This is a genomic window from Rhodoferax ferrireducens (assembly GCF_031458075.1).
Taxonomy (GTDB): domain Bacteria; phylum Pseudomonadota; class Gammaproteobacteria; order Burkholderiales; family Burkholderiaceae_C; genus Rhodoferax_B; species Rhodoferax_B ferrireducens_A.
Map to the genome: position 1 here is coordinate 113,333 of NZ_JAVDXT010000007.1, position 56,749 is coordinate 170,081.

At 64.8% G+C, this 56,749-nt stretch carries 52 protein-coding genes (2 of these 52 cut by a window edge); 16 read left to right on the plus strand and 36 right to left on the minus strand.

The window, feature by feature from the left end; translation table 11 throughout:
- From J2X19_RS24795 to J2X19_RS24825, 7 genes are all read right to left on the minus strand, one after another.
- A protein-coding gene (locus J2X19_RS24795) for a glycerol-3-phosphate dehydrogenase/oxidase (protein ID WP_310377126.1) crosses the window boundary here: on the minus strand, positions 1-546 show its beginning. 1,059 nt of this gene lie to the left of the window's left edge; only the first 546 of its 1,605 coding nucleotides appear in the window; the start codon lies at positions 544-546; its stop codon lies beyond the left edge, outside the window.
- Positions 547-666: 120 nt separating this feature from the next.
- Positions 667-2,397: an ABC transporter substrate-binding protein gene (locus tag J2X19_RS24800; protein WP_092757609.1), complete on the minus strand. Its 1,731-nt coding sequence runs from the start codon at positions 2,395-2,397 to the stop codon at positions 667-669.
- Positions 2,398-2,489: 92 nt separating this feature from the next.
- Positions 2,490-2,798 (minus strand): DUF2160 domain-containing protein, encoded by a 309-nt coding sequence (locus J2X19_RS24805; RefSeq protein ID WP_116608255.1) that lies wholly within the window; start codon positions 2,796-2,798, stop codon positions 2,490-2,492.
- 21 nt (positions 2,799-2,819) lie between these two features.
- A complete protein-coding gene (locus tag J2X19_RS24810) occupies positions 2,820-3,632 on the minus strand; it encodes a carbohydrate ABC transporter permease (protein ID WP_116608254.1) in 813 nt (270 codons plus the stop codon).
- Positions 3,625-4,518, minus strand: coding sequence for a carbohydrate ABC transporter permease (locus J2X19_RS24815; protein ID WP_116608253.1), 894 nt, complete (start codon positions 4,516-4,518; stop codon positions 3,625-3,627). The genes J2X19_RS24810 and J2X19_RS24815 overlap by 8 nt, the downstream gene beginning before the upstream one ends.
- On the minus strand, positions 4,515-5,585 hold the full coding sequence (locus J2X19_RS24820) for an ABC transporter ATP-binding protein (RefSeq protein WP_310377127.1): 1,071 nt from the start codon (positions 5,583-5,585) through the stop codon (positions 4,515-4,517). The genes J2X19_RS24815 and J2X19_RS24820 overlap by 4 nt, the downstream gene beginning before the upstream one ends.
- Positions 5,585-6,673, minus strand: coding sequence for an ABC transporter ATP-binding protein (locus J2X19_RS24825; protein WP_116608251.1), 1,089 nt, complete (start codon positions 6,671-6,673; stop codon positions 5,585-5,587). The genes J2X19_RS24820 and J2X19_RS24825 overlap by 1 nt, the downstream gene beginning before the upstream one ends.
- Positions 6,674-6,820: 147 nt before the next feature.
- Between J2X19_RS24825 and J2X19_RS24830 the strand changes: the two genes are divergently transcribed.
- The 3 genes from J2X19_RS24830 to J2X19_RS24840 all read left to right on the plus strand — a co-directional run bounded on the left by J2X19_RS24830 (position 6,821) and on the right by J2X19_RS24840 (position 9,491).
- Complete coding sequence (locus J2X19_RS24830; protein ID WP_116608250.1) at positions 6,821-7,588, plus strand: DeoR/GlpR family DNA-binding transcription regulator; 768 nt, start codon at positions 6,821-6,823, stop codon at positions 7,586-7,588.
- Between the two features lie 20 nt (positions 7,589-7,608).
- On the plus strand, positions 7,609-9,102 hold the full coding sequence (gene glpK, locus J2X19_RS24835) for a glycerol kinase GlpK (protein WP_310377128.1): 1,494 nt from the start codon (positions 7,609-7,611) through the stop codon (positions 9,100-9,102).
- Positions 9,103-9,221: 119 nt separating this feature from the next.
- Positions 9,222-9,491 carry a hypothetical protein gene (locus J2X19_RS24840; protein WP_092757601.1) on the plus strand — a complete coding sequence of 90 codons (270 nt, stop codon included), beginning with the start codon at positions 9,222-9,224 and terminating at the stop codon, positions 9,489-9,491.
- Positions 9,492-9,718: 227 nt separating this feature from the next.
- On the opposite strand, the gene J2X19_RS24845 is transcribed toward J2X19_RS24840, so the two are convergent.
- The gene (locus J2X19_RS24845) at positions 9,719-10,855 is read right to left on the minus strand and encodes a M14 family metallopeptidase (protein WP_310377129.1); all 1,137 of its coding nucleotides are present in this window, start codon (positions 10,853-10,855) and stop codon (positions 9,719-9,721) included.
- A 64-nt stretch (positions 10,856-10,919) separates the two neighbouring features.
- Here J2X19_RS24845 and J2X19_RS24850 point away from each other — a divergent pair, with 64 nt between their 5' ends.
- Complete coding sequence (locus J2X19_RS24850; protein ID WP_116608248.1) at positions 10,920-11,414, plus strand: phosphatidylglycerophosphatase A family protein; 495 nt, start codon at positions 10,920-10,922, stop codon at positions 11,412-11,414.
- 23 nt (positions 11,415-11,437) lie between these two features.
- A complete protein-coding gene (locus J2X19_RS24855; protein WP_310377130.1) occupies positions 11,438-11,941 on the plus strand; it encodes a CinA family protein in 504 nt (167 codons plus the stop codon).
- On the opposite strand, the gene J2X19_RS24860 is transcribed toward J2X19_RS24855, so the two are convergent.
- From J2X19_RS24860 to J2X19_RS24875, 4 genes are read right to left on the minus strand one after another with little or no spacing between them, the layout of a single operon-like run.
- Positions 11,913-12,887 carry a response regulator gene (locus tag J2X19_RS24860; RefSeq protein ID WP_310377131.1) on the minus strand — a complete coding sequence of 325 codons (975 nt, stop codon included), beginning with the start codon at positions 12,885-12,887 and terminating at the stop codon, positions 11,913-11,915. The two genes, J2X19_RS24855 and J2X19_RS24860, sit on opposite strands and share 29 nt — an antisense overlap.
- Positions 12,888-12,923: 36 nt before the next feature.
- On the minus strand, positions 12,924-14,105 hold the full coding sequence (locus J2X19_RS24865) for a sensor histidine kinase (RefSeq protein WP_310377132.1): 1,182 nt from the start codon (positions 14,103-14,105) through the stop codon (positions 12,924-12,926).
- Positions 14,098-15,447: a sensor histidine kinase gene (locus tag J2X19_RS24870; protein WP_310377133.1), complete on the minus strand. Its 1,350-nt coding sequence runs from the start codon at positions 15,445-15,447 to the stop codon at positions 14,098-14,100. Before J2X19_RS24870 ends, J2X19_RS24865 begins: the two co-directional genes overlap by 8 nt.
- Entirely contained in the window at positions 15,441-16,853 is a 1,413-nt protein-coding gene (locus J2X19_RS24875) for a class I SAM-dependent methyltransferase (RefSeq protein WP_310377134.1), read from the minus strand. Before J2X19_RS24875 ends, J2X19_RS24870 begins: the two co-directional genes overlap by 7 nt.
- 326 nt (positions 16,854-17,179) lie before the next feature.
- Between J2X19_RS24875 and J2X19_RS24880 the strand changes: the two genes are divergently transcribed.
- Positions 17,180-17,665, plus strand: a complete 486-nt coding sequence (locus J2X19_RS24880; protein ID WP_310377135.1) for a nuclear transport factor 2 family protein — start codon at positions 17,180-17,182, stop codon at positions 17,663-17,665.
- A gap of 43 nt (positions 17,666-17,708) precedes the next feature.
- Here the strand turns inward: J2X19_RS24880 and J2X19_RS24885 are convergent, their stop codons facing one another.
- Entirely contained in the window at positions 17,709-18,524 is an 816-nt protein-coding gene (locus J2X19_RS24885; RefSeq protein WP_310377136.1) for a UPF0149 family protein, read from the minus strand.
- A gap of 62 nt (positions 18,525-18,586) precedes the next feature.
- Between J2X19_RS24885 and J2X19_RS24890 the strand changes: the two genes are divergently transcribed.
- Positions 18,587-20,245, plus strand: a complete 1,659-nt coding sequence (locus tag J2X19_RS24890) for an FMN-binding glutamate synthase family protein (RefSeq protein WP_310377137.1) — start codon at positions 18,587-18,589, stop codon at positions 20,243-20,245.
- Here the strand turns inward: J2X19_RS24890 and J2X19_RS24895 are convergent.
- From J2X19_RS24895 to argS, 8 genes are all read right to left on the minus strand, one after another.
- Positions 20,226-20,675, minus strand: coding sequence for a putative toxin-antitoxin system toxin component, PIN family (locus J2X19_RS24895; protein WP_310377138.1), 450 nt, complete (start codon positions 20,673-20,675; stop codon positions 20,226-20,228). The two genes, J2X19_RS24890 and J2X19_RS24895, sit on opposite strands and share 20 nt — an antisense overlap.
- Positions 20,665-21,867: a THUMP domain-containing class I SAM-dependent RNA methyltransferase gene (locus J2X19_RS24900; protein WP_310377139.1), complete on the minus strand. Its 1,203-nt coding sequence runs from the start codon at positions 21,865-21,867 to the stop codon at positions 20,665-20,667. The genes J2X19_RS24895 and J2X19_RS24900 overlap by 11 nt, the downstream gene beginning before the upstream one ends.
- Before the next feature lie 51 nt (positions 21,868-21,918).
- Complete coding sequence (locus J2X19_RS24905) at positions 21,919-23,496, minus strand: RNA polymerase factor sigma-54 (RefSeq protein WP_310377140.1); 1,578 nt, start codon at positions 23,494-23,496, stop codon at positions 21,919-21,921.
- Positions 23,497-23,503: 7 nt separating this feature from the next.
- Positions 23,504-24,268 (minus strand): LPS export ABC transporter ATP-binding protein, encoded by a 765-nt coding sequence (lptB, locus tag J2X19_RS24910; RefSeq protein WP_310377141.1) that lies wholly within the window; start codon positions 24,266-24,268, stop codon positions 23,504-23,506.
- The gene (lptA, locus tag J2X19_RS24915) at positions 24,265-24,891 is read right to left on the minus strand and encodes a lipopolysaccharide transport periplasmic protein LptA (protein WP_405048743.1); all 627 of its coding nucleotides are present in this window, start codon (positions 24,889-24,891) and stop codon (positions 24,265-24,267) included. Before lptA ends, lptB begins: the two co-directional genes overlap by 4 nt.
- Before the next feature lie 137 nt (positions 24,892-25,028).
- Positions 25,029-25,691 carry a thiol:disulfide interchange protein DsbA/DsbL gene (locus tag J2X19_RS24920; protein ID WP_310377142.1) on the minus strand — a complete coding sequence of 221 codons (663 nt, stop codon included), beginning with the start codon at positions 25,689-25,691 and terminating at the stop codon, positions 25,029-25,031.
- 78 nt (positions 25,692-25,769) lie between these two features.
- A complete protein-coding gene (locus J2X19_RS24925) occupies positions 25,770-26,489 on the minus strand; it encodes an SPOR domain-containing protein (RefSeq protein ID WP_310377143.1) in 720 nt (239 codons plus the stop codon).
- A gap of 12 nt (positions 26,490-26,501) precedes the next feature.
- Entirely contained in the window at positions 26,502-28,175 is a 1,674-nt protein-coding gene (gene argS / locus J2X19_RS24930; RefSeq protein ID WP_310377144.1) for an arginine--tRNA ligase, read from the minus strand.
- Between the two features lie 122 nt (positions 28,176-28,297).
- On the opposite strand from argS, the gene J2X19_RS24935 reads away from it, so the two are divergent.
- On the plus strand, positions 28,298-28,618 hold the full coding sequence (locus tag J2X19_RS24935) for a PsiF family protein (protein WP_310377145.1): 321 nt from the start codon (positions 28,298-28,300) through the stop codon (positions 28,616-28,618).
- A 29-nt stretch (positions 28,619-28,647) separates the two neighbouring features.
- On the opposite strand, the gene J2X19_RS24940 is transcribed toward J2X19_RS24935, so the two are convergent.
- The 5 genes from J2X19_RS24940 to J2X19_RS24960 form a co-directional block, all read right to left on the minus strand.
- The gene (locus J2X19_RS24940) at positions 28,648-29,598 is read right to left on the minus strand and encodes a LysR family transcriptional regulator (protein WP_310377146.1); all 951 of its coding nucleotides are present in this window, start codon (positions 29,596-29,598) and stop codon (positions 28,648-28,650) included.
- An 89-nt stretch (positions 29,599-29,687) separates the two neighbouring features.
- A complete protein-coding gene (locus J2X19_RS24945; protein WP_310377147.1) occupies positions 29,688-30,611 on the minus strand; it encodes an SMP-30/gluconolactonase/LRE family protein in 924 nt (307 codons plus the stop codon).
- Positions 30,612-30,617: 6 nt separating this feature from the next.
- Positions 30,618-31,577, minus strand: a complete 960-nt coding sequence (locus tag J2X19_RS24950; RefSeq protein WP_310377148.1) for a Bug family tripartite tricarboxylate transporter substrate binding protein — start codon at positions 31,575-31,577, stop codon at positions 30,618-30,620.
- Between the two features lie 38 nt (positions 31,578-31,615).
- A complete protein-coding gene (locus tag J2X19_RS24955; RefSeq protein WP_310377149.1) occupies positions 31,616-32,800 on the minus strand; it encodes a CaiB/BaiF CoA transferase family protein in 1,185 nt (394 codons plus the stop codon).
- A 10-nt stretch (positions 32,801-32,810) separates the two neighbouring features.
- Positions 32,811-33,731, minus strand: a complete 921-nt coding sequence (locus J2X19_RS24960; protein ID WP_310377150.1) for a hydroxymethylglutaryl-CoA lyase — start codon at positions 33,729-33,731, stop codon at positions 32,811-32,813.
- 70 nt (positions 33,732-33,801) lie between these two features.
- Here J2X19_RS24960 and J2X19_RS24965 point away from each other — a divergent pair, with 70 nt between their 5' ends.
- The gene (locus J2X19_RS24965; protein ID WP_116608225.1) at positions 33,802-34,524 is read left to right on the plus strand and encodes an IclR family transcriptional regulator; all 723 of its coding nucleotides are present in this window, start codon (positions 33,802-33,804) and stop codon (positions 34,522-34,524) included.
- A 122-nt stretch (positions 34,525-34,646) separates the two neighbouring features.
- On the plus strand, positions 34,647-36,824 hold the full coding sequence (locus tag J2X19_RS24970; protein ID WP_310377151.1) for a malate synthase G: 2,178 nt from the start codon (positions 34,647-34,649) through the stop codon (positions 36,822-36,824).
- A 421-nt stretch (positions 36,825-37,245) separates the two neighbouring features.
- Here J2X19_RS24970 and J2X19_RS24975 read toward each other — a convergent pair whose 3' ends face one another.
- The 4 genes from J2X19_RS24975 to J2X19_RS24990 form a co-directional block, all read right to left on the minus strand.
- Positions 37,246-38,325 (minus strand): ABC transporter ATP-binding protein, encoded by a 1,080-nt coding sequence (locus tag J2X19_RS24975; protein WP_310377152.1) that lies wholly within the window; start codon positions 38,323-38,325, stop codon positions 37,246-37,248.
- Positions 38,322-39,917: an ABC transporter permease gene (locus J2X19_RS24980; RefSeq protein WP_310377153.1), complete on the minus strand. Its 1,596-nt coding sequence runs from the start codon at positions 39,915-39,917 to the stop codon at positions 38,322-38,324. Before J2X19_RS24980 ends, J2X19_RS24975 begins: the two co-directional genes overlap by 4 nt.
- Before the next feature lie 7 nt (positions 39,918-39,924).
- Entirely contained in the window at positions 39,925-40,941 is a 1,017-nt protein-coding gene (locus J2X19_RS24985; RefSeq protein WP_310377154.1) for an iron ABC transporter substrate-binding protein, read from the minus strand.
- Between the two features lie 159 nt (positions 40,942-41,100).
- A complete protein-coding gene (locus tag J2X19_RS24990) occupies positions 41,101-41,814 on the minus strand; it encodes a hypothetical protein (protein WP_310377155.1) in 714 nt (237 codons plus the stop codon).
- Positions 41,815-42,088: 274 nt separating this feature from the next.
- Here J2X19_RS24990 and J2X19_RS24995 point away from each other — a divergent pair, with 274 nt between their 5' ends.
- From J2X19_RS24995 to J2X19_RS25005, 3 genes are read left to right on the plus strand one after another with little or no spacing between them, the layout of a single operon-like run.
- Positions 42,089-42,325, plus strand: a complete 237-nt coding sequence (locus tag J2X19_RS24995; RefSeq protein ID WP_310377156.1) for a cysteine-rich CWC family protein — start codon at positions 42,089-42,091, stop codon at positions 42,323-42,325.
- Positions 42,322-43,770: an MFS transporter gene (locus J2X19_RS25000; RefSeq protein WP_405048747.1), complete on the plus strand. Its 1,449-nt coding sequence runs from the start codon at positions 42,322-42,324 to the stop codon at positions 43,768-43,770. Before J2X19_RS24995 ends, J2X19_RS25000 begins: the two co-directional genes overlap by 4 nt.
- Positions 43,771-43,774: 4 nt before the next feature.
- Positions 43,775-44,539 carry a class II glutamine amidotransferase gene (locus J2X19_RS25005; RefSeq protein WP_310377157.1) on the plus strand — a complete coding sequence of 255 codons (765 nt, stop codon included), beginning with the start codon at positions 43,775-43,777 and terminating at the stop codon, positions 44,537-44,539.
- A gap of 65 nt (positions 44,540-44,604) precedes the next feature.
- On the opposite strand, the gene gshB is transcribed toward J2X19_RS25005, so the two are convergent.
- The 3 genes from gshB to J2X19_RS25020 all read right to left on the minus strand — a co-directional run bounded on the left by gshB (position 44,605) and on the right by J2X19_RS25020 (position 48,284).
- Entirely contained in the window at positions 44,605-45,564 is a 960-nt protein-coding gene (gshB, locus tag J2X19_RS25010; protein WP_310377158.1) for a glutathione synthase, read from the minus strand.
- Positions 45,565-45,584: 20 nt separating this feature from the next.
- Positions 45,585-46,763 carry a benzoate/H(+) symporter BenE family transporter gene (locus J2X19_RS25015; RefSeq protein WP_310377159.1) on the minus strand — a complete coding sequence of 393 codons (1,179 nt, stop codon included), beginning with the start codon at positions 46,761-46,763 and terminating at the stop codon, positions 45,585-45,587.
- Positions 46,764-46,856: 93 nt separating this feature from the next.
- Entirely contained in the window at positions 46,857-48,284 is a 1,428-nt protein-coding gene (locus tag J2X19_RS25020; protein ID WP_405048748.1) for a coniferyl aldehyde dehydrogenase, read from the minus strand.
- A gap of 104 nt (positions 48,285-48,388) precedes the next feature.
- On the opposite strand from J2X19_RS25020, the gene nadC reads away from it, so the two are divergent.
- Genes nadC through pabB form a run of 3 tightly spaced genes read left to right on the plus strand, consistent with a single transcriptional unit; the run spans position 48,389 to position 52,129 of the window.
- Positions 48,389-49,270, plus strand: coding sequence for a carboxylating nicotinate-nucleotide diphosphorylase (nadC, locus tag J2X19_RS25025; RefSeq protein WP_310377161.1), 882 nt, complete (start codon positions 48,389-48,391; stop codon positions 49,268-49,270).
- A 10-nt stretch (positions 49,271-49,280) separates the two neighbouring features.
- Positions 49,281-50,390, plus strand: coding sequence for a quinolinate synthase NadA (nadA, locus tag J2X19_RS25030; protein ID WP_310377162.1), 1,110 nt, complete (start codon positions 49,281-49,283; stop codon positions 50,388-50,390).
- A complete protein-coding gene (gene pabB, locus J2X19_RS25035; protein WP_310377163.1) occupies positions 50,390-52,129 on the plus strand; it encodes an aminodeoxychorismate synthase component I in 1,740 nt (579 codons plus the stop codon). The genes nadA and pabB overlap by 1 nt, the downstream gene beginning before the upstream one ends.
- Before the next feature lie 54 nt (positions 52,130-52,183).
- Here pabB and nadB read toward each other — a convergent pair whose 3' ends face one another.
- From nadB to gshA, 3 genes are all read right to left on the minus strand, one after another.
- Positions 52,184-53,779: an L-aspartate oxidase gene (gene nadB / locus J2X19_RS25040; RefSeq protein ID WP_310377164.1), complete on the minus strand. Its 1,596-nt coding sequence runs from the start codon at positions 53,777-53,779 to the stop codon at positions 52,184-52,186.
- A gap of 186 nt (positions 53,780-53,965) precedes the next feature.
- On the minus strand, positions 53,966-55,834 hold the full coding sequence (locus J2X19_RS25045; protein WP_116608209.1) for a potassium transporter Kup: 1,869 nt from the start codon (positions 55,832-55,834) through the stop codon (positions 53,966-53,968).
- Between the two features lie 154 nt (positions 55,835-55,988).
- A protein-coding gene (gene gshA, locus J2X19_RS25050) for a glutamate--cysteine ligase (protein WP_116608208.1) crosses the window boundary here: on the minus strand, positions 55,989-56,749 show its 3' portion. 523 nt of this gene lie beyond the right edge of the window; the window shows 761 of its 1,284 coding nt (coding positions 524-1,284); the start codon falls outside the window, past its right edge; it ends in the stop codon at positions 55,989-55,991.

Genomic DNA, 56,749 nt, shown 5'->3' on the forward strand with positions numbered 1-56,749 from the left:
ACGTGCCAGCACCAGTGCCAAACGTGCATCGTCAAACTGGCCATCCCAGTACTTCACACCGCCCTTCAAGCCTTGCGCCTGGACGGTGGGCAGGTACTGCAGGGTTTTGTCTCGCCCTAAAAACTCGGTAGGCCCAAGCCCGGCCTTGCCGGCCAGGGCGTCATAGATCTTCAGCCCGATGCCATAAAAAGGCGTGTCCAGCAGCTTGTACGAGGGCATCACAAAAGCCAGCGGCTGGGCCAGGTGCGGCGCGTTATGCAGCAGCGTGGTGCGCTCGTGCAGGGCCTCGCGGACCAGGGCGATATTGCCCTGGGCCAGGTAGCGCACGCCACCATGCACCAGTTTGGTAGCGCGCGACGAAGTGCCCTTGGCAAAGTCATGCGACTCCACCAAGGCCACGCTAAATCCACGGGACGCGGCATCCAGCGCCACACCCAAACCTGTCGCACCACCGCCGATCACCACCACGTCGTAGCGGACAGGTGCCGTCAGCTGCGCCACCAGGGCGGCACGCACAGTAGCTTGGGGGGGAGATGCGAGCGTCATAAACCTAAATTCCAACCATCAAATAAACCCGCCAAGCGCGAACCGTGCCGGGTGAGAAACGGCCGCGCGGAACCCAGTCCACGCGGCCAGTTCAGAGCCTATTGCATCTCTGTTACGAAGTTAGCGCACCTTGCCGTTCTTCCAGGCATTCAGCAGCGTCTCGTAGGCAATGGTTTCGCCCTTTGGCTTTTCGTTGGCCAGCTTCTTCCAGGGAGCACCCTTGTCGCTCAGGTACTTGTTGGGGTCACCCTTGGGATTGAGCTTGGGTGCGCAATGGGCCATGCCAGCGCGCTCCAGGCGAGACATCACCTGGTCCATCTCTTCCGCCAGATTGTCCATCGCGCCTTGCGGGGTCTTTTCACCCGTCACGGCCTGGGCCACGTTTTTCCACCACAGTTGGGCCAGCTTGGGGTAATCGGGCACATTGGTGCCGGTGGGCGACCAGGCAACACGGGCAGGGCTGCGGTAGAACTCGACCAAACCACCCAACTTGGGGGCCATATCGGTCATGGCCTTGCTCTGGATGTCGGACTCGCGGATCGGGGTCAGGCCCACCGTGGTCTTTTTCAGCGAGGTGGTCTTGGCGGTCACGAACTGCGCGTACAGCCAGGCAGCAGCGGTCTTGTCGGCGTCATGGTTGGCGAAGAAGGTCCAGGAACCCACGTCCTGGTAGCCGTTCTGCATGCCTTGCTTCCAGTACGGGCCATTCGGGCCGGGTGCCATGCGCCACTTGGGCGTGCCGTCGGCATTCACCACGGGCAGGCCGGGCTTGATCATGTCGGCGGTGAAGGCGGTGTACCAGAAGATTTGCTGGGCGATCTGGCCCTGGGCGGGCACGGGGCCGGCTTCGCCGAAGGTCATGCCGCTGGCCTCTTTGGGCGCGTACTTCTTCATCCAGTCCACGTACTTGGTCAAAGCGTACACCGCAGCAGGCGAATTGGTTGCACCGCCACGCGACACCGAGGCCCCCACCGGGGTGCACTTGTCGGCGCCTACGCGGATACCCCATTCGTCCACCGGCAAACCGTTGGGGTTGCCAATGTCGGCCGTACCAGCCATGGACAGCCAGGCATCGGTGAAGCGCCAACCCAGGGACGGGTCTTTTTTGCCGTAGTCCATGTGGCCATAGACGGGCTTGCCGTCGATAGTCTTCACGTCTTCGCTGAAGAATGCGGCAATATCTTCGTAGGCGCTCCAATTCTGTGGCACGCCGAGCTCATAGCCGTACTTGGCTTTGAACTTGTCTTTCAAGTCCTGGCGGGCAAACAGATCGGCACGGAACCAGTACAGGTTGGCGAACTGCTGGTCGGGCAGTTGGTAGAGCTTTTTGTCCGGGCCGGTGGTGAAGCTGGTGCCGATGAAGTCTTTCAGGTCCAAACCGGGGTTGGTCCACTCCTTGCCCTTGCCTTCCATGTAGTCGGTCAGATTCATGATCTTGCCGTAGCGGTAGTGGGTACCGATCAGGTCCGAGTCGGTGATCCAGCCGTCATAGATCGACTTGCCCGACTGCATCGAGGTTTGCAGCTTCTCGACCACGTCGCCTTCCTGGATCAGGTCGTGCTTGACCTTGATGCCGGTGATTTCTTCAAACGCCTTGGCCAGCGTCTTGCTCTCGTATTCGTGGGTGGTGATGGTTTCGGACACGACCGAAATTTCCTTCACGCCCTTGGCCTGCAGCTTCTTGGCCGCTTCGATGAACCACTTCAACTCGGCAGTCTGCTGGTCCTTGCTCAAGGTAGAAGGCTGGAACTCGCTATCGATCCACTTCTTGGCAGCCGCTTCGTCGGCGAATGCATGGCCGGTCAGCGCGCAAGCGGCTGCAACGGCCAGTAGGGAATAACGCATCTTCATGTCTCGTCTCCTCATTGGTGTACACCCCCATGGAACGAAAGGCTTGCTCGGCTCTGGGGGCAATGGAAGCCGAATCCTTGAAAAAACACTGCTCAGCCCTTGCGCATGACCAGCACCAGCAACACCATGGACAGCACGAAGCTGATCCAGATCGAGGGGTCGCCGTCCAGGCTGAACCACTCGGCAAACTTGCCGCTCAAACCCACAAACGCCAGGTTCACATAGGCCGCGCTCAACAGGCCGATGAACAAGCGGTCACCGCGGGTGGTTTCCATCGGCAGGAAACCACGCCGCACCGTGGTGGGCGACTTGATTTCCCACACCGTCATACCCACCAGCATCAGCGCGATGCAAACAAAGAACACTGCGACCGGCAAGGTCCACGCCATCCACTCAAACATACGAATCTCCTGTTAGACCGATCACACCCGCCCCATGGCGAAGCCCTTGGCGATGTAGTTGCGCACAAACCAGATCACGATGGCGCCTGGAACAATGGTCAGCACGCCGGCCGCTGCCAGCGTGGCCCAGTCCATGCCGGAGGCCGACACAGTGCGCGTCATGGTGGCCACGATGGGCTTGGCGTTCACGCTGGTCAGGGTGCGGGCCAGCAGCAGCTCGACCCAGCTGAACATGAAGCAGAAGAACGCCGCCACGCCTACACCGGCCTTGATCAGCGGCAGGAAGATGGTGATGAAGAAACGTGGGAAGGTATAGCCGTCGATATAGGCTGTCTCGTCAATCTCACGCGGAATGCCGCTCATGAAACCTTCCAGAATCCATACCGCCAGCGGCACGCTGAACAGCAGATGCGCGAGGGCCACCGCCAGGTGGGTGTCCATCAGGCCCACCGTGGTGTAGAGCTGGAAGAACGGCAGCAGGAACACAGCGGGTGGCGTCATGCGGTTGGTCAGCAACCAGAAGAACACATGCTTATCGCCCAGAAAGCTGTAGCGCGAGAAGGCATAGGCCGCTGGCAAGGCTACCGTGAGCGTGATCACCATGTTGATGCTGACGTAGATCAGGCTGTTGACATAGCCCGAATACCAGGATGGATCGGTCAGGATGGTGCGGTAGTTGTCCCAGGTAAAGTGCTGGGGGATCAGCGAAAAGCTGGCCACGATTTCGCCGTTCGTCTTGAACGACATATTCACCATCCAGTAGATTGGCAGCAGGGCGAAGACGATGTAGGCCAGCAGGAAGATCGTCCGCTTCTGGAACTTGGGCTTATTCATGGCCGCCTTCTTTCTCTTGGGTGCCGACGCGCTGCATCCAGTTGTACAAAATAAAACACAGCAGCAGGATGATCAGAAAGTAGATCAGCGAGAACGCGGCCGCCGGCCCCAGGTCGAACTGGCCCACGGCTTTTTGCGTCAGGAACTGCGACAGGAAGGTGGTCGCATTGCCAGGTCCGCCACCGGTCAACACAAACGGCTCGGTGTAGATCATGAAGCTGTCCATGAAGCGCAGCAGTACGCCAATCATCAGCACACCACGCATCTTGGGCAGCTGGATGTAGCGGAACACCGCGAACTTGCTGGCGCCGTCAATACGCGCCGCCTGGTAGTAGGCATCGGGAATCGAGCGCAGGCCCGCATAGCCGAGCAAGGCCACCAGCGGCGTCCAATGCCACACGTCCATGACCAGCACCGTCAGCCAGGCATGGGCCGCATTGCCGGTATAGCTGTACTCGATGCCCAGGCCTTGCAGCGCAGCCCCCAACAGACCGATATCGGAGCGACCGAATATCTGCCAAATGGTGCCCACCACGTTCCATGGAATCAGCAGCGACAGCGACACGATCACCAGCACCACCGAGGCCTTCCAGCCATCCGCCGGCATGGACAAGGCCAACAGAATGCCCAGCGGCAGCTCGACCGCCAGCACCGACAGCGAGAAAGTCAGCTGGCGCAGCAGCGCGGCGTGCAGCTCTTCGTCGCGCATCACCGCCACAAACCACTCGGTGCCCACGAACACCCGGCGCTCGGGCGAAATAATGTCCTGCACCGAATAGTTCACCACCGTCATCAGCGGAATGATGGCGGAGAACGCCACACAGAGCAGCACCGGCAGAATCAAGAACCAGGCCTTCTGGTTCACCGGTTTCGTCGTAGTGCTCATTGCACAATCTCCTCGTTCTTATAAAAGCAGGTGTGCTCTCCCAGCACCTGCAGCCAAACTTCCTCACCCTCGGCCGGCAGTTGCACCTCCGGACTCAGCCGGGCCTTCAGCGTCTGGCCGTCCACGCTGGCGGTCAGCATCACATGGGTGCCCACGTCCTGGATCTTGGAGACCGTGCAGCGCAAAGCCCCGGCACTGGCGGGCTGGGCCAGCGAAACGTACTCGGGTCGCACACCCAGCTTGAGCGCGCCCTCAGGCAATGCGCGCGGCAGAAACCACTGCGCACCCGCAACCTGCAGCACATCCGCGGTCGCGGTGGCGGGTAGGAAGTTCATGCCCGGCGAGCCGATGAAGTTACCCACAAAGGTATGGCTGGGCCGCTCGAACAAGGCATCGGCTGAGCCCACTTGCACGGCGCGGCCGCGCGTCATCACCACCACCTGTTCGGCAAAGGTCAGAGCCTCGACCTGGTCGTGGGTCACGTAGATCAGGGTCAGCTTGAGTTCGCGGTGGATCTGCTTGAGCTTGCGGCGCAACTGCCATTTCAGGTGCGGGTCGATCACGGTCAGCGGTTCGTCGAACAGTACAGCCGATACGTCGGGACGCACCAGGCCGCGGCCCAGCGAGATCTTTTGCTTGGCATCCGCCGCCAGATTGGCCGCCCGCTGGTTCAACTGACCACTCATCTCCAGCATCTCGGCGATCTCGCCGACGCGCTTGTCGATCTGCGCCTGCGGCACCTTGCGGTTGCGCAGCGGAAACGCCAGGTTCTCGGCCACGGTCATGGTGTCGTAGATCACCGGAAACTGGAACACCTGGGCGATGTTGCGCTCCTGCGGCGAGGCACGGGTCACGTCCTTGCCATCAAACAGTACCGTGCCCTGCGACGGCGCCAGCAAGCCCGACATGATATTCAGCATGGTGGTCTTGCCGCAGCCCGACGGGCCCAGCAAGGCATAGGCGCCGCCGTCATTAAATGTCATCTTCAGCGGCAGCAAGGCGTAGTCGCTGTCTTGCGTGGGGTTGGCGCGGTAGGCGTGCGCCAGATCGAGTTCGATGCGGGCCATTAGATCGCTCCCCCGGCGTTCGCCTTGCGTACTGGGGCCAGCAACAAGGCGCCCTGGGCATCAAACACATAGGCCTGGGTGGCATGGAAGTACAAGGTCAAAGCGGTGCCCAGTTCAAAGTAATGCACGCCGGTCAGCTGGGCGACCAGCTCACCGATAGGCGTAGACACGTGCACAAAGGTATCGGAACCCGAGATCTCGGCCAGCTCGACCTGCCCGTTCAAGGCCACGTCACCGGGACGTGCCTGCACCCGCAGCGCACTGGCACGCAGGCCTACAGTCAACAAGCCACCCGGGGTGGTCGGCGGCAACGCCAGTGCCAGCAGCGGGCCGGCCTGCAACTGCACGCCGCCGGCGGCGGTGTGTGCGGCGACCAGGTTCATCGGCGGGTCGCTGAAAGCCCGGGCCACCCTCAGCGATTTGGGCTGGTGGAACACCTCGGCCGTAGGGCCGTACTGCAGCAGCTCGCCCGCATCCATCACGGCGGTATAGCCGCCGAGCAGCAAGGCTTCGCCGGGCTCGGTCGTGGCGTAGACCACGGTGGATTCACCGGCCGCGAACAGGGAGCTCAGTTCATCCCGCAGCTCTTCGCGCAGCTTGTAGTCCAGGTTCACCAAGGGCTCGTCCAGCAGCATCAGCGGCGCAGCCTTGGCCAGCGCCCGTGCCAGCGCCACGCGCTGCTGCTGGCCGCCCGACAACTCGGCCGGATAGCGGTCCAAAAACATCTCGATGTGCAGCTTCTCGGCCAGCTCGCGCACCCGTTGTTCCAGGTTCTTTTCGCCACGCAGCTTGAGCGGCGAAGCGATGTTGTCGCGCACCTTGAGCGACGGGTAGTTGATGAACTGCTGGTAGACCATGGCCACGTTGCGCTCACGCACCGGCTGGCCGGTCACATCCACGCCGTCGACCCGCACACGGCCATGGCTGGGCACATCCAGCCCGGCCATGATGCGCATCAGGCTGGTCTTGCCCGCTTGGGTGGCACCCAGCAATACGGTGACCGCGCCGGGCTGGGGCGACAAGCCCATCTCATACAACCAGGTCTGCGCCCCCACCTTTTTGCTGATGCCTTCTAAGCTCAACTGCATCACATTCCTTTGTTGCTACTGGTACAAATCTTCGAATTTGATAATTATTGTTCGTTTGTGTTTCTTTTTTATCAGTAACAACCCTCGGTTCGTTCTTTGTCTTTCGTTTTAAAGTCTGCACACGTCTTTTATGCATAACGAAACACTGTGAATCCCAACCCCCGCCAACTCCTGCTGCTGCATGCCGTGCAGGCCCAAGGCTCTTTCACCGTCGACCAGTTGGCCGAGAAACTGGGTGTCACCCTGCAAACCGTGCGCCGCGACGTACAGCGCCTGGCCGACGATGGCCTATTGACCCGCTTCCACGGCGGCGTACGCGTGCCCAGCTCGACCATTGAAAACATCGCCCATCCGCAGCGCGAAAACCTGCATGCCGAAGGCAAGGCCCGCATCGCCCGCGCGGTGGCGGCCGAGGTGCCCAACGACTGCTCGCTGATCCTCAACATCGGCACCACCACCGAAGCCATCGCCAAGGCCTTGCTGCAACACAAGGGCTTGCGCGTGATCACCAACAACCTGAACGTGGCCACCATCCTGTGCGCCAATCCGCAGTGCGAAGTCATCATCGCGGGCGGCGTGGTGCGGGGACGCGACCGCGGCGTGGTCGGCGAGGCAGCTATCGATTTCATACGCCAGTTCAAGGTGGATATTGCGCTGATCGGCATTTCGGCGATTGAATCGGACGGCACTTTGCGCGACTTCGACTACCGCGAAGTCAAGGTTTCGCAGGCCATCATCAGCCACGCGCGCGAGGTCTGGATGGCGGCCGACAGCAGCAAGTTCAACCGCCCGGCGATGGTCGAAGTGGCCAGCCTGTCGCAGATCGACCGCCTGTTCACCGACGCCCCGGTACCCGAACCCTTCACCGCCCTATTGCGCGACGCCCAGGTGCGCTGCCATATTGCAACGCCATAACGCTTCCCTCCAGCTTCACCATGACCTATCTCCTCGCGCTCGACCAGGGCACCTCCAGCTCCCGCAGCATCGTGTTCCATGCCGACGGCCACATCGTCAGCCAGTCGCAGCTGGAATTGCCGCAAATCTTCCCGCAGCCCGGCTGGGTCGAGCACGATCCCGCGGAAATCTGGCGCACCCAGCTGGCCACGGCCCGCGCCGCCCTGGCCCAGGCCCAACTGCAGGCCAAGGACATCCGCGCCATCGGCATCACCAACCAGCGCGAAACCACGGTGGTCTGGAACCGCGCCACCGGCCAGCCCATCCACCACGCCATCGTCTGGCAGGACCGGCGCGCCGAACCCACCTGCGTGCAGCTGCGCGCCGACGGCCTGGCCGACACGATCCAGCGTAAGACCGGGTTGCTGGTCGACGCCTATTTTTCCGGCACCAAGCTCAAATGGCTGCTGGACAACGTGCCCAATGCCCGGGCCCAGGCCGAACGCGGTGAGTTGGCCTTCGGCACCATCGACAGCTGGCTGATGTGGCAGCTCACCGAAGGCCGGGTGCATGCCACCGACGTCAGCAATGCATCGCGCACCATGCTGTTCAATGTGCACAGCAACCAATGGGATGCCGAACTGCTGGCCATGCTGGACATACCGCCCAGCCTGATGCCGGCCGTGAAGCCCAGCAGCGCCATCTACGGTGAGATCAGCCCCGCGCTGCTAGGCCACGCCATCCCCATTGGCGGCGCGGCTGGCGACCAGCAGAGCGCGCTGTTCGGCCAGGCCTGCTTCAAGGCCGGCATGGCCAAGAACACCTATGGCACCGGCTGCTTCATGCTGATGCACACGGGTGGCACCTTCCAGACCTCCCACAACGGCCTGCTGACCACCAGCGCGGCCCAGCCCTCCGCGCAACCAGAGTTCGCCATCGAAGGCAGCGTCTTCGTCGGCGGCGCGGTAGTGCAGTGGCTGCGCGACGGCCTGCACGCGATTCCGAACAGCGGTGAGGTGCAAAACCTCGCGCAAAGCGTGCCCGATTCGGGCGGCGTGATGTTCGTGCCCGCCTTTACCGGCCTGGGCGCACCGTATTGGAAGCCCGAGGCCCGCGGCAGCATCACCGGCCTGAGCCGCGGCACCACCCTGGCGCACATCGCGCGCGCCGCGCTGGAAAGCATCGCCTACCAAAGCGCCGCCCTGCTGCTGGCCATGGGCCGCGACGCGGTGCAGGCCGGCGGCACGCCGGTGGCCGAGCTGCGGGTGGATGGCGGCGCCTGCGTCAACGACCTGCTGATGCAGTTCCAGGCCGACCTGCTGGGCATCCCGGTAATACGCCCCGCCGTCACCGAAACCACCGCCCTGGGTGCCGCCTACCTGGCCGGACTGGCGGTCGGCGTGTACCGCAACACCGAGGAGCTGTCGGCACTGTGGCGCGCCGAACGGCGGTTTTTACCAACACTTGGCACGCAACGTGCTGCGGAATTGATGGCGCGCTGGGAACATGCGGTGCGGCAAACCGTATTGGAATAAAACAACATGGTGGCGTAAAACATACGCTAGAGGGTTAACCCTAGGATGGTGCTAGCGCAAAACTAGGGTTAACCCTATAATTCACTCCAACGTCAACCCGATGTACAGGAGTAAACACCATGACCACCAATACTTTGCAACTGACCAGCACCGCTACAGCACCTGCGGTCAATTCTGCTCTGCGTGAACTGGCTACCGCCGCCGCCAACCTGGTCGCCGCCGTCTCCGCTTCGCTGTTCCAAAAATCCGCTCCCCGCGCCCTGACCGTCTTCGAAGAAGCCGAACAAGTGCGCCTGATGGCCGAGTCCTACGCCGACACCGACCCCGGCTTTGCCGCCGACCTGTTTGCAGCCGCCGACCGCCACGAAATCCAGCACGCCGCCAAGTAAGCCCGGCGCCATCCGCATCGGGAATGGGGCTCCGGCCCCATGGCATCGTGCCCCGCCGCTATTCTTTAGATAGCTGGCTCCGCACAATCCACCTGCGCTAGCAGGTGTTTTTTCTTGAAAATTCTCCCGGTCGCTTGCAGCGCTCCGGGATGCGGTCTATACGGCCTATGCAGCGCTATATTTTAGATAGCTGCTAGCGCAGGCACATACCGCGTCAGAGGCCGTTTTTATACAGAAACCGCCGCCCTCACCGCCGCCAGTACGCTGGCTCCCAGCTTCTTCGAGCGCTCGCCATTCCAGCCTGCATCGGCATCCGGCAGATTGGCGTTGTCCTTGAACGGCATTTCGATGGTGAACGCCAGGCAGTCGAAGTGCTGCCCGACCCAATTGGTCGCCAGGCTCAGGTTCGCCTGGCCGGGGGCGGCACGCGGGTAGCCGACTTCCGTCTGGAAGTCAGGGCTGGCGGCCAGCCAGGCGGCTTTGAAAATATTCTGCAAGCCCTCGATGCGCGGGCTGAAGCCGGGGTTGGCCTCGGTGCCGACAACAAAGTTGTAGGGCAGGTTCTCGTCCCCATGCGCGTCTAGGAACAAGTCCACGCCCACCGCCTGCATCTTGGCGCGCACATGGAACACCTCGGGCGATTTCTCCAGACTGGGCGCCAGCCATTCGCGGTTCAGGTTCGCGCCGCCGGCATTGGTGCGCAGATTGCCGCGCAGCGCGCCGTCGGGGTTCATGTTCGGCACCACGAAGAATTCGCACTGCTGTAGCAGCACCCGGCTCAGCGGATCGGCGCGGTCCAGCAGGCGCTGCACAAAACCTTCGGCGAACCACTCGGCCATGGTTTCGCCAGGGTGCTGGCGGGCGATCAGCCAGACCTTCTTCTTCGCCGTGCCTACCTGCGGGTCGGTGATGCGCAGCAGCGTCATGTCCCGGCCGTCCAGCGTGGCGCCCAGGTGTTCCACTGCCACCAAGTCCGAAGCCGTGGCTTCGGCCAGCAGATCCAGATGGCGCTCGTGCGAATAAGGCTCGAAATAGGCGAAGTACAGCCGGTTCGCCGTAGGCGTGGTGCGCACCGTCATCACCTGGCCGTCGTAGCTGGCGTCCAGTCGGAACCAGTGCTGGCGGTCCACGCTGGCGACGATGCGGTAGCCGTCCCAGCCCGGCGGGTAGGCGCTCTGGCCGGCGTTCAAAAACCGCAGCACCACCGGCACGCCGGCCGCGCCCTGCAGGCAGAAGTAGAACCACTGGGCAAAGGGGCTGGCGTTGTCGGGGCGGATCTGCAGCTGGATGTCTTGCGGGTCGGCCAGGCTGATCACATCGATGGCGCCGGCATCGAACTGGGAGGAGATATGCAGGGGGTTCATCCAGGGATTATGCGTGGCCTCCACCATAATCTGAGCTATGGATTTGCCTTCACCCCAGCCCCCTATGCGACGCCCCAGCGCCCGGTTTTTGCTCTCCCACCCGGCGCACTTCATCGCGCTGGGCTTTGGCTCGGGCCTGAGCCCGGTGGCGCCCGGTACGGCCGGCACCCTGTGGGCCTGGCTGGCGTTTCTGGTGCTGCAGCCGCAGCTGACGCAGGCCCAGATGGGCTGGCTGCTGCTGGGTGCGCTGCTGGTCGGCTGGTGGGCCTGCACGGTGTGCGCGCGGCATATGAACGTGGCCGACCCCGGCGCCATCGTCTGGGACGAAATCATCGCCTTCTGGCTGGTGCTGTGGCTGGTGATGCCGACCGGCTTTGTCGGCCAGCTGGTGGCGTTTGGGCTGTTCCGGTATTTCGATGCAGCCAAGCCCGGCCCAGTGGCCTGGGCCGACAAGGTGTTCAAGGGCTTGAACGCACGCGGCGGCTGGGGAATTATTTTTGACGACCTGGTGGCGGCGTTCTGCACCCTGCTGGTGATTGCGTTCTGGCGCTTCCTGTAACACTATATTTTTAATAGCTAGCCATGCAATCACTCCCTGCGCCAGTGGCCGATTTGATGCTGGAAAACCGCTGGTTTCTGGCGACCGCCGAAAGCTGCACCGGCGGCATGATCGCGGCTGCCTGCACCGAGCTGGCCGGCTCCAGCAACTGGTTCGAGCGCGGCTTTGTGACCTATTCCAACCATGCCAAAACCCAGATGCTGGGGGTGGACGCGGCCTTGATAGCGGCCCACGGCGCGGTCAGCGAGCCAGTGGTGCGCGCCATGGTGGCCGGGGCGCTCACGCACTCGCAAGCCCAGGTGGCGATCGCCGTCACCGGCGTGGCCGGCCCGGGCGGCGGCAGTGCCGAGAAACCGGTAGGCCTGGTGTGGCTGGGCTTTGCCGTACCCGGCACCCAGCAGACCGAAATCTACAGCGAATGCCGGCAGTTCGCCGGCGACCGGACGGCGGTGCGCGCCGCCACGGTGCAGTACGCACTGCAGCGGCTGGTCGAGCTGCTTAAGCCGCCTCGGACGCCGCCAGGCTGATCCGCTCGATGGCAGTCGCCATCCAGTCGGCCGGCGCCGCCGATGGCGTGTCGCCCAGGCGCACCACCAGGCCCTGCTCGCTGCTCTGCAGTTGGGCGCTGCCGCCCCACCACATCAACCAGGCCAGCCAGGCGACCAGCGCGGGCGACGGCGGCTCGTGCGAAGCCGCATCCAGCAGCCAGGTCAGCGGCTGGCGGTTGCTGATGGTGGCGCTGTCGCCCACTAGTTCCACCTGGCCAGGCAAGGCATCGGCCAGCGCCTGCAGGGCCGCGGCCGGGGTGGCCACGGCCGCAAACACATGCTGCCAGCCGGCCATGGCCTGGCCGATGGCGACGCTGCGCTGGGCTTCGTATTGCATCAGCTCGGCATGGTCCATGCTGCGCCAGTCGATAGGCGGCAACGCGCAGCCGCTGCGCTCGGCCGCCTGCAAGAACACCTGCAGGCCGCGCGCGTAGTCGGCGTGCATGAAGCCCGCGCAGACCACGGCCAGTTGCGAGATGCGGCTGGCCAGCAGCTGCTGGCGCTGCACGGCCATTTTTTCGCGCAGCAGGTTGTCGCGCTCGCAGCGGGTTTCGGACAGCTCCAGCGCATTGCGCATGTCGGCGCGCAGCAGCTCCAGGTCCCAGGGTTTGGTGACGTAGCGGTAGATTTCGCCGGTGTTGATGGCCTCGATGGCCTCGCCCAGCTCCGAGTAGGCGGTGGTCAGCATGCGCACCATGCTCGGGTGGTGGTCGCGCGCATAGCGCAGCAACTCGTTGCCCATGGCACCGGGCATGCGCTGGTCGGAGATCAGCACCGCGATCTCGCCGCCGCGGGCTTGCAGCACCGCCTTGCCCTCTTCCACCGACAGCGCGGTAAGCACTGGCGCCATCGGGCTGATCAAGCGTTCAAAGTACTTGAGCGCCATGGGTTCGTCGTCGACGTACAGAATTTTGTCAGGTCTCATAGGGTCATCTTGCCATGTTTGTGGAAGGAGAAGAACTTACGCAGCATCCGGATGCGGTGCAAGTCGCGCAGGAAAGAGTTTGAAATACAGGCTCACGCAGGTGCCCTGGCCCGGCGGCGAGGCCAGCACCATGCTGGCACCCAGCGATTGCAGCACGCGGCGGCACAGCACCAGGCCCATGCCGTGGCCGCCGCTGGCGGCCCGGGTGGTGGCCGGCTCCAGGCTCAACCGGGCCAGCAGCTCCGGGGCGATACCAGGGCCGTTGTCACTGATGCGGATGCAGTCGCGCTGGCTGGCCGGGTCGTGGCCCAGCCAGATCTGCAGCTGCGGATCGGGGCGGCCCTGCAGGGCTTGCAAGGCGTTCTTGGTCAATGTGCACAGCACCAGGTACAGCAGATCGCGCTTGCCGGGCAGCACAAAGTCGGCATCCAGGTGGGTGCGGACCCAGGCGCGCTGGTCACCAGCGAACGGATAGCCGTCGAGCAAAGACGTGAGCAGGCTGCTGGCCGCTACCTGGCTGGCGACGCCGCCCGGGTCGGCATCGCGCGCCGATTGCACGAAGCGCGACACCAGCGACTGGCAGTACGCGGCCTGGCGCTGGCTGGCAGCCAGCGCGGCCAGGACCTCGCCCGCGCTGCTTTCGGAAAACCGGGCCACGCCGGGCTCGGGGGCGGTATGCCGGGCCTGCAGCGCGTCCATATAGCCGCGCACCGTGCTCAGCGGGGTGGCCAACTCGTGCGCCAGAAAACCCAGCGTGTCGTGCATGGCGGTGACGCGGTTTTCATGCACCAGGCGCTGCAGCGCCTGCTGGCGGTGCAAGGCCAGCGCATCGCGCAAGGCCTGGCGGGTGGCCTCGGCGTCAAGCGGCTTCTCCAGAATGCGGAACACCTGGGCCACGTTCACTGCGGCGATGGCCACCGCTTTCTCGGCATAGCCGGTGGCCAGCAGGCGTACCAGATGGCGGTGCTCGCGCAGCGCCACGTCCAGCAGGTCCAGGCCGTTGCGCTCAGGCATGCGGTAGTCGGTGACCAGCACTGCCACCTCGGACGCATGGGCGCGCAGCAGCGCCAGCGCCGCATCCACGCTGGTGGCGGTGAGGATGGTGAACTCATCGGCCAGGCTGCGCGCAAACCATTTGCAGGACTGCGGCTCGTCGTCCACATACAGGATGGTGCAGGCCGTGGCGGCCAGCGGCGGGGGCAGCAGCAGTTCAGACATTTTGATTCGCCAGGCCCAGGTCAAAAGCAAACTCCGTCCAGGCACCGGGCTCGCTGTTCACCCGCAGCGCGCCCCCGTGGCGCTGCACGATGGCGTAGCTGACGCTCAGGCCCAGGCCCAGGCCTTTGCCGACATCGCGGGTGGTGAAAAAGGGCTCGAACACCCGCGCCAGGTGGTCGGGCTGGATGCCAGTGCCGTTGTCGCGCACCGTGACTTCCAGCCGCTCGCCGGTGCGCACCGCGCGCACATCGATGCGCGGACCGGTGCGTGCGGCTTTGTGCAAGGCCAGCGCTGCATTGCCCAGCAGATTGATCAGCACACCGATGAGCGCGGGTTCGTCGCCGCGCACATGGGTGTCCATCGGCAGTTCGACGGTGACAGCAATCCCTTTGAGCTCGAAGCCGGTCAGGCGCAGGGCCGACTGCAGGGCTTTCTCGAACAGGAAGATGCGGGTATTGGTTTCGTCGCCGGGCTTTTGGTAGGCAAAGGTCTTGAGGTCTGAGACGATGCTTTGCACGCGCTGCATGCCCTCCTTGGCGTCGCCCAGGCTTTCCTTGAGCTCGGGGCTGTTGGCCACCAAGGGGTCCATCATCGACATGTTCAAGGCCATCAGGCTGTAGTTCACCGGGTTGTTCACCTCGTGCAGCAAGCCCGCAGCCAAGGTGCCGAGGGCGGCCATTTTTTCCTGCTGCATCATATGGCCCTTGATTTCGGCCAGGGCTTTGTTGGTTTGCTGCAGGGCGTCGTTCTTCTCCTGGATCTCTTTCTTCAGTTGAAAGGACAGCCAGCGCCAGCGCTCGTTGTACACCGCCAGCGCCACCCCGATCAAGGCATAGAACAGCATGAACAAGGCGTTGCCCCACAGCGCGTGGAAGTCTTGTATGCCGCCGGCACGCAGACCACAGGCCGCGCCATAGGCAACCAGCGTGAGCACACCAAAGAAGACGGCCTCGAAAAACGAGATCGGCAGGAAGAACGCCATGCCACTCAGCACAAAGGTCAAGCCCACAAAATAGATCGAGCGTTCGCCGTCGGTGACGAAAATCATCCAGGCGACCATGGCCTGGGGGATGCAAATCCAGAAATAGGTCAACGCCTTGATGTGATCGCGTCCCCACTGGGCCCGGTAACTGAACAGCACCAGGCCGATGCAGACGCAGGCCAGCACCCGTAGGCTCAGAAAATAGGGGGCTTGGCCGGGGTAAAAATTATTGTCCAGACCGATCCCGGCCAAGATCAGCGCAATCGTCATCAGGCAGGCGGCGCGGCTATTGAAGATCAGATAGCCGTGCAGCTCTTGCCGGTAAGCGGCGTCCTTGCGGGTCGCTACAAAGCTCAGCATGCAGCGCCAGGGCCCACGGTGGACTCGACGAACACATTTACCCCGGTGATGTCGGTAAAGACTTCAATGTCCTGCAGACCCGACGGCAGGATATTCTGCACACCTTGCTCGTCGCGGTAGATCAGATGCCATTCCAGGAAGTGCTCCATCCAGCGCCGCTCCTGGTTGCTGGAATGCACATTGGTAATCAAGACCTTGCCGCCCGCCCGCGACTGGTTGACCATGTACTTGACCAAGCGGTTGCAGACCTTGTCGGTCAAATAATCGAACAGGCCGGCGCAGTAGACGTAGTCGAACTTCTGCTCCTCGGCCAGGGGCTGGGTCAGGATTGCGCGCTTGAGCAGCTGGTTGACCGATTCGTGCTGCAGGGTCAGCTGCAGGGTTTTGCCGCTGCCCTGCTGCAGAGCTTCGAGCTGCTGGCGGGTGTAGTCCAGGGTCTCTTCGCTAAAGTCCACCAGCACGAATTCCAGCCGGTCGAAATCCGGGCACTTCTGCAGCAGGCGCTGGATCTCCAACGCCGGCCCGCAGCCTATGTTCAGCACCCGCATGCTCCGCCCGGCCTGCACCGCGCTGGCCGCGAGTTTTTCCAGGCGGTCGTACAGGATGTCGATGCGGTTGCGGTGGGCCTGGGCCACGCCGGCCTGCAGGAACATGAAATTGACCAGTTGGAAGTAGCTGCTTGGCCCCTGCCGCGGGTCGCCGACGATCTGGTTCACCATCTCGTAGTCGCCGGCATAGCCCAACGGCTTGGAAAAGGTGCGGTGCACAAACGGGGCCCGCAGAATCAAGGGGTGGATCGCCGTTTGCGCAAAGCTGCGGTGCATGGGTACCAACTCGTCGGGCACCTGGGCGGCCTCCTGGTCGAACCACTGCAGGAATTCGCGGCCCTTGTGCAGCAAAGGCAGGCCCAGCTCCATGAACACATCCTGCTGGATACGCCCATCGGCCTCGCGCGGCAGGCTGGCCGCCACGTCCAGCTGGTCGACCCAGCGCGCCACATCCGAGAAATAGGCCCGCATCTCGCTGACCACCACCTGGTAATCGCGCCGCACGCTGAAGCGGGTGCTCCAGTCCTGCACAAAAAAAGCCGCCGCCTCGGCCACCGCAGCCGTGCCGGGCTGCATCAGCCCGACCTCGTTCCACTGGTCCATCAGGTTGACCGACACGACCGCCATCAGGCCGGTGTTGATCAGGCTGACCACCACGGCCTTGCCCTTGTAAATGCTCTTCTGGCCTGAACGCACGGTGAGCTCGTGCAGCACTTCACTGACCTGCACCAGGGAATGCGGGTTGTACACCTCCATCACCAAGGAACCACGCTGGTGGCTGATGAGGGTGCCGCGCATACCTTCGTCGTGGCTGTTGCGGAACGAAATCACCGGATGGATGGAGCTTAAAGACTGCACAGGAATGGGGCACTCACAAGAGGTGGGCCTGCAAGGTTCAACAGGCTGTCGGTTAAGGTGAAAAAACCTCCATGCTCCGGGGCATTCCGCGGCCCGCCTATCCCAGTCAAGGCGGGCATGGGATCTGTCGGACTGGCCCGCCGCACGCAGCGACGAAGGTTCACAACATTCAAGCCCGGCCATTCTGTCACCGTTGTGCGCCGCCAAAGACCAGCCAGGCCGTCAAAATGCATTCTTTGTGGTGGCTGCGCGACTCGATAAAGGAAGCGTCTGCAACCCACAAAATCACCGAATAATGCAACATTATGTAACATAAAAAGGTTTACATGCACCCCAACCAGGCCACGCTTGAACGCTTCTACACCGCCTTCGCCCGACTGGATGCCGACACCATGGCCGCCTGCTATGCCAGCGATGTGCAATTTGCAGACCCGGTGTTCACGCTGAGCGGCCAGCAACAGGTCGGCGGCATGTGGCGCATGCTGTGCACCGCCACCCAGGCCAAGGGCCGCGACGCCTGGAAGCTGGAGTTCAGCGGCCTGCAGGCCGACGCCAATACCGGCCAGGCCCACTGGGAAGCGCACTACCGCTTCAGCGCCACCGGGCGGCAGGTGCACAACCGGATCGACGCACGGTTCCGCTTCAATACCGCCGGCCTGATCGCCGAGCACCGCGATGCCTTCGATTTCTGGGCCTGGTCGCGCCAGGCGCTGGGCACACCCGGCCTGCTGCTGGGCTGGACGCCCTTGCTGCGCGCCAAGGTGCGCAAGCAGGCGGCCGCAAATCTGCAGAAGTTCCTGGCCAAACCGTGAGCCTGTGAACCCACTACAGGATCACGGTCTCACGCCACGAGGATCAGGTCATGCCGTGGCACTTCTTGTACTTTTTGCCGCTGCCGCAAGGGCAGGGATCGTTGCGGCCCGGGGTGGCTTCGACGCGCACCGTCTCGACGCGCGGGCCTAGCGAACGCCAGAGTTCGCGCAGGTCGTACACCGCCCACATGGCTTCGCCAAAAGCCTCCATGCGGGCGTTGGACATGCTGGGTGGCGGCTCTTCGCCGCCTTCTTCGTCGGGGCCAAAGGCGGAAATCTCGGCCGGGCCGGTGTCGTCTTCGGTCAGGGCCACGATGGCGCTGAGCGCGCCGTCCAGCCACTGCACGGCTTCCTTGTCCTTGGCCGGCGCTTCCCATTCTTCGGGCCAAGCTTCCACCGCAAACATGAAGCCCAGTGCCCAGACCTGGCCGAACGAGGGCAGCGGACCGTCCTCGTCGTCCACCATGGCTTCGGCACGCTCTTCGGGGGTCAGCGACAGCATCATGGCGCGCACATCCAGCACCTCGGGGGTATAGGCTTTTTCGTCGGACAGGTTCTTCACGTCCTTCTCGTCCAGCGCAGTGGCCACCTCGTTCCAGCGCCGTGTCCACAGCGCCATGAAGGCCTCTTTCTGGGCCTCGTCGGCAAAGCTGCCTTCGCCATCGCCAATGTCCAGCAGCACCGAGAAATACTCGCTGGGCGCAATCACCTTACGACCACAGACCAAGGCCGCCATGAAACCCTCGCAAAACTCCCACTGCGGAGTTTCGTCGTACCGGGTGCGCAGATCCTCCAGGATCAGGTCCAGCGCGTCAAAGTCTTCGGGCTGCAGAGGGGCGGAAATGGGGGTGGAAGTCATGGTGATCTCGGATAGCAAACCCCCAGTTTAGCCAGTAGCATCGCGGCCAGGAGAATCCCCTGATGCTGAACTATCTGAATTCGATCTACCCGGTGCGCTACACCGCCATGGGGCTGTGCGTGATGGGCTTGCTGCTGAGCCTGTTCAGCGTGGTCGCCTTCCATACCGGCGCCCTGGTCGGCCTGGTGTTTCTGTGCCTGGTCGGCCTGGGCATCTACGACCTGCAGCAAACCAAGAAATCGGTGCTGCGCAACTACCCTGTCATCGGCCATATGCGCTACATGCTGGAATATGTGCGCCCGGAGATCCGCCAGTATTTCATCGAGGCCGACAACGAAGCCAACCCTTTCTCGCGCGCCCAGCGGGCTCTGGTTTACCAGCGGGCCAAGGGCGATATCGACAAGCGGCCATTCGGCACCCAGCTGGATGTGCTGGCCGAGGGCTACGAGTGGATCAACCACTCGGTCGCACCCACCGAGGTCGCCAGCCACGACTTCCGCATCACCGTCGGCCTGGACAGTCAGACCGGGCTGCCGGCCAGCAGCTCCAGCTGTACCCAGCCCTACGACGCCAGCGTGTTCAGCATCTCGGCCATGAGCTTTGGCGCGCTGTCGGCGAATGCCATCCTGGCGCTCAACAAAGGCGCGCAGCGCGGCCACTTCGCACACGACACCGGCGAAGGCTCGATCTCGGTACACCACAAGGTGCACGGTGGCGACCTGGTGTGGGAGATAGGCTCGGGCTACTTCGGCTGCCGCAACGACGACGGCAGCTTCAACGCCGAACGCTTTGCCACCAACGCCCGCAACCCGCAGGTCAAGATGATCGAGCTCAAGCTCAGCCAAGGCGCCAAGCCCGGCCACGGCGGGGTGCTGCCCGGCCCCAAGGTCAGCGCCGAGATCGCCGAGGCGCGCGGCGTGCCGGAGGGCGTGGACTGCGTCTCGCCCTCGTCGCACAGCGCGTTCTCGACGCCGGTGGAGATGATGCAGTTCATCGCCCGGCTGCGCGAGCTGTCGGGCGGCAAGCCCACCGGCTTCAAGCTGTGCATAGGCCACCCCTGGGAGTGGTTCGCCATGGTCAAGGCCATGCAGACCACCGGCATCACACCGGACTTCATCGTGGTCGACGGCGCCGAGGGCGGCACCGGCGCCGCGCCGCTGGAGTTCACCGACCACGTGGGCGCGCCGCTGCAGGAAGGCCTGCAGCTGGTGCACAACACCTTGCGCGGTGTCGGCCTGCGCAGCCGCATCCGGCTGGGCTGCGCGGGCAAGGTGGTCAGCGCCTTCGATATCGCCCGCATGATGGCGCTGGGCGCCGACTGGTGCAATTCGGCGCGCGGCTTCATGTTTGCACTCGGCTGCCTGCAGGCCCAGGCCTGCCACACCGGCCACTGCCCGACCGGCGTGACGACCCAGGACCCGGTGCGCCAGCAGGCGCTGATCGTGCCCGACAAGGCCGAACGGGTGCTGCAGTTCCACCAGAACACACTGAAAGCACTGAAGGAAATGGTCCAGGCCGCCGGCCTGCGCCATCCGGGCGAAATCACCGCCCACCACATCGTGCGCCGGGTGAATGAAACCGGGGTCAAGCTGCTGGTCACCATCCTGCCGCCGCTGGCCATCGACGCACTGCTGGACCGCGACATCAGCAGCCTGCCGAATGTCTACAAGTTCTACTGGCCGCGGGCCAGCGCCGAAAGCTTTACGCTACAAATAGAATAGCTGCCTGCGCAGATACACCCTGCGCTAGCAGCCGTTTTTTCATGGAAAGCACGGCCTTGTCCTTGCTCAGCAACACGGCCTTGTGGGCGACCGCCAGGTCGATGAAGCACTGGTCGTCGGGGTCTTTGCAGATGGCGCTGATGCGTGGCGCCACTTCGACCAGGTTGGCAAAGCGGTCGAACTGGGCCAGCACGTCGGCCTTGCTAGTTTGGTAGAAAGCCATGCGCGGCACCAGGTGCGCGTAGTCCAGTACCCGCTCCAGCTCGTTGCGCATGTGCTGGGTGGCCAACCAGCGCAGCTGGCCGGTGGCCAGCGCCGGCTGCAGCGGTTTGGAGGCCTGGTCGTCGAAGATGAACATGTCCAGCACGATGTTGGTGTCGAGCACCACTGCGTGCGGGCCGGGGCCCAGCTCCAGCGGCTTATTTGCCATCGGCACCGCGTCGGGCCGAGCCCGCCACCATGTCGAAGCGGAACAAGCGGCATTCGATCGGGCCGTTCCACATCGGCACGCGGCGCGACTCCTTCAGACGCATCTTGCCGGGCAGCTTGAGGTCCGGCGTCAACATCCACGCGGTCCAGCCCGCGTAATTGCGCTTCCAGTGGGTGGCGAGCTGCGGGAAGAAATCGCCGCTGCCGTCCTCGGTCTGCGCAGCTTCGCGCCGACCGGCCACACCGGCCACCTCGATACGCTCGCCATAGGGCGGGTTCAGCAGCATCACGCCAGATTCGGCGGGCGGCATGCGCTGCAAGGCGTCGCCGCCGCGGAACTCGACCACGCCGGCCACGCCCGCGCGCTCGGCATTGCGGGTGGCGAAATCGACCATCCGGAACGCCACATCGCTGCCGAAGATCTGGGTCTGCGGCTCGTGCTCGGCGGCGTGGGCCTGGTCCTGGATGGCGGTCCATACATGGGGCTGGAACGGCAGCAACTTCTCGAAGCCAAAACGGCGCAGGCTGCCGGGCGCGATATTGCAGGCGATTTGCGCGGCCTCGATGGCGATGGTGCCGCTGCCGCAGCAGGGATCGTACAGCGGGGTCGTGCCGTCCCAGCCGCTGGCGGCGATCATCGCGGCGGCCAGGGTTTCCTTCAACGGCGCATCGCCCTTGTCTTCGCGCCAGCCGCGCTTGAACAGCGCGTCGCCCGAGGTGTCGATGTAGATGGTGGCGCGCTCGGTGGTCAGGTGCAGGTAGATGCGCACATCGGGCCACTGCACATTCACGTCGGGCCGCACACCGGTCTTGAAGCGGAAGCGGTCCGCCACCGCGTCTTTCACCTTCAGCGCGGCGAAGTTCAGCGAATTGAGCGGGCTGTGCTGCGCCGTGACCTCGATCTTGAAGCTTTGCTTGGGCGTGAACCAGATCTCCCAGGCGATATTGCTGGCCGCCTCGTACAAATCCTGCTCGTTCCGGTACTCGGTGTTAGAGAGCTCGATCAGCACCCGCTGTGCCAGACGGCTGTGCAGGTTGAGGCGCATCGCATCGCGCCACGACGAGCGCACCAAAGTGCCGCCGCGCAGGACACGCAGGTCTTCGCCCTGCAATCCGGTGATCTCGTGCACCTCTTCGGCCAGCAGCTCTTCCACGCCGGCGGCGCAGGGTAAAAATAATTGGAGTTGGTTCATATCAATCGTTTCCTAGTGTCACCGCGTCCCAGACAGGCCAGCGGCAGCCCCTTACAGAGCTTTGCGCAGGTTCGTCGGGGCGATGCGCAGGGCTTCGCGGTACTTGGCCACGGTGCGGCGCGCGCATTCAATGCCCTGCTCTTTCAGCATGTCGGACAGCTGGCTGTCGCTCAGCGGCTTCTTCGGGTCTTCGGAGGCGACAAACTGCTTGATCAGCGCACGTACTGCGGTGCTGGAAGCATTGCCGCCGGTCTCGGTACCCAGGGAGGAGCCGAAGAAATACTTCAGTTCGAAGGTGCCATAGGGCGTGGCCATGTACTTGGCGGTGGTGACGCGGCTGATGGTGGACTCATGCAGGCCCAGCTCGTCGGCAATCTCGCGCAACACCAGCGGGCGCATGGCCAGCGCGCCGTGGCTGAAGAAGTTCTTCTGCCGCTCGACGATGGCATTGCTGACCCGCAAAATCGTGTCAAAGCGCTGCTGGATGTTCTTGATGAACCAGCGCGCTTCCTGCAGCCGTTGCTGCAAGGCCGCGTTGTTGGAAGAGTCCTTGCCGCCACCCTTGTGCTGGCGCAGCGCGTTGGCGTAGATGTCGTGCACGCGCAGGCGCGGCATCACTTCGGGGTTCAGCAGCACGCGGAACTTGGCGTTGGCGCCGCGGCCGACCTTGGCCACGATGACGTCGGGCACCACGATGTTGCGCTCCACGTCGACGAAGCGGCGGCCCGGCTTGGGCTCGAGCCGGGCGATCAAGCCCATGGCCAGCTTGATGTCGGCCTCGGTCGCATGGCAGAGCTGCGACAAGCGCTTCACATCGCGGCGGGCCAGCAGGTCCATCGGCTGGCGGCAGATGCGCAGCGCAGTCTTGCGCACCGGGTCGTCGCCCATGCTGGATTGCAGTGCCTTGAGCTGCAGCACCAGGCATTCGCCCAGATGGGTGGCGCCGACGCCGGCCGGCTCCAGGCTTTGCAGCAGGCGCAGGGCCACGGTGAAACGGTGCACCAGCTCGTCCACCGCTTCCGGGTCGTCGCCGGCCAGGCCCTGGGCCAGGGTGGGCAGGTCGTCTTCCAGGTAGCCGTCGTCATTCAGCGACTCGATCAGGAAGCGTAGCGCTGCCTGGTCCACTTCGCCCAGACGCAGGGCCAAGGCCTGGCGGTGCAGAAAGCTGGTCAGCGACTCCTGGCTGCGCGCCAGCTCGGTGGCATCTACCTCGCCGTCTTCACCCAGGTTGTTCTGCCGCGCGGGAGCGTCGCCGCCCCATTCGCTATCGTCGGGCTTGATCTCGGAGGTGCCGTCGCCGTCCCAACTGGTGTCATCACCGCCGGTCAGCGGAGATTCGGCGTCATTTGAGGCTTCTGCGCTGCTCTCGCCTGCGTATTCAGCTACGGAATTAGTAGCAGATTCGGTTTCCCGGTCGCCAGCACTGACGGGTGTGTCCGACTGCGCCAGACCGAACTCTTCACGCGGTGCATCGTCCAGGTTGCGCTCGAGAAACGGGTTCTCGTCCAGCATCTGGTCGACTTCCTGGCTCAGCTCCAGCGTAGACAGTTGCAACAGACGGATCGACTGCTGCAGCTGGGGCGTCAGCGCCAGGTGCTGGGAAACGCGGAGGGAAAGGCCTTGCTTCATGGCGCCATCACATCTTGAAATGCTCGCCCAGATAGACGCGGCGCACATCGGCGTTGTCCACGATCTCGGCTGGCGTGCCCTGGGCCAGCACATGGCCGTCGCTGATGATGTAGGCGTGGTCGCAGATACCCAGGGTTTCGCGCACGTTGTGGTCGGTGATCAGCACGCCGATGCCGCGCGACTTGAGGAAGCTGATGATGCGCTGGATCTCGATCACCGCAATCGGGTCGATGCCGGCGAATGGCTCGTCGAGCAGGATGAAACGCGGCTGGGTCGCCAGCGCTCGGGCGATTTCGACCCGGCGGCGCTCGCCACCAGACAGCGCCATGGCGCTGGATTCGCGCAGATGCTCGACCCGCAGATCCTGCAGCAAGGCCGTCAAACGCTCTTCAATCGCGGCTTTGGACAGCGATTTACCCGCATCGTCCTGCTGCAGCTCGAGCACGGCGCGCACGTTTTCTGCCACCGTGAGCTTGCGGAAAATCGAGGCTTCCTGGGGCAGATAACTCAAGCCCAGGCGCGAACGGCGGTGGATGGGCATGTGCTCGACCGACTGGCCATCGATCGAAATATGCCCGCCATCGGCCCGCACCAGGCCCACGATCATGTAGAACGAGGTGGTCTTGCCGGCGCCGTTCGGGCCCAGCAGGCCGACGACCTCGCCTTTGCGCACGGCCAAGGTCACGTCTTTCACCACCTTGCGGCTGCCATAGGCCTTTTGCAGGTGGCGGGCTTCCAGGCGGCTGTCGGCGACTTCCACGGCCGCCGTCACTTCTGCGCTCCCTCCAGGGTGGTGCTGGGGCGCAAGACCGGTCCGGTACCGGAGCTAGCCGTACCTGCCGGGGCGGAGGCTGCGGCTTTGGGCGTCAGCATCGCGCGGACCCGGCCGTTCTGCGTATTCTGTCCGCCCAGGTTGTTGTCCACGGTAAACACGTCGGTGGTGTTGTCGTAGACGATCAGCCCACCGGTGATCTCGTCGTTAACCTTGCTCCCGACCAAACGGCGCATCACCGCGCGCTTGATGAAGCGCACGTTGTCCAGCTTGCTGCTGTATTCAATGGTTTCGCCTTCGCCCTCGATGTATTCGTCCAAGCCCTCGCGCTTTTGCTTGAAATAGGCCAGCTTGCCGGGCTCGGCCGTGACCACGCCGAACTGGTTGCCCTCGGCGTCCTGGCGTACGTCGACGCGGGCGCCGCGGATGATGATGGTGCCCTTGGTCATCACCACCCGGCCGGTGAACACATTGGTCTGCTTCAGGTCGTCGTAGCGCATGGCGTCGGATTCGACATTCATGGGCTTGAGACGGTCGGCTTTTTCAGCCGCGGCCCACCCACCCGTGAGGGCACATAGGGCCAGAAGGAGGTATTGGAGAGTGGAGAGGTAGGCTTTTTTCATAGAGGCACGAATCTTGCAATCCATTGTAACGGCCGATCCGGCCCCGCAAATCGAAAAAGCCCGCATTCGCGGGCTTTTGAAGATTCGGCACCAAACGGGTCTATGGGGCCTATGCGCCACAAGACGCTAGGGACGCTTCAGGACTTGATCTTGCGCTGCTGGGCGACCAGGTAGTCCACCACCGTCAGACCGCGCTCCATCGACTGGGCCTGGGTGCCGTCGGTATAGAACTGGCCGGCCACGCCCATGGCGGGCACGCCGGCCACCTGGTAAGCCTCTTGCAGCTGGGCCGCCTTGCGCACCTTAGTGGCTACGGAGAACGAGCCGTAGGTTTCGCTGAACTTGGCTTTGTCCAGGCCCTGCTTGGCCGCCCATTCGATCACCAGCGCGTCTTTGTCGAGCTTTTGGCGCTCTACGTGGATGGCATTGAACACCTTGGAGTGAATGGCCTCCAGCTGGCCCATGGCTTCCAGCGTGTAGTACAGCTTTTGCGGCGGCACGAAGCTGTCCTGGAACACCACCGGCACGCGCTTGAACGCCACATCCTTGGGTAATTGCTTGAGCCAGGCGGTCAAGGCCGGCTCGAACGCAAAGCAATGTGGGCAGGCGTACCAGAAGAATTCGATCACCTCGACCTTACCCGCAGGTGCCTCGACCGGTACTTTCTTCTCCAGCACCAGATAGTCTTTGCCGGCTTCGGGCGGCTTGCCCTGGGCCTGGGCCGTGCCCACGGGCGATAAGGCCACTACCGAGCCCGCCAGCACACCGGCTGAGGTCAGCGAAAACTCACGACGTTTCATATGCAATCACTCCTTGTGGGGGGTCGGACTGGGCGGCAGCCGAAAAGTTCAGCGCGCCCGGTGGGGGTTCTGAGGCGTTCAGCGCTGCACGCGCACCAGCGTGGTTTCGCCACCAGCGCTTTCCAGCTTGTCCTTGGCGCGCTCGGCGTCGTCGCGCTTGGCATACGGGCCCATGCGGACCCTGAACACCGTGCGGCCCGACTGCTCGCGTTCACTGACCTTGGCTTCCATGCCCATCATGGCCAGCTTGGCGCGCTGGGCTTCGGCGTCCTCCGGGGTGCGGAAGGCGCCGGCCTGCACAAAATACTCAAAGGGCTCGGCCGTCGGGCCCAGCGCCGGGGCTGCCGGAGCGGCTGCCGCGGTAGCGGTAGTAGCGGCCTTGGCTTCCTTGGCTTTGGCCTTGGCCAGATCGCCCAGCGGATCGGCACTGGCGGATGCGGCGGCCGTCGCCTTGGAATCGGCTTTGGCCGGCTTGGACGCCGCTACGACCGGAGCCGACGGCACCAGCACGGGCGTGGCCGCAGCCGGCGGCTCGGGCGCGACTTCAGGGGCGGCCACGACGGGCGCCACCGGGCGCACCGGGTTCTTGCCATGCAAGGGCGTGTTCGGGTCCCAGTCCTTGTTCTTCTGGTTTTCGGCCGCATCGTGGTCGGCGCTGCTGTTCTGGGTTTTGCCGTTCATGAACGGCACCGGCACCTTGGTGACGTAGACCGCCACCGCCAGTGCCGAACCCAGACCGACCACCACACCGACGATAAAGCCGATGATGGTGCCGCCGCTTTGCTTTTGTTTTTTCATGCTTGCTGTCAATTACATTTTTTCCGGAGCACCCACGCCCAGTACTGCCAAGCCATTGTGCAATACCTGCGCGCAGGCCGCGACCAGCGCCAGGCGGGCCAGCTTGAGGGTTTCGTCGTCCACCAGCACCCGCTCGGCGTCGTAGTAGCTGTGCAGATTAGCCGCCAGCTCGCGCAAATAAAAGGTCACGTCGTGCGGCGCAAAGCCTTCGGTGGCGCTGCTCAGCATCTCCGGGTACTTGGCCAGCTGCAGCATCAGGGTCTGGGCCTGCGGCACCAGCAGGCTGGACAGGTCTACGCTCTGCAGCGCCGCCACGTCGCCGCCCCAGTCGCGTAACATTTTGCAAATCCGCGCATGGGCGTATTGCACGTAGTACACCGGGTTGTCGTTGTTCTGCGAACGCGCCAGGTCGATGTCGAAGGTGTATTCGGTGTCCGGCTTGCGGCTCAGCAGGAAGAAGCGCACCGCGTCCTTGCTGGTCCAGTCGATCACGTCGCGCAGCGTCACATAGCTGCCGGCGCGCTTGGATATCTTCACCTCTTCGCCGCCGCGCACCACCCGCACCATGGTGTGCAGCACGTAGTCGGGGTAGCCCAGGGGAATGCCCACATTCGCCGCCTGCAGGCCGGCGCGCACGCGGGCGATGGTGCCGTGGTGGTCGGTGCCCTGGATGTTCACCACCTTGGTGAAGCCCCGCTCCCATTTGGCGATGTGGTAGGCCACATCCGGCACAAAGTAGGTGTAGCCGCCGTCGGTCTTGCGCATCACGCGGTTCTTGTCGTCGCCGTAGTCGGTGGACTGCAGCCACAGCGCGCCGTCCTGCTCGTAGGTCTTGCCGGCGTCCTGCAGCAGCTTGACCGTGGCATCGACCCGGCCGCTGGTGTACAGGCTGGATTCCAGGTAGAAATTGTCGAACTTCACCTGGAAGGCCTGCAAGTCCAGGTCCTGCTCGCGGCGCAGATAGGCCACGGCGAATTCGCGGATCGAATCCAGGTCGTCCACATTGCCAGAGGCGGTGACTTCGCGGTCGTCGGCCTTGACGGTCTTGCCGGCCAAAAAGTCTTGCGCGATGTCGCCGATGTAGTCGCCGTTGTAGGCGGCTTCGGGCCACTCGGCGTCGCCAGGCTTGAAGCCCTTGGCGCGCATCTGCGTGCTGTTCGCCAGAGTGGCGATCTGCACGCCGGCGTCGTTGTAATAGAACTCACGGTACACGTCCCAGCCCTGGGTCGCATACAGGTTGCAGATGGCATCGCCCAGCGCCGCCTGGCGGCCATGGCCTACATGCAGCGGGCCGGTGGGGTTGGCGGAGACAAACTCCACCAGGATGTGCTGGCCGTTGCTGGGCTGCACGCCAAAGCTGGCGCCAGCAGACAGCACTTCGCGCACGATTTCCTGCTTGGCCGCGGGTTTGAGCTTGATGTTGATGAAGCCGGGACCGGCGATGTCGATGGCCTCCACCCATTTCTCGAAGGCCGGCTGCTCCAGCAGTGCAGCGCGCAGATTTTCACCCAGCTGGCGCGGGTTCAGCTTGAGCGGCTTGGCCAGCTGCATGGCGGCGGTGCAGGCGAAATCGCCATGGGCCGCGACCTTGGGGGACTCGAACGCGGCTTTGGCGCCAGCGCCGGGGGCAATTTTTTCCAGCCCAACGGCCAGCGCCGCGAGCAATTCGTGTTTGACTGAGAGCATCGGGGGATTTTACGGGGCCGGTCATCCGACTTGCGGGATGCGCCGTTATAGGTTGCAATCCGGTGGCCTGACGGCGTTTTGCACCGGATTACTTCCACCCCCTCCTTTCTACTGGAGCACGCATGAAAAAACTATTCCCCCTCATCGCCGCCCTGGGCCTGGCTTTGTCTCTTGGCTCGGTCCACGCAGCCGACAAGGAAAAAACGCCCCAGCAAATGAAAATGACCACCTGCAATGCCGACGCCAAAACCAAGGCACTCAAGGGCGACGAGCGCAAGAAGTTCATGAGCGAATGCCTGAGCGCCAAGACCGAAGCCCCGGCTGCCGCCGACGGCAAGACCGCCCAGCAAACTAAGATGACCACTTGCAACGCCGACGCCAAGACCAAAGCACTCAAGGGTGACGAACGCAAGAAGTTCATGAGCGATTGCCTGAAGGGCTAAGCCCCCCTCCGCACTTCTAAAAAGCCCGGCTAGCCGGGCTTTTTCATGTCCGCGGCTGTCCAGAAGCCGGGCCGGCCGTAGTGCTGCTTCAGAAAGTCGATCCACAGCCGCACCCGCAGCGGCAAATGCTTGCGCTGGGCAAACACCGCGTAAATGCCGTTCGGCGGCGCGGCGAACGCATCCAGTACCGACACCAGCTGGCCACGGGCGATCTCGGCCTCGACCTCCCAGGTGCTGCGCCAGGCGATGCCGTAGCCAGCCAGGCACCAGTCGTGCAGCACCTGCCCGTCCGAGCAGTCCAGCGGGCCGCCGGGCTTGGTGTAGAAGGTTTCAAAGCCGTCTTTTTCACCCGACGCTGCCGGAACTCGGAACGCCCAGCCGCGGGTCTGCGACGACTCGCTGGACAAGGCCAGGCAGTCGAACTTGCCCAGCTCGCTGGGGTGCTGCGGCGTGCCGTGGCGCTTCAGGAACGCGGGCGTGGCCACACACAGGCGCCGGTTGTCGGCCAGGCGCACGCTGACCAGGCTGGAGTCCGGCAAGTCGCCGACCCGCACCGCGCAGTCAAAACCGTCGCGTCCCAGGTCTACGACCCGGTCACTGAGGTTCAGCGACACCGTCACCTCGGGATGCTGCTCGCGGAACCAGGGCACCAGCGGCGCCACGTGGCGGCGGCCAAAGCCGGCCGGCGCTGTAATGCGCAAATGACCGCTGGCCTGCACCCCGCCGGCCGAGACGCTGGCCTCGGCCTGGGCCAGATCGGCCAGCACGCGTTGGCAGTCCTCCAGAAACGCGCTGCCCTCGTGCGTCAGGCTGATACGCCGGGTGGTGCGCAGCAGCAGCTTGACGCCGAGTCGTTCCTCCAGCGCATCGAGCCGCCGGCCGATGATGGCCGGCGCCACGCCCTCGGCCTTGGCGGCCGCGGTCAGGCTGCCGCGGGTGACGACGGCGACAAAGGTTTCCAGCTGCTTGAATTGGGCCATGCCGGATTATCCGCACGCCGGGAACTTATAAGAAATAGGGCTCTGGCGCACAAAATACCGGCGCCAACAGCTATTAATTCAATAGCAAACTAGCGGCTGTGCGAGTACAGGGTCTGGCCGCTGCACGGCAGCGCCGCCTGCAGTACGCTGCCGCTGGAGGACTCGGTCATCACCAGCGTATGCGTGCCGGGCCGGAACGCCAGGTTGGTCAGCGTGCTGCCAGTTGGGCTGCGCACGAAATGCGTGACTTCGCCGCGCGGATTCAGCACAAAGGCGCCGCCCAAGCTCGCATGCGCGACCACCAGGCTGCCGTCCGCCGCCAGCGCCAGGCCGTCAGGCCCGCTGCTGCCAAAGAAAGTCTGGAAGGCGCCGACCTTGCTGAGCGCGCCGTCGGGCAACAGCGGCGCGCGCCAGACCTGGTTGCCGCGCGTCACCGCCAGGTACAGCAAATTGCCCTCGGCGTTCAGCACCAGGCCGTTCGGGCTCGGCGCATTCGCCAACAACAGGTCGAGCCGGCCGTCGGGGCTCCATCGGTAGACCCGGCCCGTGGGGTCGTGCAGGCCGGTCTGCCCCTGGTCGGTGAAGTACAGGCGGCCTTGCAGGTCAAACGTCAGGTCGTTCACGCCTTTGAAGGATTCGCTGTTGCGGTGGCCGAGCACGGTGCGCAGCTCGCCGCTGGCCAGGTCCAGGCGCAGGATGCCCCGACGGTAGTCGGCAATCCACAGGTTGCCATCGGCGTGCAGGGCCAGACCGTTCGGCCAGCCTTCGTACTGCAGCACCAGTTGCCATTCCAGTGCCGGCGTGATGCGGAAGATGCGGCCGTAGGGAATGTCGGTCACGTACAGATTGCCAGCGCGGTCGAACACCGGGCCTTCGAGAAAGCTGTCCAGCACATGGCCGGGCTTGTTGGCGTCGACCCAGTCGGTGCGGCGCGGCTGGCGCAAGGCGTCGGGCAGGCGCGTCAGCAGCTCGGCTTCAATGGTTTGCGGCGGAATGCCGGAAAGGTTCCACATGGCGGCTTACTCCGGCTTCACGCCAGCCGCCTTGGCAACGGCACCCCAGCTCTGGGTCTGCTGCTTGACGAACTGGCCGAAGTCGGCACTGGACATGCCGCCGGGCGCGGCGCCCTGCTGGGCCAGCCGCTCCTGGAAGCCGGGGTCGGCCAGGGCCTTTTTCACCTCGGCCTGCAGCTTGGCGACGATCTCGGGTGGCGTGCCCTTGGGTGCGGCCAGGCCAAACCAGTTGGTCACGGCGTAGCTGGGCAGGCCGGCTTCCTTGAAGGTCGGCACCTCGGCCAGTGAAGCCAGGCGCTTGTCTCCGGTCACCGCCAGGGCCCGCACCTTGCCGCCCTTGACCACCGGGATCGCCGTGGGGCTGGCGGTGATCAGGATGTCCACCTGCCCCGACATCACGCCCAGCATGGCCTCGCCCGCGCCCTTGTAGGGGATGTGGGTGATGAACAGCTTGCCCTCCTTCTTGAACAGCTCGGCCGCCAGATGGGTGGAGCTGCCGTTGCCGGCCGAGCCGAAGTTGAGCTTGCCAGGGTTCTTCTGCGCAAAGGCCAGCAGCTCGGGCAAGGTCTTGTACGGCGAGGCGGCGGGCACCACCAGCACCACCGGGGTCTGGGCGATGGTGGTCACCGGCACCAGGTCGTTCGCATGGTCCCAGGGCAGCTTGGCGAACAGGCTGGGCAGCATGGCGTAGGTGGTGTCGTTGGTCAGAAAGGTAGCGCCGTCGGGCGCGGCCTTGGCCACGGCATTCGTGCCGATGGTGCCGCTGGCGCCGGTCTTGTTTTCGACGAAAAAGGACTTACCGGTCTGCTCGGTCAGCTTCTGGGCGATCTGCCGGGCCGCGTAGTCGGTGGTACCGCCGGGCGCATACGGCACGACGATACGCACTGGCTTGTCGGGCCAGCCGGATGTTTGGGCCAATGCGGCGCTAGCGCATACAGAAGCTGCGCAGGCAGCTATCAATTTCATAGTTTTTAGGTACATTTTTCGGATCTCCGGGAGGGTCTTCAGGGGGCAGTCAGCGCGGCAATTTCGGCGTCGCCATAGCCCAGCTCGCGCAGCAGCTCGGCGCTGTGCTCGCCCAGGCGCGGCGGATTCAGGCGGATGCCGGGGCGCTGGCCGTCGAGCGTCAGCGGCAGCAACACCACCTTGGTGCTGCGGCCGTCGGGCAGGGTGATGGGCGCCAGGCCGCCGGTGGCGTTCAGGTGCGGGTCGTCCAGCAGGTCGTGCGGGCGGGTGATGGGGGCGAAGGGCAGCGCATGCTTTTCGAACACGGCCGAGATTTCGGCGGCGCTGAAAGCCGCCAGGCGCTCGCGCAGCAGCGGCAGCATCCAGTCTCGCGCATGGACCCGGTCGTTGTTGCTGGCCAGGCGGGTATCGGCCTGCAGGTCGGCAAAGCCGAAGGCGGTGCAAAAGGTGGCCCAGGCCGAGTCGCTGACCACGGCCAGGAAGATCTGCTCGCCGTCCTTCACCTGGAACACGTCGTAAATCGCCCAGGCCGAGATGCGCGCCGGCATGGGCGCGGCCGGCTTGCCGGTGACGGCGAACTGCATCATGTGCTGGGCCACGAGGAATACGTTGTTCTCGAACAAGGCGCTTTGCACCTCCTGGCCAAGGCCGGTCTTCTCGCGCTGGGCCAGCGCCGCCATGGCGCCGATCGCGCCGAACATGCCGCCCATGATGTCGTTGACGCTGGTGCCGGCGCGCAGCGGGTCGCCGGGCCGGCCCGTCATATAGGCCAGGCCGCCCATCATCTGCACCACCTCGTCCAGCGCGGTGCGGTGGTCGTAGGGGCCGGGCAAAAAGCCCTTGTGGCTGATGTAGATCAGGCGCGGGTTCAGCGTCTTCAGGCTCGCATAGTCCAGGCCCAGCTTGGCCATGGTGCCGGGTTTGAAGTTCTCGCTGACGATGTCGGCGGTGGCGATCAGCCGCAGCGCGGCCTCTTTGCCAGCCGGCGTTTGCAGATCGAGTGCCAGGCTTTTCTTGTTGCGGTTGAACATAGGGAAGAAGCCCGCCCCCGAGCCCATCAGCTTGCGCGTGGCATCGCCCTCGCGGCCATGGCCTATGGGCTCGACCTTGATCACCTCGGCGCCCAGGTCGGCCAGGAGCATGCCGCAGGACGGGCCCATCACCATGTGGGTGAATTCGACGACGCGGATGCCGGCATACGGGAGGGTGTTGGGTTCAGACATTCTGGAATCCTTAGACAAAATTTTTAGGTAAGCCGGCTTCGGGCGTCATGCCGTAGATAGGTTCGCCCGGCAAGCCGGCCTGCAGCGGTGCGCGGGCGGCCATGAGTTTTTCGATATCGATGCCGGTGTCTATGCCCATGGCTTCGAACATGAACACCAGGTCTTCGCTCACCACATTGCCCGAGGCGCCAGGCGCATACGGGCAGCCGCCGAGTCCGCCCAGCGAGGCATCAAAAGTACGCACGCCTACGTCATAAGCCGCCAGGCAGTTCGCCAGGCCCAGGCCGCGGGTGTTGTGCATATGGGCGGCGCCGGTCTTGTCGCCGATCTCGGCGCGCACCAAGTTAAACAGGCGCCGCACCTGGCCGGGATTGGCCATGCCGGTGGTGTCGGACAAACCCACCTCGTCCACCCCGGCGCGCACCAGCTCGGCGGCCAGCCAGACCACGTCCTCATCGGCGACCCGGCCCTGCAGGGTGCAGCCGAAGGCGGTGGACATGCCGACCTCAATCGGCACCTGCGGCGCGGTCGCATTGCGCAGGGCGACGATGCGCGCCACCTCGGCCAGCATCTCCTCGCGGGTCTTGCGCACATTGGCCAGCGAATGGGCGGCGCTGGCGGACACCGGAATCGTCAGCTTGTGCACGCCGGCCTGTAGCGCGGCCTCGGCGCCGCGTGCATTCGGCACCAGGGCCATCACGGTCCAGCCGGGCAAGGCCAGCGCATGGCGCACGACATCGGCCACATCGGCCATTTGCGGCAGCAGCTTGGGCGGCACGAAGGAGCCGACCTCGATCTCGCGCAGGCCGCTGGCATGCAAGGCGTCGATCCAGCGCAGCTTGTGGGCGGTGGACATGGTGGCTTTCACCGACTGCAGGCCGTCGCGCGGGCCGACTTCGCTGACCAGAACGGAGGGATTGGTATTTTTCATAATATTCTGTAAGATAGAACAATATTCTTTCTATTGAAATAATCACAGCTTCCCGCTGTGCTGTCAACCCATGCCACGCAAAGCCCAAACCGAATCCCTGGCCGATAGCCATGCCGCCCCCGGAGGCGCTGCCGCGGTAGACCGCGCGCTGACCCTGCTGTCGTCCTTCCGCAGCGGCGACCTGGCGCTGGGCCTGGCCGAGCTGGCCGAGCGCACGCGCTTGTACAAAAGCACGGTGCTGCGCCTGCTGGCCTCGCTGGAGCATGCGCACCTGGTGCAGCGCCTGGACGATGGCCGCTACGCGCTGGGCGCCGAGGTCGCACGCCTGCACAGCGTCTACCAGGCGGCGTTTTCGCTCGACCGTGTCGTGCTGCCGGTGCTGCGCCAACTGGTCGCCGCCACCGGCGAGAGCGCGGCCTACCATGTGCGCCAGGGCGATGTACGCTTGTGCCGCTACCGGGTCGATTCGCCGCACCCGATCCGCGACCACATCAAGGCCGGCGACGTGCTGCCGCTGGAGCACGGCACCGGCGGCCGGGTGCTGACCGCCTTCGGCAGCGACAGCAAGCAAGCCGCACAGGACCGGGCCTTGTACGCCCAGATCCGGGCCCAGGGCTACTACACCGCCGTGGGCGACCGGCTCGCCGAGGTGGCCGGCATCTCGGCGCCAGTGTTTGACAGCGCGGGCGCCATTGCCGCCGCCGTCACCCTGACCATGCCCGCGCACCGCTACGACGAGCGCTATGTGGTCCATGTGCTGGAGGCTGCACGCAGCCTGGGCGGCCAAGTCTGATTCCATCCATTTAAGTCACATATAAATACAATTTAATCCAGTTAATGCGCCTTAAAGGTTCGAATACAGTAGGCCTATCGTTTGCTTTAATTACCCCCATCTCCATCGCAAAGGCGCACACCATGACCGCACGCACGACACGCCACCAGCTCCAGGTAGCCACCGTTCTGGAACGCTTCATCGAAGAAAAAGTGCTGCCCGGCACGGGCGTGGACAGCGCCAAGTTCTGGGCCGGTTTCGATGCCATCGTGGCCGACCTGGCGCCGAAGAACATCGCCCTGCTAGCCGAGCGCGATCGCCTGCAAATTGAGCTGGATACCTGGCACAAAGCCCACCCCGGCCCGATCACCGATATGCCGGCCTACCGGGCTTTCCTGGAATCCATCGGCTACCTGGTGCCCATGCCCGCCCAGGTAACGGCCACCACCAGCAATGTCGATGCCGAACTGGCCCTGCAAGCCGGCCCGCAGCTGGTGGTGCCGGTGCTGAATGCGCGCTACGCGCTGAACGCCGCCAATGCGCGCTGGGGCAGCCTGTACGACGCGCTGTACGGCACGGATGCGATTTCTGAGGCCGGCGGTGCCGAAAAAGGCAAGGGCTACAACCCGGTGCGCGGCGCCAAGGTCATCGCCTTCGCCCGCCAGGTGCTGGACCAGGCCGCGCCGCTGGCCAATGGCTCGCACAAGGAGGCCACCGGCTACAGCGTCAAGCATGGCCAACTGGTGGTCACCCTGCACAACAGCAGCACCCACCTCGCGCACCCCGAGGCCTTCATCGGCTACCAGGGCGACGCCGCAGCTCCCAGTTCCATCCTGCTGCAGCACAACGGCCTGCACATCGACATCCAGATCGACCGCAGCACGACCATCGGCAAAACCGACGCCGCCGGCATCAGCGACGTGGTGCTGGAGGCCGCGCTGTCCACCATCCTCGACCTGGAAGACTCGGTCGCCGTGGTCGATGCCGAAGACAAGGTGCTGGCGTATAGCAACTGGCTCGGCATCCAGCTCGGCACGCTGACCGAGGAAGTGCACAAAGGCAACTCCAGCTTCACGCGCCGCCTGAACCCGGACCGTAAATACACCGGCGCGGCGGGAGGCGAAGTGACGCTGCATGGCCGTTCGCTGATGTTTGTACGCAACGTCGGCCATCTGATGGCCAATCCTGCGGTTCTGTACGGCAATGGCCAGGAAATCCCCGAAGGCATTCTGGACGCCATGGTCACCGTGACCATCGCCATGCACGATTTAAAACGCAAGGGCAATTCGCGCACCGGCTCGGTCTACATCGTCAAACCCAAGATGCACGGCCCGGCCGAAGTGGCCTTTGCCTGCGAGCTGTTTGGCCGCGTCGAAGCCGTGCTGGGCCTGCCGGAAAACACCGTCAAGCTGGGCATCATGGACGAAGAGCGCCGCACCAGCGTGAACCTGAAAGCCTGCATCGCCGCCGCCAGCGCGCGCGTAGCCTTCATCAACACCGGCTTCCTGGACCGTACCGGGGATGAAATGCACACCGCCATGCACGCCGGCCCCATGGTGCGCAAGGGCGACATGAAAACCAGCGCGTGGATCCAGGCCTACGAGAAAAACAATGTGCTGGTCGGCCTCAGCTGCGGCCTGCGCGGCAAGGCCCAGATCGGCAAAGGCATGTGGGCCATGCCCGACCTGATGGCCGCCATGCTGGAGCAAAAAATTGCCCACCCCAAGGCCGGCGCCAATACCGCCTGGGTGCCCAGCCCCACCGGTGCCACCCTGCACGCCCTGCACTACCACCAGGTCAAGGTGTCGGACATCCAGATCCAGCTGGAAAAGATCGACGCCAACGCCGAACGCGAAACCCTGCTGAACGGCCTGCTGACCATCCCCGTCAGCGCCGCTCCGCACTGGAGCGCCGCCGAGAAGCAGCAGGAGCTGGACAACAACGCCCAGGGCATTCTGGGCTATGTGGTGCGCTGGGTCGACCAGGGCGTGGGCTGCTCCAAGGTGCCCGACATCCACAATGTCGGCCTGATGGAAGACCGCGCCACCCTGCGCATCAGCAGCCAGCACATGGCGAACTGGTTGCTGCACGGCGTGGTCACCAAGGCGCAGATCACCGAAACCTTCGAGCGCATGGCCGCGGTCGTGGACGGACAGAATGCGGGTGATTCCTTGTATACGAACATGGCAGGGAATTTCGGCAACTCGGCGGCCTACAAGGCGGCCTGCGATCTGGTGTTCAAGGGCCTGGAGCAGCCCAGCGGCTATACCGAGCCGCTGCTGCACGCCTGGCGCCTGAAGGTGAAAGCAGGTACGGCCTGAGTGGATCGCTATGGAATCAGTAGCTACCTGCGCTTATAAAATAAGCGCAGAAACCTGATTTCATGCGTAAAAATGGCACCTGCGGGTGCCATTTGTTTTTGCTATTTAAATAGTAGCTGCCTGCGCAGACTGTATCTGCGCAAAAGGCATATTTCATGCCATAAATGCAAAACGGCAGCCTGGGCTGCCGTTATACCGGGGTCTCACCGCGCCGGGTTTGCCGGGCTGGCGGGAAATACCCCGTTGGGAATCAACGGGCTGGCATGCGGCGACGATCGCGGTCGTCGGAAGGCCAGTTGTATTCGGTGGTACGTTGCGTGGTGCTCATGGGGAATCTCCTTGTGCATCTACAACGAACCGCCGCCCCCCGCGGTTGACAATCTTTTTACAAGTTTTTTACCGGCTGCGCAGCCGCCAGGCCTCAAACCGTGACGGATTCCACAAAAACATGGGCCTGGCCCATCACGGTAATCTGCACGGTCGCGCCCAGCGGCGGGATGTGGATGGCCGGGGTGCGCACCAGCAGGGGCGCCGTACCCGCCTGGGCCTCGCCCAGCAGGCGCACCGTCAGACCGCACAGCGCACCGCCAAAGTCGATGTCTTCCACCACGCCGTAGCTGGCCTCGGCATCCAGGTCCAGCGGCTCGGCCGGCACCTGGGTCAGCTGCAACTGCTCGGGGCGCAGCATGATCTGCGCCGCACCGCGGCGCTGCGCGTCGTCAGCCGCCACCACGCCCAGCGCGCAGGTCGCCCAGCCCTGGGCCAGCTGGGCCGGCAACACGATGGTTTCGCCCAAAAATTGCGCCGTGGCCGGGTCGCTCGGGCGCAGGTACAGCGCGTGCGGCGGGCCGACCTGGGCCAACTGGCCAGCACGCATCACGGCCACCTGGTCGGCGAACGACAGGGCTTCGGCCTGGTCGTGGGTGACCAGGATGGTGGTGATGCCGGCCGCGCCCAGCAGCTGGGCCACGGCCTTGCGGGTGCTGGCGCGCAGGCCGGTGTCGAGAGCCGAAAACGGCTCGTCCAGCAGCATCAGGCGCGGGCTTTGGGCCAGGGCCCGGGCCAGGGCCACGCGCTGCTGCTGGCCGCCCGACAGCTCGTGCGGGCGGCGCGTCAGCATGGCGGGGTCGAGCGCCACCATCTGCATCAGCTCATGGATGCGCTGGCTGCGTTTCGGGTCGTTGCGGGCCAGGCCAAAGCCGACGTTGTCGGCCACGCTGAGATGCGGAAACAGCGCGCCCTCCTGCGGCACAAAGCCGATGCCGCGCCGGTGGGCGGGAATGGAGTCCGGGCCATTCGCCAGCACCTGGCCGCCCAGGGTGACGCGGCCGACATCGGGCGCCTCGAAGCCGGCAATGATGCGCAGCAGCGTGGTCTTGCCCGAGCCAGACGGCCCGACGATGGCGGTGCGGCTGCCGGCAGGCACATGCAGGTCCACCCCGGCCAGGGCTAGCATGGGGCCGTAGCTTTTGCGCACCGCGTGTAATTCAAGAAAACTCATCGTCCAGCGGTCCGTTTCGATTGCACGTATAAAAGCCAGGTCAGCGGCATGGACAGCAGCACCATGGTCAGCGCATAGGGCGCAGCCGCCGCGTAGTCGATCTCGCTGCTGAAGGCCCAGAAGGCGGTGGCCAGGGTTTGCGTGCCGGTGGGTGCCAGCAGCAAGGTGGCCGTCAATTCATTGGTAATGCCCAGCGACACCAGGGCCATGCCGGCCGCCGCGCCCGGGGCGGCCAGCCGCATCGTCACCGACCACAGCGCCTGCGCGGGCGAACGGCCCAGACTGCGGGCCGCGTATTCCAGCTCGATAGGCGCCTGGGCGATGCCGGCGCGCAGGCTGACCAGCGCCCGTGGCAAAAACATCAGCATATAGGCCAGCAAGATCGTCGCAGCAGTCTGGTACAGCGGCAGCGCCACCCGCACGGTGATGGTGACCAGCGCCAGCGCCACCACCACGCCCGGCAGAGAGCCGACCATGTAGTTGCAGGCCTCCAGCACGCGCTGCAGCTTGCCCGGCGCGCGGATCGACAGCCAGGCCATGGGGACGGAGACCAGCGTGGTCAGCAGCCCGCCCACCAGCGCCAGCAGCAGGGTCTGGCCCAGGGCCGCGCCCATGGCATCCAGCTGCCAGACGGCGCTGCCGCCGGCAATCAGCCAGCGGCCCAGGGTGAAAAACGGTACGCCCAAGGCCAGCACGGTGGTGGCAAACGGCAGCAGCCAGGCCAGCACGGTGTAACGGCCCAAACGGCTGCGCAGTGGCATGCGGGCCGCGCCGGTGCCGACGCGCGCATAGCGCTCGCTACCGCGCACGCCCGACTCCAGCCCCAGCAGCACAAAGCAGCAGACCACCAGCACGCCGGCCAGCATATTGGCCGCCGGCCCGTTGTAGGTGGACTGGAACTGGTCAACGATGGCGGTGGTGAAGGTGTCGAACCGGATCATCACGAACAGACCGTACTCGGCCAGCAGGTGCAGGCCGACCAGCAGCGCACCGCCGCACAGGGCCAGCCGCAGCTGCGGCAGCACCACCCGGAAGAACACGCCCCAGGGGCCGAGGCCCAGCGAGGCAGCGGCATCTTCCATGCCCGGGTCGAGCCGGCGCAGCGCGGCCGACAAAGGCAAGTACATGAACGGGAAATAAGCAATCACCGACACCAGCACGCCGCCCAGCAGGCCGTGCAGGCTGGGCGCCACCGTCATCCAGGCATAGCTGTGGACGAAAGCCGGCACTGCCAACGGCGCCACGGCCAGCCAGGACCAGGTGCGGGCGCCAGGCAGATCGCTGCGTTCGGTCAGCCAGGCCAGTGCCAAGGCCAGCACCGCGCACAAGGGCACGGTAATGACCACCAGCAGGGCGGTGTTGACCAACAATTCGCCGACCCGCGGGCGGAATACCAGGGGCGCCGCCACATCCCAGCCGGTCTGCCAGGCCACCCAGACCACAAAGCCCAGCGGCAGCAGCGCAAACAAGGACACCAGCACCGCCGCCGACCCGACCCAGGAAAAGCCCCTGGGGCCACGGCGGCGCAGGCCATGCAGCGGCGCACCTAGGGAGGCAGATGCACGGGGGAGGGCCGAAGGAACGACTGACACCGGAGGTTTACAGCAGGCCGGCCTGTGTCATCAGGTCCGACACCTTTTTGCTGTTCAGCTTGGATGGATCGACCTTGGGCGCTTGCAGCTCGGCCAGCGGCACCAGCTTGGGATGGGACTGCGCGCCCACGCCCACGGCGTATTCATACGAGTCGCCGGTCTTCAGAATCTCTTGGCCGCCCTTGCCTGCCACCCATTTGACGAAGGCCTGGGCCTGGGCTGCATGCTTGCTGGTGGCCAGCACGCCACCGCCGGAGATGCTGACGAAAGCGCCCGGATCTTCGTTGCGGAAGTAGTACAGGCCGGTGTTCTTGCTGTTCTCACCGGTCTTGGCCTGGTCGCCGAAATGGTAGTAGTGGTAGATCACGCCGCCGTCGATCTGGCCGGCGTTGACCGCCTTCATCACCGTGCTATTGCCCTTGTAGGGCGTGGCGTTTTCCTTCATGGCCTTGAGCCAGCCGGCAGTGACGGTCTCGCCCTTCAGTTCCAGCAGCGCACTGACGATGGCCTGGAAGTCGGCGCCCGAGGGGGACGCCGCCCAACGGCCCTTCCAGCTGGGGTTGGCCAGGTCCAGCATGGACTTGGGCAACTGCTCTGCCGTCAGCTTGCTCTTGTTGTAGACAAACACGGTGGTGCGGGCCGCCACACCGATCCAGCGGCCATGCGATGGACGGAAGTTGGCCGGCACCTGGGCCAGCGTGGCTGCGTCCAGCGGCGCGAACAGACCGGCCGCGTCCACCAAGGCCATGGCGGGCGAGTTTTCGGTCAGAAACACGTCGGCCGGTGAGGCCGCGCCTTCTTGCACCAGCTGGTTGCCGAGCTCGCTGTCGCCACCGTTGCGCATGGTGACCTTGATGCCGGTTTCCTTGGTGAAGCCATCGGCCCAGGCCTGGGTCAGGCTGACGTGCTGCGCGTTGTACACCACCAGGCTGTCAGAACCTTGTGCCAGCACCACCAGAGGAGCGGCCAGCATGCTAGCGGCCAACGCGACGGCGCGGGCCAGGAACGGAAGAGATATTTTCATGAAAACACTTCAGATGGAGGGTGGACGCAGGCGCCAAAACGCAGACGGAATGGGCGCCAGGGCTGCAAATAAGAACTACTTGCATCTGAATTGTACTGCGCTCCCCGCGCCTGCCGGAGGCGAGGTACTGAGAGGCCACAGGGTTTGTCGATCTTTACATCAATCTACCCGGGCGCTGCGCGTGCGGGCACCGGACTTGGACTGGCGGCGCTTGCGTTTGCGGGCGGCCTTCATACGGGAATAGGCCAGCATCACGCGGGCACCGTAGATCACGATGTACATCAACGCCGCCGCAATCAGCCAGGGCGTGACCTCGCGCACCAGGGCGGAAAACAGGAACGAAGCCTGCGCCTCTTCGAGCTTGCGCTGCTCTGCCGTCAAGGGCGCGGCCCGCACCCCCATGCGCGGCTCACTGCCGGACTGCGCCTCGGCGCGGCGGGCCATCTCCGCTCCGCCCTCCTGTGCATCGGCCAAGGAACCCGAAGCATTGCTATTCAGTTCGGAATTCAGGGTGTGCAAGGCGTCCACCACACCGCTGGAGTTGGCCAGATCTTTCAGGCTCGAGCGCAGTGACTCAGGCTCGGCAAGACCAGAGGTGCTGGCCGGCTCGGCTCGGGGCATGGGCAGCTCGGGGCTGCCGCTACGGGCCGGGGCCTCGGCCGACTTGGCCGCAGTGGCTTTGGCCGGCGCATCGGCCACCGCCAAGGCGCCGACATCGACGGTTGGCGCCTCGGCAACAGGCTGAGACTGGAAAACGGAAGCGGGCTGGTCGGCTATGGGTACGGCCCAGGCGGCGGCGGTCAAGCCCCAGCCGACGAGCAGAGTGAGGCACCCAACGAGCTTGTGGCGCCCGCTACCGACCCGCATGTCCATGATTTGTCTCCAAACGCGAAGATCCGGCAGCCCCCGCCAAGCCGTGGATCGGGGCCGTATCCGGTCTGCGTATTGTTATTTGATGCATTTGATTTTATGAGAAAGACGGACCTAATAGCACATACCGAACAGCACTTTCACCCGTTCAGAAGGTATACAAAAGCATAGCCAAATACTATTCAATATGTAGCAACTACTGCACATATGCCATGCTTAAATGCCTGGTTTCCTATAAATTGGGTAGCTGATGCCTGCTGCCATCCGCCCCACGCCCATGTCCCCCGCCGTCGATCCCCGCTATTGCCCGCTGTGCGGCCAGCCCAACCAGTGCGCCATGGAGCTGGCGCGCAGCACCAATCTGCCACCCGCGCCCTGCTGGTGCCTGCAGCAGCCCATCGCCCCAGAGACACTGGCGCAGATCGACCCGGCAGCGCTGGACCGGGCCTGCCTGTGCCCGCGCTGCGCCGCATTGCCCGCCAGCAGCCGCCGCCAACCACCTTCCGCATCTTGAGCCCGCACATCCCTACCGCCGATCTGAAAGCCCGCTACGGCGAGCGTTACCGCTGGCTGCTATTGCTGGCGGTGATGATCGGCACCATGGCGTCCATCATGTCGTCCACCATCGTCAACGTGGCGGTGCCGGACATGAGCCACCACTTCACCCTCGGGCCGTCGCGCGCGCAGTGGGTCACTTCCGGCTTCATGGTGGCCATGACGGTGTCCATGCTGACCACGCCCTGGCTGCTAGCCCGCTACGGCTACCGGCGCACCTACGCCGGCGCCATGTGGCTGCTGCTGGTCGGTGGCATCGCCGGCGGCCTGGCCGGCGACTACGGCCTGGTGCTGGCGGCCCGCGTGGCCGAAGGGCTGGCGGCCGGCGTGGTGCAGCCGATACCGGCCATCATCATCCTGCGCGCCTTCGAGCCGCACGAGCAGGGGCGCGCCAGCGGCCTGTTCGGCATGGGCGTGGTGCTGGCGCCGGCCATAGGCCCCAGCATCGGCGGCATCCTGGTCGATCTGTTCGGCTGGCGCTCGATCTTCTTCATGGTGGTGCCGTTCTGCCTGGTGTCTCTGTGGATGGCGCGCAAGTTCGTACCCACCACCGCGCCCGGTGGCGCGCTGGCCAGCAGCGGTGCTTCGCTGGACTGGCGCGGCCTGCTGCTGGCTGCGGTCGGCACGCTGTGCCTGCTCAACGGCATGGTGCAGCTGCGCAGCGGCACGCTGTCGGTGGCCGGCCTGCTATTGCTGGGCGCGCTGCTGGCGGTGGTGGGCTTCATCGCCTGGCAGCGGCGCCTGGCCGCCCGGGGCGGGGCGCCGCTGATGGACCTGGCGTTGTTCGGCTACCGGCCATTCGCCATGGGCAGCATCGTGGCGGTGATCTACGGCACCGCGCTGTTTGGCTCCACCTATCTGCTGCCGGTGTACATGCAGGTGGGGCTGGGCCTATCGGCGTCTTACGTGGGCGCCATCCTGCTGCCGGCGGGGCTGGTGCTGGCGGCCACCATCGCCTTCGTCGGCCGGCTGGCCGACAAGCAGCCGACCTATCTGCTGGTCAGCATAGGCCTGGCGCTGTTGGCCAGCTCGTTCGCGCTGATGGTGACCATTGCCCTGGGCAGCCCGATCTGGATGCTGGTGCTGTGGGCGGTGCTGGGGCGCATCGGCCTGGGTTTCATCCTGCCGTCGCTGAACCTGGGCGCCATGCGGCCGCTGGACAAGGCTTTGATCCCGCAGGGCTCGAGCGCGATCAACTTTCTGCGCATGCTGGGCGGCGCCACCGGCGTCAGCCTGTGCGGTATCGTGCTGGAATGGCGGCTGGCCGCGCATGGCGACTCGTTTGCGAACCCGGTTACCAGCCCGGAGCGGCTGATGGCGTTTAATGAGTCGTTCCTGATGCTGGCGGCGTTGTGCGCGCTGGCCCTTGTCGCCGCCTGGCAGCTGCGTACCCCGAAAGCCTGAAACCATGTGCCAACTCCTGGGAATGAACTGCAACACACCGACCGACGTGGTGTTCAGCTTCAGCGGCTTTGCCGAACGCGGCGGCCGCACCGACCACCACAGCGACGGCTGGGGCATCGCCTTTTTCGAAGGCCGTGGCCTGCGCCATTTTGTCGACCACCAGGCGGCCTGTGAGTCGCCAGTGGCGGCGCTGATCCGCCAGTACCCGATCAAGAGCCGCAACGTGATCGCCCACATCCGCAAAGCCACGCAGGGCGTGGTGGCACTGGAGAACTGCCACCCGTTCGTGCGCGAACTCTGGGGCCGCTACTGGGTGTTCGCCCACAACGGCGACCTGAAGGACTTCCACCCGCGGCTGCATGCCAGCTTCCAGCCGGTGGGCAATACCGACAGCGAGCGCGCGTTCTGCTGGATCATGCAGGAGCTGGCCAAGTCGCACGCCGGCGTACCCAGCGTGGCCGAACTGACGCTGACCCTGCGCGAGCTCAGCCAGCGCATCGCCCGCCACGGCACCTTCAACTTTTTGCTGAGCAACGGCGAGGCGCTGTGGGCCCATGCATCCACCCAGCTGCACTATGTGGAGCGCAAACACCCGTTTGCCCACGCCACGCTGAAAGACGAAGACCTGAGCGTCAACTTTGCCGAGCACACCAGCGCCAACGACCGCGTGGCCATGGTGGCCACCGCGCCGCTGACCAGCAACGAAGAATGGACGGCCTTCGCCACCGGCGAACTCAAGGTGTTTGTCGACGGCGCCCTGGTCGGCTGAACCTGGGCGCTATGCTTTAGATAGCTGCCAGCGCAGGTAGTACCTGCGCCAGAGCCTGATTTTCTTTAAACCGCCAGCGCGGCTTCCAGCGCGTCGATGAACAGCGCCGCCACGTCGCAGCCGGTCTGGTCGAAGATTTCCTGGAAGCAGGTCGGGCTGGTGACGTTGATCTCGGTCACGCAGTCGCCGATCACGTCCACGCCCACCAGCAGCAGGCCGCGCGCCGCCAGGATCGGGCCCAGGGCTTCGCCGATTTCGCGGTCGCGGTTGGACAGCGGCTGGGCCACACCCTTGCCGCCCACCGCCAGGTTGCCGCGCACCTCGCCGCCCTGTGGAATCCGCGCCAGGCAGTAGGGCACGGGCTTGCCGCCGATCACCAGCACGCGCTTGTCGCCCAGCGCGATCTCGGGCAGGAACTTCTGCACCATCACGCTCTCGGCGCCGTTCTTGTTCAGCGTCTCGATGATGCCGCCCAGGTTCAGGCCGTCTTCCTTGACGCGGAAGATGCCCATGCCACCCATGCCGTCCAGCGGCTTCAAGATGATGTCCTTGTGCTCGGCGTGGAAGCGGCGGATCGCCTCGGCGCTGCGCGTCACCAGGGTCGGGCCGCTGAACTGCGGGAACTCCATGATGGCCAGCTTTTCCGGGTGGTCGCGCAGCGCGCGCGGCTTGTTGAACACCTTGGCACCTTCGCGCTCGGCCTGCTCCAGCAGGTGGGTGGCATAGAAGAATTCGGAGTCGAACGGCGGGTCCTTGCGCATGATGATGGCGCCAAAGTCCTTCAGCGCGCGCGGGCTGTTGGCAAACAGCGGCTGGCTGACGCTGAACCAGTCGGTCTTGTCGCCGGTGAGGTGGATGTCGCGCACCTGGGCCGTCACCACGCCACCGGTCTGCCACTGCAGGTCTTGCGGCTCACAGGCCGAGATGCTGTGGCCGCGCCGCTGCGCCTCGCGCATCATCACGAAGGTGGTGTCCTTGTAGATCTTGAAAGACTCGAGGGGATCGGCGACGAAGAGGATGTTCATGGAAGCTTTCAAACAGGATGTCACACAGCGGGACGGCGGTACTGTTGCACAAACAGCGCCAGCGCGCCGGCCACCACGCCCCAAAAGGCCGAGCCGACACCGGCCATCACCACGCCGCTGAGCGTGACCAGGAAAGTGATGGTAGCGGCCTCGCGGTGCTGGATGTCGTGCAGCGCGGCGGCCAGCGCGTTGCCTATGGTGCCCAGCAGCGCCAGCCCGGCGATGGCGGCGATCAGCTCGCGCGGAAACGCCGTCAGCAGGCCGGTGATCGCCGCGCCGAAGATGCCGATCAGCACGTAGATGACGCCGCAGCACACGGCCGCGGTGTAGCGCTGGGATTTGTTGGCATGCGCCTCGGGGCCCATGCAGATGGCGGCGGTGATCGAGCTCAGGCACAGCGCAAACGCGCCGAACGGCGCCAGCACCAGGGTCGCCAGGCCGCTGAGGGTGATCAGCTTGGAGATCGGCATGTCGTAGTGGGCTGCGCGGATCGCTGCCACGCCGGGCAGGTTCTGCGAGGCCATGGTCACCACGAACAGCGGCAAAGCCATGCCGACCATGGCCGCCCAGCTGAACTGCGGCGCCACAAACACCGGCGTTGCCAAGGAAAATACGATGTTGGCGCTGACCACCTCTCCGCGGGCAGCTACAAAAGCAATAGCAGACAGCAAGGTCAGCACCACCGCGTAGCGCGGCCACCAGCGCCGGGCCAGCAAATACACCGCCAGCATCAGCAGCACCAATGGCAGGGCCGACTGGGCCGCCACGAAACCGTTCAGCCCGAAACGCGCCAGCACGCCGGCCAGCAGGGCCGCAGCCACCGCCATGGGAATGCGGTCCATCACCTTCTCAAACCAGCCGGTGATGCCGCACAGCGCAATCAGCATGGCGCTGACCATGAAAGCCCCGACCGCCTCGGCCATGCTGAAGCCGCCGGCCACGGCCGCGGTGGCGATCACCGCCGCGCCCGGGGTCGACCAGGCAATCATCACCGGCTGGCGCAGCCACAGCGAAGGCAACAAGGTGCACAAGCCCATGCCCAGGCCCAGCGCCCACATCCAGGAGGTCGTTTGCGCGGGCGTGGCATGCAGCGCCTGGGCCGCCTGGAACACCACGGCCACCGAACTGGTAAAGCCGACCAGCACGGCCACAAAGCCGGCGGTGACGGCGGAGAGATGGAGATCTTTGAAAAAACGCATGCGGGGATTGTCCGCGACGCAAAAAATATACAAAAAATCAACCTCTGGCGCATATTCCACCAGCGCCATAAGCTATCAATTAAATAGCAAACCTCAGGCCCGCCTGGCCAGCCAGCGCAGCAGCTGCAGGACGCGCGGCGTGTACGGCGGATAGACCAGGCCGCCAGCCGACCAGCGCGACTGCAGGAACACCGGCTTTTCCTTGCTGAACTGGCGGAATCCGTATTCGCCGTGGTAATGCCCCTGGCCGGACGGGCCGACGCCGCCGAACGGCAGGCTGTCCTGCGCCAAGTGCACCAGACAGTCGTTGATGGACACGCCGCCCGACAGGGTCTGGGCCAGCACCTGGTCGCGGTGCGCGCTGTCGCTGCCAAACCAGTACAGGGCCAGTGGCTTGTCGCGAGCGTTGACGAAGGCAATCGCCTCGTCCAGCGTGTCGTAGGCCACGATGGGCAGGAGGGGACCGAAGATTTCTTCCTGCAGCACGCGCATGCCGGCGTGCACGTTCAGCAGCAGTACCGGTGCCATCTGTCGCATCTGTCGCATCTGTCGACCATTGCCCGGTTCGAGCTCCAGCACGGTCGCGCCCTGCTGGCGTGCATCGTCCACCAGGCCGTGCAGACGCTGCAGATGGCGTTCACTGGCGATGCTGGTGTAGTCGGGGTTGCCCTGAAACTGGGGGTACAGGCGCTGCATGCTGGCACGCAAGGCCGCCACAAAAGCATCCAGTTGCGGGCGCGGCACCAGCGCGTAATCGGGTGCGATGCAGGTCTGGCCGGCGTTGATCAGCTTGCCCCAGGCCAGCCGCTCCACCCCTTTGCCCAGGTCGCAAGACGCATCGACGATGGCCGGCGACTTGCCGCCCAGCTCCAGGGTCACCGGCGTCAGATTCTTGGCCGCCGCCTGCGCCACCAGCCGTCCCACGGCGGTGGAGCCAGTGAACACCAGGTGGTCGAAGGGCGCGGCGCAAAACGCCTGGCCCAGGGCCGCGTCGCCGGTCAGCACCGCCACTTCTTCCGACGCAAAAAATTCCGCCACCGCTGCCTGCAGCGCATCGGCAAACAAAGGCGTCAGCTCGGACGGTTTGAGCAGCGCGCGGTTCCCCGCCGCCAGCACATCGACCAGCGGCGACAAGGCCAGCAGCAGCGGGTAGTTCCAGGGGCTGACGATGCCCACCACGCCCAGCGGCTGGCGCAGCAGCCGGCTGCGGCCCGGCCAGAAGGTCCAGGCGGTGGCCACCCCGCGCGGCTGCATCCAGGCCCGCAGATGGCTTTGCGCATGGCGGATGGCGGCGCGCAGCGGCACGATTTCGGTCAGCGTGGTCTCGGTGGCCGAGCGGTTGCCAAAGTCCTGGCTGACCGCGGCGGTGAAACGCTCTGCGTAGCTGTCGATCAGTGCGCCCAGGCGCTGCAAGCGGTCCCGCCGCACAGCATGGGCTGGCGCCGGGTCGGCCGCGTGGGCCTGGCGCTGCAGGTCCAGCAGGCATTGGAGCTCGGATTCGGTGGTGTTCATGGTGTGCATAGTGCCAGCCTGGAGAATCCATGGCGGCAAAGGGCCGACACGGATGTGACACACTTCGGTCCCGCCCGCGACATGGGCGACAGACACGGACCTGCCCCACAACAATGACAACGACACGGTTTTTTGACTTTTCCGCGGCGAGCATCGCCACCCTGGCCGAGGCCGATGTAGCCCGCGCCCTGGCCGAAGACGTAGGCCCTGGCGACCTGACGGCGGCGCTGGTCGACCCGGCCCGCCACACCCGGGCCCGCATCCTGGCCCGCGAATCCGCCGTGCTCTGCGGCACGCCCTGGGTCGAGGCCACGCTGCGCCAGGTCGCCCCCACCGCCACCTGGCGCTGGCTGGTGAACGAGGGCCAACGCTGCGCCGCCGACCAGGTGGTGCTGGAGCTCGAAGGCCCGGCCCGGGCCCTGCTGACGGCCGAGCGCACCGCGCTGAACTTTCTGCAGCTGCTCAGTGCCGTGGCCAGCCGTACCGCCCTGCATGTGCAGGCCGTAGCCGGTACCGGCACCCACATCGTCGACACCCGTAAAACCCTGCCCGGCCTGCGCCTGGCGCAGAAGTACGCAGTGCGCGTAGGCGGCGGCACCAACCACCGTATCGGCCTGTATGACGCCGTGCTGATCAAGGAAAACCACATTGCCGCCGCCGGTGGCGTGACCGCCGTGCTGCGCCGCGCCGCCGAACTCGCGCAGCAGGCCAGCTTTGTCGAGATCGAGGTCGAAACCCTGGAGCAACTGGACGAGGCGCTGGACGCCGGCGCCCGCATGGTCTTGCTGGACAACATGGCGCTGCCGATGCTGCATGAGGCCGTGCGCCGCAACACGGCCCGAGGCGACCAGAAGGCGATTCTCGAAATCTCCGGCGGCGTCACGCTGGACGGCCTGCGCGCGTTGGCCGAAACCGGCGTGGACCGCATCTCCATCGGCGGCCTGACCAAGGATGTCAAGGCCACCGACTATTCCATGCGCTTCCAGGATCTATAAGAGGCTCGCCATGCACACCCTGATGGAAGTCGAATACGAGCAACCGACCTCGGAGTCGGTCTGCGCCCCGCGCCACGCCTGGGCCCGCGTGCCGGTCGAGCCCGGCCCGGCCGAGCGCCTGGCGCTGAAAGACCGCATCCGCCGCCTGCTGAAGGAGCGCAACGCGGTCATGGTGTCGCACTACTACGTGCACCCCGATCTGCAGGACCTGGCGGAAGAAACCGGCGGCCTGGTCAGCGATTCGCTGGAGATGGCACGCTTCGGCCGCGACCATGCGGCGCAGACCCTGGTGGTCTCGGGCGTGCGCTTCATGGGCGAGACCGCCAAGATTTTGTCGCCCGAAAAACGCATCCTGATGCCCGATCTGGACGCCACCTGCTCGCTGGACCTGGGCTGCCCTAGCGCCGAATTCAATGCGTTTTGCGACGCCCACCCGGACCGCACCGTGGTGGTCTACGCCAACACCAGCGCCGAGGTGAAAGCCCGCGCCGACTGGCTGGTGACCTCGGGCTGCGCGCTCGACGTGGTGCGGGCACTGAAAGACCAGGGCCACAAGATTCTGTGGGCGCCCGACAAGCACCTGGGCAGCTACATCCAGCGCGAAACGGGCGCCGACATGGTGTTCTGGAACGGGGCCTGCATCGTGCACGACGAGTTCAAGGCCTTCGAGCTCCAGGCGCTGAAAGCCGAGCACCCCGAAGCCAAGGTGCTGGTACACCCCGAGTCGCCCGCCGACGTGGTGGCACTGGCCGATGCCGTGGGCTCGACCTCGGCCATCCTGAACGCCGCACGGACCATGGATGCAACCACCTTCATCGTTGCCACCGACAACGGCATGCTGCACAAGCTGCGCACGCAGAACCCGCACAAGCTGTTCATCGAAGCCCCCACGGCCGGCAACAGTGCCACCTGCAAGAGCTGCGCGCACTGCCCCTGGATGGCGATGAACGGCCTGGCCGGCCTGGCCCAGGTGCTGGAACTGGGCACCAACGAAATCCACATTGACCCCGCGCTGGGCCTGCGCGCCCGCGTGCCTATCGACCGCATGCTGGCCTTCACCGCAGCCCTGAAAAACGGCCAGCCCACCACCGGCCTGGTGCCGCATATCGGCGCAGCCTGATGGACGGTATCACCGCGCTGGTCGACTTCAGCGATCCTTCGCAGCCCGACGCGCCGCGGCTGCGCCATGCATTTGGCACGCCGCTGCAGACGCTGGTAGCCCACACGCGGGACCAGGTGCGGCCGCTGCTGGATGCCGTGCAGGCGGCCAGCGACCAAGGGCAATGGTGCGTGGGCTATCTGCAGTACGAGGCCGCGCCGGCCTTCGATGCGGCGCTGGCGGTGCATGCCGCCGATGGGCCGCTGGCCTGGTTCGCGGTATTCGACAAACCCCTGCCCTGGCCTGAGCTTGCTGTAGGCCCTGCGCAGATCGATTGGCAAAGCTTTATCGCCCGCGCGGATTTCGACGCCGCAATGGCAACGCTGCTACAGGCGATTGCCGATGGCGAGCTGTACCAGATGAACCTGACGGCGCAGATGCAGGGCAGCTTCAGCGGCGCACCGCAGGCCTTGTTCGCCGCCTTGCAGCGTGCCCAGCCGGGCGGCTATGCGGCGTTCATCGATACCGGCCATACCGGCAATATGCAAATCCTGTCAGTCTCACCCGAACTGTTTTTCGACTGGCGCGACGGCAATATCCTGGCCCGCCCGATGAAGGGTACAGCGCGCCGCGGCGCGACCGAGGCCGAGGATGCAGCACTGGCAGCAGCGCTGCGCACATCGCCCAAGGAACGGGCCGAGAACGTGATGATCGTCGACCTGCTGCGCAACGACGTGTCGCGCATCGCCGAACCCTTCAGCGTCCAAGTGCCACGGCTGTTCCATACCGAGGCGCTGCCGACGGTATGGCAGATGACCTCGGATGTGAGTGCCCGCACCCGTGCCGGCTGCAGCCTGGCCGAGGTATTTGCCGCGCTATTCCCCTGCGGTTCGGTCACTGGCGCGCCCAAGGTGCAGGCCATGCGCAAGATCAAGGCGCTGGAGCCTGGCGCGCGCGGCGTCTACTGCGGCGCCATCGGCGTGGTGCAGCCCGGCGGCCATGCCACCTTCAACGTGCCGATCCGCACCGTGACCCTGCGTGGCGCCCAGGCGCAATGCGGCATCGGCAGCGGCATCACCTTCGACGCCAATGCCGAAGGCGAATGGCAGGAATGGGCCAACAAGCAGGCCTTTGTGCAACGCGCCAGTGCGCCGTTTGCGCTCTTGGAGACCCTGGCCCTGGTCGATGCCCAGCTGCGCAACCGCGCCGAGCACCTGGCGCGGCTGGCCCAGGCGGCCGCGCATTTCGGCACACCGTGGAACCCAGAGCATGTTGCGCACACCCTGGACACTTTGATCGCCAGCCATCCCCACAACGACTGGCGCGTGCGCCTGCTGCTGGACGCGCAAGGCCAGGCCACCGCCGAGGCCTATGTGCTCGAAGCCTCACCCGCGCGGGTGCGGCTGCAGCTGGCCGACCGGCCGCTGCTGGAGGCGCACAGCGAATTCGTGCGCTTCAAGACCACGCGCCGTGCCCACTACGAGGCCTTCAGCACGCCGGCCGGCGTCTTCGACACCCTGCTGTGGAACGCCGCCGGCGAAATCACGGAATGCACACGCGGCAATATCGCCCTGCTGCTGGACGGCCGCTGGGTCACACCGCCCCTGGCCAGCGGCCTGCTGGGCGGCATAGGCCGGGTTGTGGCCCTACAGGAAGGCCGCTTGGTCGAAGCTGTGGTACGGGTGGACGAGCTGCCACGCGTGCAGGCTTTCGCGTTTGTGAACAGCCTGCGCGGCTGGATCGACGCGGATCTGGTTTAGCTACTGTTTTTGTAGCTACTAGCGCAGGTAGTATCTGCGCCAGCGCCTCATTTCCTATAAATTCCCAGGCACCAGCACCGTAGGCTCGGAGGAAGCCGCCAGCTCCGGGTAGTCGCGGCTGAAGTGGCCGCCGCGGCTTTCCAGGCGGGAGCGGGCGCTGCGCACGATCAGGTCGGCCACCTGCACCAGGTTGCGCAGCTCCAGCAGGTCGCGGGTGACGTGGAAGCGGGCATAGAACTCATGGATTTCGCTTTGCAGCAGGGCGATGCGGTGGGCGGCGCGCTCCAGGCGTTTGGTGGTGCGCACGATGCCCACGTAGTCCCACATGAAGCGGCGCAACTCGTCCCAGTTGTGCGACAGCACCACCAGCTCGTCGCTGTCGGTGACCTGGCTGTCGTCCCAGTCTAGCAGCTGGGGTGCGGGTTTGCGGTCCAGCAGGGCCAGGGCTTGGGCGGCGGCGCGGGCAAACACCATGCATTCCAGCAGCGAGTTGCTGGCCAGGCGATTCGCGCCGTGCAGGCCGGTGCAAGCGGTTTCGCCCAGCGCATACAGGCCGGGCACGTCGGTGCGGCCCTGCAGGTCGGTCAGCACGCCGCCGCAGGTGTAGTGGGCGGCGGGCACCACCGGGATGGGCTGGCGCGAAATGTCTATGCCCAGCTCCAGGCAGCGCGCGTAGATGTTGGGAAAGTGCTCCAGCAAGAATTCCTTGGGCTGGTGCGAGATGTCGAGGTAGACGCAGTCGAAGCCGCCCTTCTTCATCTCGAAGTCGATGGCACGGGCCACCACGTCGCGCGGGGCCAGTTCGGCACGTTCGTCGTGCTCGGGCATAAAGCGGCTGCCGTCGGGGCGCAGCAGGCGGCCACCTTCGCCGCGCACGGCCTCGGTGATCAGAAACGATTTGGCCTGTGGGTGGTACAGGCAGGTGGGGTGGAACTGGATGAATTCCATGTTCGCCACCGTGCAGCCGGCGCGCCAGGCGGCGGCAATGCCGTCGCCGGTGGCGGTATCGGGGTTGGTGGTGTACAGATAGACCTTGCCCGCGCCGCCGGTGGCCAGGATGGTATTGGGCGCACTGAAGGTCAGCACCTGGTCGGTCGCAGCGTCCAGCGCGTACAGGCCGACGCAGCCCTTTTGGGGCAGGCCAATCTTGCTGCCGATGACCAGGTCCACCAGGGTGTGGTTTTCAAACAGCTGGATCTGCGGATGCTTGCGCACCTGGGCCACCATGGTGGCCTGCACCGCGGCGCCGGTGGCGTCGGTGGCGTGGACGATGCGGCGATGGCTGTGGCCGCCTTCGCGGGTCAGGTGCAGATGGCCATCTTCCAGCGAAAACGGCACGCCCAGCGACTGCAGCCAGGCAATGCATTCGGGCGCGTGCTCCACCACGAAGCGGGTGGCATCCACGTCGCACAGACCGCCGCCGGCAACCAGGGTGTCGTCGACATGCGAGGCGAAGCTGTCGCCCTCGCCCAGCACGGCGGCAATACCGCCCTGGGCCCAGGCGCTGGCGCCATCGCTGAGACCGCGCTTGGTGAGCACCGCGACACGGTGGGTGGGTGCCAGCAGCAGCGCCGCACTCAGGCCGGCCAGGCCGCTGCCCACGATCAAAACATCAAAATCCAGGGAGGGCGCAGCGGCTTGGGCAGTCAATTGAAGTCTCTATTCGTTGTTATTCACTGACCCGTCGACCCGCAGAACGCATCCCCAGCCAGGAACCCGAGGAACCGGCTTTGCCGGGCCACTGGGTGCGCCCCCTGCATGTCGTATCGGTTTTTCAAACCGATACGAGGGGGGTGGCGAAAACACGAAGTGCGTAGCTGGGGGTGTGCAGTAAGGCTAAATCTCGATTTTGGAGCCCAGTTCCACCACCGCATTGTTGGGCAAGCGCAGAAAGTCGGCGGCGCCGCTGGCATTGTGGTGCATCTGGGCAAACAGCTTTTCGCGCCACGGCGCCATGCCACCACCCAGCGTGGGGATGATGGTATCGCGCGACAGAAAATAACTGGTGGTCATGGTCTCCAGCTCGCAGCCGCGGCTACGGATCTGCTCCAGCGCGCGGGGTACGTCCGGGCTGTTCTTGAAGCCGTAGTGGATGATGACCTGCCAGCATTTGTGCCCCAGCGCCTCCACCTCCACACGCTTGTCCATGCCGATCCAGGGAATCGGGTGGTTGTGCACGGTGACGAACAGGTTGTGGTCATGCAGCACCTTGTTGTGCTTGAGGTTGTGCAGCAGTGCGTTGGGCACGGTACCAGGCTCGGCGGTGAGGAACACTGCCGTGCCGTCCACGCGGGTAGGCGGGCTGACGAACACCGACTCCAGGAAACTGCTGAGGTCCACGGCATCGGCGCGCAGCTTTTCCTTCATCAGTTCACGGCCGTGCTGCCAGGTCATCATCAGTGTGAAGATGACGCCGCCTATCATCAGCGGGAACCAGCCGCCGTCAAACAGCTTGAGCAGATTGGACGAGAAGAACACGAAGTCGACGATGAAGAACCAGCCGGTGGACAGCAGGCACAGCCACAGCGGGTACTTCCAGCCGTGGCGGATCACGAAGAAGGTCAACACCGTGGTGATCAGCATGTCGGTACACACGGCAATGCCGTAAGCCCCGGCCAGGTTGCTGGACGAGCGGAACATCACCACGGCCACCACGATGGCGCCAAACAGGCCCCAGTTGACGAAGGGGATGTAGATCTGCCCGGTGTCGCGCACGCTGGTGTGCTGGATGTTCAGCCGCGGCAAGTAGCCCAACTGGATCACCTGCTTGGTGACACTGAAGGCGCCGGTGATCAAGGCCTGGGATGCAATCACGGCGGCCGCTGTGGCCAGCAGCACCAGTGGAATCAGCGCCCAGTCGGGGGCCATCATGTAGAACGGGTTTTTCACCGACTCGGGCGCGCGCAGCAGCAGCGCGCCCTGTCCGAAATAGTTGAGTGTCAGCGCCGGCATGGCAATGGCAAACCAGGCCAGGCGGATCGGCCGCTTGCCGAAATGGCCCAGGTCGGCATACAGCGCCTCGGCGCCGGTGACGCACAGCACGATGGCGCCCAGGATGATGAAGGTGATGCCCGGGTTCTCCCACATGAAGCGCAGCGCATACAGCGGGTTTAGCGCCAGCAGGATGGACGGGTGCAGCACGATCTGGTTCACACCCAGCACGGCAATGCACAGAAACCACAGCAGCGTGACCGGGCCAAAAAACTTGCCTATGCCGCTGGTACCGTGTTTCTGCACCGCAAACAGCGCAAACAGAATCACCAGCGTCATCGGGATGATGTAGCGGTGCAGGTTGGGCGAAATCACCTCCAAGCCTTCCACCGCCGACAGCACCGAGATCGCCGGGGTGATGACACCGTCGCCATAAAACAGCGAGGTGCCAAAGATACCCACGACCAACAGCACCTGGCGCAATTTGGGCTGGTCACGCACCGCCTCGGAGGCCAGCGCCAGCATCGCAATCAGGCCACCCTCGCCGTTGTTGTCGGCGCGTAGCACCAGCACGACGTATTTGATGGAGACAATGACCGTCAAGGTCCAGAAGAACATCGACAACACGCCAAAGATGTTGTCGGGAGTGAAGGGCACATGGCCGGAATTGAAGACCTCTTTGACGGCATACAGGACACTGGTTCCGATATCACCGTACACCACACCAATCGCGCCCAGAGTGAGCGCTGCAAGCGAAGACTTTGTACTTTGCACAAATGCGGCCCCGTCCAGATGACCCCTAAAAGGGTCGGCGGGGTTCCATAAACTTTGGGATGGGTATTTTGCGCTTCACATGCCCCTGCACAAGCAGGATGAAGCCTCTAGAAAAAATAAATGTTGCAGTGCAACAACTGACACACCATCGTCTTCAATCGTAAGTTTCTGCATCCGGATCGGTGGCTTCCAGCTCGTAGCTGGCTGCCGCCATGGCCAAACGCCCGACCACGCCGTACATGTAGAAGCGATTGGGCGCACTGGCGCCCGGGCGCATGCCCACCTGGGGCAGGTGCGCGCTCTCGGCAAATGCCAGCGGCACATAGCTGGAGCCCGGGGCGCTGAGGTTCTCGTCCACCCCGCGCTCGGCGTGGATGCGGTAGAAGCCGCCCACCACATAGCGGTCCATCATGTAGACCACGGGCTCGGCCACGGCATCATTGATGCGCTCGTTGGTCAGCACGCCTTCCTGGATGATGATGTCCTGCGCGGGTATGTCGTCCTGCTGGGTCTTGGCCCGGTGGTGCAGCACGGCCAGGTCTTTCACGTCGCGCACCGTCATGATGCCCATATTGCGCGAGCCGCTATCGGACTTGACGATCACGAAGGGCTTCTCGTTAATGCCGTATTCCTTGTATTTGCGGCGGATCTTGCCCAGCAGCGCGTCCACATTGGTGTTCAGGCATTCCATGCCCTGGCCCTGGGCCATGTCGACCGCGCCGCACTGGTTGAACATGGGGTTGATCAGCCAGGGGTCTATGCCCAGCAGCTTACCCAGGCGCTTGGCCAGCTCTTCGTAGTTGCGGAAATGGGTGCTTTTGCGCCGTACCGACCAGCCCGCATGCAGTGGCGGCAGCAGGTACTGCTCGTGCAGCTCTTCCAGGATGCCGGGCGCACCGGCCGACAAGTCGTTGT

Bases quoted from the DNA above. Each gene is read 5' to 3' on its own strand.
- J2X19_RS24960 (WP_310377150.1), bottom strand. From the start codon at position 33,731: ATGAAAAATACCAATCCCTCCGTTCTGGTCAGCGAAGTCGGCCCGCGC.
- J2X19_RS24820 (WP_310377127.1), bottom strand. From the start codon at position 5,585: ATGGCCCGCATCGAACTCGATCTGGCGCACGCCTACCGCGCCAACCCC.
- J2X19_RS24860 (WP_310377131.1), bottom strand. From the start codon at position 12,887: ATGAGACCTGACAAAATTCTGTACGTCGACGACGAACCCATGGCGCTC.
- J2X19_RS24985 (WP_310377154.1), bottom strand. From the start codon at position 40,941: ATGAAAATATCTCTTCCGTTCCTGGCCCGCGCCGTCGCGTTGGCCGCT.
- gshB (WP_310377158.1), bottom strand. From the start codon at position 45,564: ATGAACATCCTCTTCGTCGCCGATCCCCTCGAGTCTTTCAAGATCTAC.
- J2X19_RS24885 (WP_310377136.1), bottom strand. From the start codon at position 18,524: ATGACTTCCACCCCCATTTCCGCCCCTCTGCAGCCCGAAGACTTTGAC.
- J2X19_RS24950 (WP_310377148.1), bottom strand. From the start codon at position 31,577: ATGAAATTGATAGCTGCCTGCGCAGCTTCTGTATGCGCTAGCGCCGCA.
- J2X19_RS24840 (WP_092757601.1), top strand. From the start codon at position 9,222: ATGACCACCAATACTTTGCAACTGACCAGCACCGCTACAGCACCTGCG.
- J2X19_RS24935 (WP_310377145.1), top strand. From the start codon at position 28,298: ATGAAAAAACTATTCCCCCTCATCGCCGCCCTGGGCCTGGCTTTGTCT.
- J2X19_RS24800 (WP_092757609.1), bottom strand. From the start codon at position 2,397: ATGAAGATGCGTTATTCCCTACTGGCCGTTGCAGCCGCTTGCGCGCTG.
- J2X19_RS24855 (WP_310377130.1), top strand. From the start codon at position 11,438: ATGCAATCACTCCCTGCGCCAGTGGCCGATTTGATGCTGGAAAACCGC.
- lptA (WP_405048743.1), bottom strand. From the start codon at position 24,891: ATGAAAAAAGCCTACCTCTCCACTCTCCAATACCTCCTTCTGGCCCTA.
- J2X19_RS24805 (WP_116608255.1), bottom strand. From the start codon at position 2,798: ATGTTTGAGTGGATGGCGTGGACCTTGCCGGTCGCAGTGTTCTTTGTT.
- J2X19_RS24970 (WP_310377151.1), top strand. From the start codon at position 34,647: ATGACCGCACGCACGACACGCCACCAGCTCCAGGTAGCCACCGTTCTG.
- J2X19_RS24925 (WP_310377143.1), bottom strand. From the start codon at position 26,489: ATGAAAAAACAAAAGCAAAGCGGCGGCACCATCATCGGCTTTATCGTC.
- J2X19_RS24810 (WP_116608254.1), bottom strand. From the start codon at position 3,632: ATGAATAAGCCCAAGTTCCAGAAGCGGACGATCTTCCTGCTGGCCTAC.
- J2X19_RS24865 (WP_310377132.1), bottom strand. From the start codon at position 14,105: ATGTCTGAACTGCTGCTGCCCCCGCCGCTGGCCGCCACGGCCTGCACC.
- J2X19_RS24870 (WP_310377133.1), bottom strand. From the start codon at position 15,447: ATGCTGAGCTTTGTAGCGACCCGCAAGGACGCCGCTTACCGGCAAGAG.
- J2X19_RS24975 (WP_310377152.1), bottom strand. From the start codon at position 38,325: ATGAGTTTTCTTGAATTACACGCGGTGCGCAAAAGCTACGGCCCCATG.
- pabB (WP_310377163.1), top strand. From the start codon at position 50,390: ATGGACGGTATCACCGCGCTGGTCGACTTCAGCGATCCTTCGCAGCCC.
- J2X19_RS24815 (WP_116608253.1), bottom strand. From the start codon at position 4,518: ATGAGCACTACGACGAAACCGGTGAACCAGAAGGCCTGGTTCTTGATT.
- J2X19_RS24965 (WP_116608225.1), top strand. From the start codon at position 33,802: ATGCCACGCAAAGCCCAAACCGAATCCCTGGCCGATAGCCATGCCGCC.
- J2X19_RS24880 (WP_310377135.1), top strand. From the start codon at position 17,180: ATGCACCCCAACCAGGCCACGCTTGAACGCTTCTACACCGCCTTCGCC.
- J2X19_RS24955 (WP_310377149.1), bottom strand. From the start codon at position 32,800: ATGTCTGAACCCAACACCCTCCCGTATGCCGGCATCCGCGTCGTCGAA.
- nadA (WP_310377162.1), top strand. From the start codon at position 49,281: ATGCACACCCTGATGGAAGTCGAATACGAGCAACCGACCTCGGAGTCG.
- J2X19_RS24900 (WP_310377139.1), bottom strand. From the start codon at position 21,867: ATGAACCAACTCCAATTATTTTTACCCTGCGCCGCCGGCGTGGAAGAG.
- J2X19_RS25005 (WP_310377157.1), top strand. From the start codon at position 43,775: ATGTGCCAACTCCTGGGAATGAACTGCAACACACCGACCGACGTGGTG.
- J2X19_RS25020 (WP_405048748.1), bottom strand. From the start codon at position 48,284: ATGCACACCATGAACACCACCGAATCCGAGCTCCAATGCCTGCTGGAC.
- J2X19_RS24990 (WP_310377155.1), bottom strand. From the start codon at position 41,814: ATGGACATGCGGGTCGGTAGCGGGCGCCACAAGCTCGTTGGGTGCCTC.
- nadC (WP_310377161.1), top strand. From the start codon at position 48,389: ATGACAACGACACGGTTTTTTGACTTTTCCGCGGCGAGCATCGCCACC.
- J2X19_RS24920 (WP_310377142.1), bottom strand. From the start codon at position 25,691: ATGAAACGTCGTGAGTTTTCGCTGACCTCAGCCGGTGTGCTGGCGGGC.
- J2X19_RS24825 (WP_116608251.1), bottom strand. From the start codon at position 6,673: ATGCAGTTGAGCTTAGAAGGCATCAGCAAAAAGGTGGGGGCGCAGACC.
- J2X19_RS24945 (WP_310377147.1), bottom strand. From the start codon at position 30,611: ATGTGGAACCTTTCCGGCATTCCGCCGCAAACCATTGAAGCCGAGCTG.
- glpK (WP_310377128.1), top strand. From the start codon at position 7,609: ATGACCTATCTCCTCGCGCTCGACCAGGGCACCTCCAGCTCCCGCAGC.
- J2X19_RS24905 (WP_310377140.1), bottom strand. From the start codon at position 23,496: ATGAAGCAAGGCCTTTCCCTCCGCGTTTCCCAGCACCTGGCGCTGACG.
- J2X19_RS24895 (WP_310377138.1), bottom strand. From the start codon at position 20,675: ATGGCAAATAAGCCGCTGGAGCTGGGCCCCGGCCCGCACGCAGTGGTG.
- argS (WP_310377144.1), bottom strand. From the start codon at position 28,175: ATGCTCTCAGTCAAACACGAATTGCTCGCGGCGCTGGCCGTTGGGCTG.
- J2X19_RS24850 (WP_116608248.1), top strand. From the start codon at position 10,920: ATGCGACGCCCCAGCGCCCGGTTTTTGCTCTCCCACCCGGCGCACTTC.
- J2X19_RS25015 (WP_310377159.1), bottom strand. From the start codon at position 46,763: ATGCGTTTTTTCAAAGATCTCCATCTCTCCGCCGTCACCGCCGGCTTT.
- J2X19_RS24995 (WP_310377156.1), top strand. From the start codon at position 42,089: ATGTCCCCCGCCGTCGATCCCCGCTATTGCCCGCTGTGCGGCCAGCCC.
- J2X19_RS24890 (WP_310377137.1), top strand. From the start codon at position 18,587: ATGCTGAACTATCTGAATTCGATCTACCCGGTGCGCTACACCGCCATG.
- J2X19_RS24940 (WP_310377146.1), bottom strand. From the start codon at position 29,598: ATGGCCCAATTCAAGCAGCTGGAAACCTTTGTCGCCGTCGTCACCCGC.
- J2X19_RS24845 (WP_310377129.1), bottom strand. From the start codon at position 10,855: ATGAACCCCCTGCATATCTCCTCCCAGTTCGATGCCGGCGCCATCGAT.